The following is a 51,180-nucleotide window of genomic DNA, read 5'->3' as shown; positions in this document are numbered from 1 at the left end:
GTGTTTTTAAACGCATCGACGGCACCGAATTTCCGTCAGATCTCTGGGTCGGACCGCTCGAAAAGACCAATGGGGATAGCAGTTATATAGTGGTCGTGCATGACATCACCGGGCGTCTACAGGCTCAACGTGAACTTGAGACTACCCGGCAACAGTTTTTTCATCAGGATAAAATGGCGGCAATCGGGCAGTTGGCTGCGGGAATACTGCACGAAGTAGGCAATCCAATTGCGGCAATTGCCGGTGCTGTCTCCGCAGTCCAGCATTCGTACACCAGCGCCGATCAAGATGATGAGTTAAGTCGAAATATCGATCTGATCAACGAACAAATTCTCAGACTTGGGAAAATAACGAGGGAAATCGCCGATTTCTCATCGCCCAAACCACGTGAACGCGAGTTACTGGATCTGAATGAGTTGCTACGCAGCACTGCGGGACTTTTATCCTATGACCGCAGATTCAGTTCGATTGGCGTGCAGTTGCAACTAGATAAGAACCTTCCGGCCATTGTCGGAGTGGCCGATCAACTGACTCAGGTGTTCATGAATCTGCTGATCAATGCCATGGATGCCTGTGCGGCCATCGACCTGGAAGAAGACTGTATTGTCATTAAGAGCGAACTCGAAGGAAATCGAGTTCATGTTTGTGTTCAGGATTATGGTCCTGGCATGTCAAAAGAGGTACTTGGGCATGTTATGGAGCTGTTTTTTACCACCAAACCGGTGGGCAAGGGCAGTGGCCTCGGTCTTTCACTTTGCGACACGATTGTGCGTGAGCATGGGGGCGAAATGAGCATCGAAAGTGAAGAGGGGAAGGGTGCGCAGGTACATGTTATTTTGCCAATCGACGGGGTTTTACAGGACAGCGTGAGCACCAAGGCGCATACCTAGGTAAAGATCGTTAGTAATTGGCACGCTAAATGCTGCAATTACTGAATATCTTTGTAAAAATCGGTAGGCAGTTGGACATTCAGTATTCTTGTAAAAGTCAGGGCAAATATAACTCCAGTTATCTATTGTCAAAAGCCGTGGCTGGCTGGGTTGCACCATGAAAAGGCCGGTCATGTCAGTGGTTATCTTTACATTTTTCTCCTTGCCTGGGCCTATCTGGCTCGAGGCTGCTATCGCCAACGAGAGCACCACGCAGCGGGCGGGCGAGCGCCCCAGGACAACCTATGAAAGATTCCTGCCCCTGGCGGTGGCGGGCGATCCTGCCATCCAGTATTTACTGGGATACATGTTTTTTTACGGCGAGGGCGTGGCACCTGACTACGAAGAGGCGCATTACTGGTTCCATCAGGCTGCCGAAGAGGGTGATTCGAGAGCGCAGCGCGACCTGGGGATCTTTCATTCGGGCACCATCGAGCGCGTTCCCAAAAAGTTCCACGATGCAATCGAGGCGAATCTGTGGTTCAGTTTGGCAGCCGCCAACTCTGAAAATCCGGTAATTTCAGCGCTAGCGTCAAAATTATACGGCAAGTTTCTGATCCCGAATATTGAAACGGTGATACCCGAAACCGATGACAACAGTCCAGGTGAAACTATCTACCAGAGTTTTTGCGCGGGTTGCCATGGATTTAGCGGCCACGCCGCTTACCCAGGTACGCCCTCTTTTTCGCGTGGAGATCGCCTCGAGCAAAGTGACCATACTCTGGTCGCAAGTATCCTCCAGGGAAAAGGAAAGATGCCTCCCTGGGGCAATACCCTGTCCATGGAGATGGCTTATAAAGTTGTCGCTTATATCCGTAATGCTTTCGACCAGGGGAAGGTGCAAGCAATACGGAAAGTACGGACGGCGGCGAGCCCTGCTGATGATCATGTGGCTCCGGGCGAAAAAATTTATCTTCAGTTTTGCGGGGGCTGTCACGGCTTCAACGGCATTGCCTGGTATGTCAATTCACCCTCGTTTGTACTGCGTGAACGCCTGGAAAAAAGTGACGCGGAACTGAAAAGCAGCATTAAAAATGGGTTGGGAGCGATGCCAGCGTGGGAGCATATGCTTAAACCTGCGCAGATCGAAGCGCTGGTACAATTCATTCGCACGTTAGCGCAAACCTACGATCAGGGGATAAGCGGCGAGTTGCGTTCCCCCAAGCAATTCTTGCGCTTTCATCCCAAAGGCGAAACCAGTCCGAACTGGACCGGTGACGATTTCCGTTAGTTATGAGCAGTGAGGTCAACCTGGATCTAGATGAACAGTCAAAAATTAATCGCGCAAAAATGAAGAGATTCGGAGGCGGGCGCACTGTATGCTCGGCAGTTTCTATGTATGAAGAAGTATCTGTCCGCTAAATTCACTCGAGATCGATGTCGATATTAAACGAAACCACCTTTTTGTATTTTGCCTGCATTTGCTACGGGTCAAGCTTTCTCTTTACCTACCTCGGAGGTGAAAAATTTCATTACAAGACTGTCCTTGTTTTCAGTATTTCGGGACTGGTTAGTCACACCATAAGCCTGGCTTTACGATGGGATCGTGTGGGCCACGGGCCATTTATAAATTTATTTGAAATTTTGAGTAGCAACCTGTGGAGCCTTCAGCTGGCCTATCTATTATTCCTGATGTGGGGCAGAAATCATCGCGCAGCCGGGCGCTTCATCGTTCCCCTATTGGCGCTGCTGATGTTGTGGTTGTTGATTACGGTACCGCAGGATACTTTTTTACCCGCCACCTATGACACGATCTGGTTATATTTTCATGTGGTTACGGGTAAGTTTTTCCTCGGCCTGCTGATGCTCGCTACCGGTATGGCGATTCTGGAGATGGTGCGCTCCAGATCCGGTGCCGGGTCTACCGTAATCCTGGCCAGCAAGTCTTTGAGCTATCGTCTGCTGGCTTTTGCGTTCTGTTTTGAGTCCTTGATGCTGATGTTCGGTGCGATCTGGGCACAAGATGCCTGGGGTCGCTACTGGGCCTGGGACCCTCTCGAAACCTGGGCATTTTTGACCTGGATGAGCGTCATCTTTGTGTTGCACTGGCGCTTAAACTACCCACGCCCGGGGATTTATGCCGCGCTGGTTGTAGGCTGTTTTACGCTTGCATTTTTAACTTTTTTCGGTGTGCCACTGGTATCGACCGCACCACACAAGGGAATGATTTGATGGTTGCCAGCCCGAGCAGAAAGAACGCCTCCGCGAAAAGCCGGTATCTGCTGGTGGCCCTGTTGCTGGTGGCCGCGGTGTTTTTTTTCGGCTGGGCCCTTAATCACTGGATGACTGATTCGGCGGCGATACAGGTACCGACCAGTACAATAGAATTGGACGGTGATAACAGATTACCGCAGTTGTTTAATGCTGCCGTGGGGCATATGCAGAAGGGGCACTATCAGCAGGCGCTCGATTTGTGGCATAAGGCCCTGTTACGGGCGCCTGATATCCCCGAGATCAAGGTCAATATGGGTTTTACGCTGTATGAACTGGGCGAGTATGCGACCGCACGCGATGCATTCATCGACGCGATGGAACAAAATGCCTATCAGGCAAATGCTTATTACGGACTCGCCATCAGCAGCGAGAAAATGGGTGATCTGGAAGGTGCCCTCGGTGCGATGCGCAGCTACATCCATCTGGCTGCGGCTGGCGATGACGACATGTTTAAACGACGCGCGCGTTCGGCACTTTGGGAGTGGGAAACACAGTTGGTAGAGCGTTCCACCACTGCGGTTCCAGAAAAGGATGAAACAAAGCCAGCCGATGAGTAAGCAGGATTAAGAATGACGCTGGCGAGCAAGAGTTGACCTGCGCTATCGCTGCAATCGTGTTACCCCACCAAAGCTGCCCACCCAGAGTAAATCGTTCTGCTGGGTCGCCATCGAAAACACGGTGTTTGAAAACAGGCCCTCGTGAGTCGTCAGGTAATTTTCGAAGCGACCATTTTTAAACTGAACCAGGCCATTACTGGTGCCGACCCATAATATTCCCTGCTCGTCCTGGTGCAGCATGAAGACATGATTTGAAGGCAATCCATCCCGCACCGTATAGTTAACATACTTCTCGCCATCGAAACGTGCCAGACCGCCGCCCCAGGTGCCGATCCAGACGATGCCATCGGTATCGACTTCCAGCGCCACGATGTAATTCGGATTGTAGGCAGTATCGACTTGTTGCAGACCCATCTCCAGTTTTTGCCTGGCGTGATGGCTCGACATGGTGGCCGGATCGGTTCCGAAGGTGTTGTCGGCCTTAACCAGTTCATAGACTGCGCCTTGTCCATCCTGGTGATTCCAGTTGTCCCAGCGATTATCCTCGAAGCGTGCCAGGCCGCCCTCGGTCGCAAGCCAGACTTCACCGTTCTTACCAAGCGCGAGCCCGTAGACCCAGTCGTTTGGCAGGCCGCCATTGGTATTTTCGACGGTATAGGTTTCCCAGGCGTCGGGATCCGACAGGCGCCCCTTTTTTACCCGGTTGGCGCCGGACCAGGTGGCGATCCAGAGGTCGCCGTCCGGCATTACCAGCACGTCATAGACAAAGGCATCGGCGAGACCCTCGGGCACATTGAATATTTCGAACTTGTCTTTGGATTCGTCATAGATTGCGAGGCCGCCACCGTAGGTGCCGACCAGCATTTTGTCGTCGGTCCAGCGGCTGACGTGAAACACGCCGTTGGCGAGCAGGCCGTTGCGCACATCGAACAGGCGGTAATCGTCAGTCTCGGTACTGTATCGAATGACTCCGCCCGAAGTGCCCACCCAGACAATATCTTGCTCAGCAAATATCGACTTCACGTTTCGGTTGCCTATACGAAAATGCGTGAATTTCGGGTTTTGCGCTGCATTCAGGGGCTGCGCTATGTTTTGGCCTGTGGTCTCTTCTTGGGGCATATCCCCTTGCTGTGCCAGCGAATTGTCGCCGCTGTTATGGTTAAGCCCTGCCCAGTAGGCGCTTGCGATCAGGCCGGCGATGACAAGAATCGCGATTGGCAGTGTTTTTTTACTCATGCGAGACCTTTTAATTCATTGGTTTTGTAGATAGTTATTAATTCGGGATTGCTTTCAGCCCAAGACGAGTAACCCCGCCGAGGGTGCCAATCCAGATGTCGCCGTCGGTTTCGAGCGCAATTGCATAGACGTCATTGTTGGGCAAGCCGTTGTGGACGTTCCAGCTATGCCAGGTTTCACCATCGTAGCGTGACAGGCCTTTGTTGGTGCCGAACCAGTAGCTGCCGTCGGCTGCCTGCGCGATCGAGTAAACGATATTGCCGGCGAGTCCGTCCTTCTCCGTGAGATTGGTCCAGCTACCGTTCCGATAGTGAGTTACGCCGCCACCCCAGGTGCCTGCCCAGATAGTGTCTTCGTGATCGGCGAGAATGCTGAAAATGTAACCGGGATTGTAGGTCGCCTTGCCATTGTTCAGGATACCGAGATCATGGCGGGAGCGGGTGCCCAGACCGGTGTTGCGGCTAAAGGGCAGGGCGTCGGGATTTTCGCCGCCGAGACCATCCTTGTGGTCCCAGGAAGTCCAGTTATCGCCATCGAAACGGCTAATGCCGCCTTCGGTGCCAAACCAGACCACGCCCTTGTTATCAACGCTGATGCCGTAAACCCACTCGTTGATCAACTCCTTGACATAGGTTTTGAACTCGCCGGTTTCGCGGTTGAGGTAATTGGCACCGGCCCAGGTTCCGATCCACAGGCCACCGTCACTGGCGTTGGCAAATGCGTAAATCCAGTAATCGGCGAGGCCGTGCATCGGGAAGTAGGTTTTCCAGTCGCCGTTTTTGTAGCGGGACATGCCGCCTGCATTGGTGCCGAACCATTTATAACCCTCGCGATCGATGCCAATTCCGAATACGTACTCATTCGCCAGACCGTGAGCGCGGGTAAACGTGTTCACCAGTGCATGATTGTCGAGGTCAATCTCGTTAACTCCGAGCGAGGTGCCAACCCAGAGGCGGTTGGTATCGGTTTCGATCGCGAGTGAGCGCACGTATACCGATGGTCCGACATTGAAAACATCCAGCACCTGGGGTAACGCGGGTCTGGCCTGGCTGCCGGTCGGCTCGGTTATAGTGGTTGCTGCGGGCTGATTGCCGGCAGGCTCATCAGAGCATGCTGTGATCGTGACGAGTATCAGGCCCAGGGCTGCCGCATGCAGCAGATCCATCAGAAAAAGGTCCTGATATAGGCAATTACGTCCAGGATTTGCTGCTCGTCCAGTATTCCGCGGTAGGCGGGGCAGGCATTTTTACCGTTCTGGATTCGCGTTTGCAAGGTCTGGTCCGATTGCATCAGGCCCTGCCCTCGCTTGAGATCCGGTGCGGCGGCCATAATCGGGCTGCCGTTGACGCCGTGGCAACTGAGGCAATGGCGCTGGTAAATATCGCGCCCGAGGTTGATGTCCGATGCGTTTGCCGGGATTGTCCCAGTCAAGGCGATGATCGCAGTTAGCAACAGGAGTTGGTTAAATTTCATAATGCGTCCTAATCAGCCTGATTTAATTTCTTGTTCCAGGCCTCGGCCTGTCGCGCGTCAACCGGGAACCCCAACTGGCCCTGCTGGTAGGCTTTTTTAAGGCGTTGCATCGAAATTTCGTCGCCGCGCCCGGCCGCCTTTAGGTACCATTTTGCCGCTGTTGGCGGTGATGACTCGAAACCGAGCTGCCCATTTTCCAGCGCGTGGGCATAAACCCGCATTGCCTCGACGTGCTCGAGTTTCGCCGCCTGCTGGATCAACTGGCCTGCCTTGCGCGGGTCTTTATCCGCTCCTTCGCCCTTTGCGTACATGCCTGCCAGCCCGAACAAACCAGCCGCGTCCTGATGTTCCGCGGCCTGTTGATACCAGTGAAAAGCATCCGCGTCGCGTTCCGCCGAATCGAGGATGAAGGCAAGGGTTGTCTGCGCCGGTATATAACCCTGTGCCGCTGAGTTTTCCAGTAGCTGCATGGCCTCGATCAGATTTCCCTTACGATACTCGGTAATGCCCAGCTCGCCATCGGATCGGGTATCGGCCTGCAGCGTTGCCGACACCAGCAGTAGCAATACCAGTGCAAGGAAAAGGCCCACCCATTTTTTTTCTAACATGGCTTTTATCATTTCTTAACGCTCTAGCGAGTTATCGAGTTTTCGATAAAGACTGGAAACGCCGATGCCGAGGCGATCGGCAGCCAGCTTGCGATCCCCGTTGGCATCGTCGATCGCCGCCTTGATGATCGCGAGTTCATAGTTACGCAGCTGTCGCTTCAGGTTGTCCTGACAGCTGTTACCATCGCTGTAGCCGATGTACTCGGAGGAGCGGATATTTTGCGGTAGATCCGAAACATCGATGATGCCGTTTTCCGACAGGATCAGTGACCTCGCGACAACGTTTTGCAACTCGCGCACATTACCGGGCCAGTTGTAGGTCAGCAGGCTCTGCATAGCGGCCGGCTGAACTTCGACGGGGCCATCCAATCCCATTTTCAAGCTTTCCTTGCGAAGGAAATGTCGGATCAGCTCGGGCAGGTCCTCCTTCCTCTGTTGTAGCGTGGGTAGCGGGATCTGGAACACGTTCAGCCGGAAGTACAGGTCTTCGCGAAAATCGCCCTGTTGCACCATCTTGTCGAGGTCCTTGTTGGTGGCGGCAATAATGCGCACGTCTATTTTCCTGGGCTGTTCGCTGCCAACCGCGCGCACGTTCTGATCCTCGATGACATGCAAGAGCTTGACCTGCAGGTTAAGCGGTAGTTCCCCGATCTCATCGAGAAATATTGTGCCCTGGTCGGCCTCGACAAATAATCCGCGCTTTGCCTTGCTGGCCCCGGTAAACGCGCCCTTGGTGTGACCGAAAAATTCGCTTTCGAGCAGGTTTTCCGGGATCGCGCCACAGTTGACGGGAATGAACGGTCGGTCATCCCTCAGGCTGTTCTGATGGATTAATTCGGCAATGACGCTTTTACCCGTGCCGCTCGGCCCGGTTATCAGCACCGTGCTGGAAGTCTGTGCGACCTTTAGCACCAGGCGTTCGACTGCCTGCATCACGGGCGAGTTCATCACCCAGGATTCGCTGCTTTGATTCTTGATCAGCTCGCGCAGTACCTTGTTCTCGGATTTGAGGTGGATGAAATCGCCGAGTTGCTCTAGTCGATTGAGAAAATCCTCGTTACGCAAAGGCTTGATCATGTAGTCATAAGCGCCGGCGCGCATCGCCTCGATCGCGGTGTTGACCGAGGCATAGGCGGTCATCATCAGGAACTGGGTATCGATACCCTGGCGGCGCGCGTTTTCGACAACCTCGATGCCGCTAAGGTCGGGCATGCGAATGTCGCACAGCGCTACGTCGATGTCTCCCTTGGCGAGTTTCGTTAACGCCTCTTCGCCGTTAGCCGCAACCGTTACGGTATGACCCGCGTCGGCGGCGACTTTCGACAGTATTTGCCGAATCGCTGGTTCATCGTCGATGATTAATAGTTGTAGCGAAGGCATATGAGTTACCCATTTATCCTGGAGTCAGATTTGATTGTGTCGGCCTTTTCGCCGGATTCGATGAATAGCTCGGTCATGCCGAAATCCGGCGGTAAAGCCTCGCTGATGCGCCTGGTAATTAAGCCTTGTGGAGAAACAATAAAGGTTTCGGGAAAGGTTTTAATTCCGAGCAATTCGCCCGCGAGCCGAAACTTGTCGTCCTGATAAACCGGGAAACGAATTTCGTACTGCAGCATGAATTCCCGAATCAGGTTACGATCTTCGTCAACCGAGATTCCAATTACCGCGAAACGCTCCGGGTCGAGAGTGTCGCTTAACTCTTGCAGTGCCGGCATCTCTTCGCGGCAGGGCGCGCACCAGGTTGCCCAAAAGTTGATCAACAGTATCTTGCCTTCTGTGTCGACGTTACCGTTGTCAACAGGGATCATCTTTTCGAAGAGCGACAGGGGGAATGCATCTCCCGTCCCAGGCTGTGGTTTTTCGGCGTCCTGGCAGCCCGTCAACCCTTGCATCAGCAGTCCGATGCACAGAGCCCTGGCCAATTGCCTGTTACCCAGTTGCCGATTAGTGGATATAGTTGTATTCATGACTCGTTTTTTGTTTAGCAATTCAGGTGCCATCCTCAGTTACTGCGGCAAATTTTCTCAATGCGGGCTAAAAACCGGTAAAAACAGTCAGCTCTCTGAGAATTCAGTCCAGAATCATTGATTTGAGCGCTCGATGTTGTCAGGTTAAATCAAAATTATTCCTAAAAATGAGAATTGATACAAAGATTGTCTCAGATTTGAGAATCTAATTCTTCTCGAAATGATAAAAGGCTTCATCGATGTAGCTGATTATTTGTCGAATCTCGTAGTCGCTGAGTACGTTTTTCCAGGCTGGCATGGATGTGTTTTTAAGACCGTTGCGAATACGCTCCAGTAACAAATCCATTGTCATATGTCGCATGAAGTTTTCGTTTGTCAGATCGCGCGGTTTGGGCTTGAGAAAACTGCCTATCCAGTTATCGCCGGTGCCGTCTGCGGCATGACAGAAAGCACAGTTTTGACGCCAAAGCTTCTTACCTTCGCTGGCCCGATCCGACAGCTTATCCACTTGTGGATCAATATCGTGTTTGGCATAAACGCTGGCTGATGAAACTACATCGACTATAGTGTGTGAATAATTGTTGCGCGGGTAGGATACCGACTGTTTACTCCAGATTTCTCCTTCATCGCTGACCACCGCACGATCGTGGCAGGTGATACAGCTGGTTAAATAAAGCTGCTTCCCGCGTACCTGCGCCAGGCTCAATTGTTGCCAGGGTAGATCCAGTGGTATATCTCCCGTCGCAAACGGGAAGGCGTCACGGTAACGATCATGATTTGGCCACCCGTTGGCAACGGTGTGGTAGCGAGTGTTCGGGCGCTGTTCCAGCATGAATTCGGTACGCACAAATTTAACCACGGCGGCAATTTCGCGGTCATCCAGCACCCGCGAAAAACCATGCATCGCTGTCCCCGGTTTGCCACGCCTGACGGTTTCCATCATGGACTGACGTGATAGCGACGCCGGATCGGTGCGGGCGAAGTTGCGCGGCGGCGGATCGAGATAAGTGCTGGTGAGGGTTTTGGCATCGCCTGAATAGCCGTGACAGAAGTAACAGCGATAGTTGTAAATTGCGCGTCCCCGTTCATGCATTTCTGCACTTGCATCCTTATTGTTGGCACCGACAACAGGCACTGTGACTGTAATCAACAGCAACAGAAATACACGATAAATCAGGGGCATGCAGGTTTGCTCAAGGTTGAATGAAGGTAACGAATACGAACTCGCCGACGTCGGCAATCTGCTGCGCGTCGAAAACCTTTTCCCAGGCGGGCATTTCCGTGCGCAGCTTGCCTTTGCCGATGACACGTTGCAGCGTCGGACGGTTGAGCGAAGCGCGTGACGCGGCGTGCAGGAAATTGCGCGGCTTGGGATTGATGAAGTAGGCCCTTGGCCCCCTACCATCGCCCTGTTCACCATGGCAGGTGGCGCAGTTGTACAAGTACAGGGCTTTGCCGCGCTCGGCATCGCCCTGTAATCCATCGGTCAGGCGCTGGTTCATATAAACACTGAGCTCGGTGTCGGGATCGGCATGGGTATGCTGATGCGTATGTCCATCGCTGTGTTTGTGATCGGCTTTATCGCTCAGCTTTTTGTCGCTAACCTGGGGCATGAAAGCGCCGATGACGTAGTCGACAACGGTTTCAATCTGTTTATCAGCCAGGCGTTTCTTCCAGCCGGTCATTGCGGTTTCGGGGCGGCCATAACTAACCGACTGGATCATGTGGTCGCGGGTCATCGTCGACTGAAACTTTGAGTTGGTAAAGTCTGCAGGCTGGGGCGATAAACCGGCAGTAGCCCATAGCGCGCCCTGGCCGTTGTCCCCGTGACAAACCGAGCAGTAATCAGCGTAAATTTTGCTGCCCTCGGTGGCGCTTGCGGTTGCGCCTGGCAGCATGAATCGTGACTGTAGCAGGTCGGCTAGCGCTTCTATCTGGGCATCGTTGAGGCGCGATTTCCAGCTGCTCATCGCGCTGCCGGGTATACCGTTGCGGATTGCGTTAATGATTCTTGGCCGGGTGAGTTCCAGCGCCGAGGTGGGGCTGGTGAAATCCCGCGGTGGCGGAATCATTCCCTGTTTAGCGTGGCTTTCGCCGTCACCTCTGTCGCCGTGACAGACTGAACAATAGTCTGCATAAAGCGACCCTGCATCGATGTCCTGAGCATGCACGGATACTGCGGCTGACAGCAAATGCAAAACAATCAAAGACAGCAATTTTCTCATCGGCTTTTCCTGGTTAATTCGAAATTCAAATACCCGCGTTTAGCACTACCGAGCAACTTTAGTGCCATAAAGCGTTTACCACCGTTTACGACGGGTTGGCACAGCTCTTGCTCCAGTATTGTTTGAATTCACTGCTGTAAGAAACCTCAATGTTCAGGCTAATCCCATCATTCTTGTTGTTGCCCGTCGGACTTCTGTTGTTAAGCGCCTGTGCGTCAAACTCGCCACCAGGCGAGGAAATGGAGATGCCGGTGTTTCCACCAGCGCCGAACGAAGCCCGATTTTTCTACGAACGCAGCCTGCTCAGCAGTGCGGATGTCGAGATCGAATCGGGCGAATCGCAGTTTCAGCGCATGATTACAGGTGTCAGTCGAAGCGGAATCGGTATGGGAAAGCCTTTTGGTGTAACCGTGCACAAAGGCCGTGTATTTGTCAGCGATACGTTGAAACGCCTGGTGTTTGCTTTCGATATACGTGAGGCAAAGTTCATTGAAATTGGTACCGATGGTCCGGGTGAATTGGTTAAACCGATGGGGTTGGACGTCGACTTGAACGGCAATCTTTTTGTTTGCGACGCATCTTTAAAACAGGTGCTGGTTTATGACAGGGACGGCAATTTCAAGCGCCGTCTGGGTGAGCCCGAGATGTTCGACCGACCGGCCGGGCTGACGGTCAACCCGAATGGCAGCCGCCTTTATGTCGTCGATACAGGCGGAGTTACCAGCAATCGACACCGGGTCCTCGTGTTCGACGCATGGAGCGGCAGCTTGTTGCATACCATTTCCAAACGCGGTCAGGCAGAGGGCGAACTGAATCTGCCGCGCGATGCAACCATCGATAACGAAGGAAACCTCTATGTTGTCGATGGCGGTAACTTTCGGGTGCAGGTATTTACCCCGGAAGGGGAGTTCGTGCGCAGCTTTGGCTCGATCGGTCGGCAAAGCGGTCAATTTTCCAGGCCTAAAGGCATTGGTGTCGATAAACAGGGCAACGCTTACGTCGTCGATACCGCGTTCGGTAATTTTCAGATATTCAATTCGGATGGGCAGTTGTTAATGGCAGTCGGGTCGCGCAATTCCAGTGCCGGGCCTGCCAGGTTCATGCTGCCGGCGGGATTGGCAATCGACGAAGATGGCAGGGTCTACATGGTTGATCAGTATTTCAGGAAGGTGGATATATTCAGGCCAGCCGAGATATCCGCGGAACAGGGCTGGTTGGTGCATGACCCAAGCCTGCAACCCTGAAACAAACATTTCGCAATCGCAACCAGCATTAAATTCTCAAAATTGAGAAGCTGTCCCTGGGTTTTAATCATCAAACAGTCCGCTAAGCCCGTCCTGGTAAGACTTTTCAGAGAATGGCGCGAAAATTGCCAGCCTTATTCCATTGATAACCAAATCGAGGTAGACATCATGCATCAATACAAAGCCGGGTTGCGCTCGAGTCCCGCAATGTTAATGCTGGCCGTATTATCGTTAACCACGGCTTGCAGCGATTCGGTACGACAGAATCAGGCGCAGTCCAAAACCGAAAGCGAAGCTGCAACCATGGCGGCAATCAAGCAGGCGAATACCGCGCAGCACGCACTGCTCCAGGTCAGCACTCCTAAGCAAAACCGGGGACTGGTGAAGGAGGTCGAGATGGCTGGCGGTTATACCTATGCCAGAGTCGATGTCGGCGGAGATGAGTTCTGGCTGGCCACCACGATGACAGCTTTGAATCCGGGCGAAGAAGTCGCATGGAAAGACTTCGCTATGATGAAACACTTCAAGAGTAAAACGCTTAATCGGGAATTCGATCAGATACTGTTCGTCGATCGTCTGTTCACTGCCGCCGCGCAATCGGTCGTTCCCCGCCGGGGAATCGTGGCAGAGTTGATTAATGCGGCCGGTTACAGTTTTATCCGGGTCAATGAAAACGGCAGCAATGTATGGCTGGCGGCACCCGAAACCAGCCTCGAGGTTGGACAGGCCATAGAGTGGAGTGGGGGCGGGGAGATGCATGGTTTCACCAGCCGTTCGTTAAATCGTGTTTTCGACGAGATCATCTTTGTCGATAGCGTGCAAATCTCCTGACTCGATTCGTGATGACGGCCTGTCAAGAACATTCTATGAATCGAGAATATCGCGAACTAATTTTTCTCAATCGCGAGAAAACTGTCTGGAAAAATTTCCCGACGTGCGTTCGTTGCCGCAAGCCAAATATTTTTTTAGTCGCTAAGGCACTGATTTTATTGTCTTTATCTGGATGGGCGAAGTATGTGTCGCGACGTCGAGATTTTGGCATGGTTGCTGCAATTCCTAATATGAATTTAAAAATTCATAACGAGCAAAGGGGATCGAGCAATGAATAGTTTAACTTTACAAATCAGGTCAGTAGGTGCCGGGGTAGTTACACTGCTTCTGGCGATGGCCATCGTGGCTTTCGGCCTACTCAGCTGGACCGACGCCAGTGCAGCTGTCGAGGATACCCGGCATAACCTGGGATCCAGTTCCACGGTTACCGGGGCAAACTCTTTTAGCGGAACCGCGGCAGTTTGCGTCTTCTGTCATACGCCACACGGCGGATCAACCAGTGCCGCGGTACCCTTGTGGAACCGGACCCTGGCTGATCCGGCAAGCTACACGACCTATGCGACGTTGAATTCGGCCACCCTCGAGGGTGCCGAAGCTCCGGTCGGCTCGGTTTCAATTGCCTGTCTGTCATGCCATGACGGAACCCAGGCGATGGATACCGTATTGAACGAACCGGGATCAGGAATCAATAACCCGACCTACAGTGCGGGTGTCTGGAGTGGTGCCAATCAGACCTCTGGTCAGCTTAATGCCGGCGCCATTACTAACCTGACATCGGATCTCAGTAACGATCACCCGATCGGTATCCAGTACGGTGGTGGTGGAATCACCGCGGCCGCGCCGACCGCGGCGACTAATGATCCTGACTTCACGACACCTGGTACCACCGATCTTAACGGTACCACCGTCTGGTGGGTTGATTCCGAAACGACGCCGAACGGAACTCGTGAAAAGACCGATATGCTGCTTTACACCCGTTCGGTGGCTGGTATTGACAGTGGAGCGCTGCAGCCTTTCGTAGAATGCGCAAGCTGCCACGACCCGCATACCACCAATGCCACCTTCTTGCGAACCTCCAACGATGGCAGTGCGGTCTGTTTGGCATGTCATAGCAAGTAAGGAGTTAAGGCCATCTAGCCCCTTGAACTCCAGCGTCGGCGGCTGTGCGAAGGCCGTCGGCGCTGGAGTCGTTTTTTATAAAGGGGCAATACGGAGTAATTGTTAAAAGGGGAAAGTCATGTACAGAATGAGATTGGGCGTTGGCCTGTGCGCAGTATTGCTGACATTTCATGTAGCGGCAGGTAACCAGAGTCCAGGCGAGAGTCAGGATGACCTGTTTGCCCAGATTAATGACCTGACCATCAGCAAAAAAGAGTTTGAAGCAATTTTCCAGGCAGCCGTCAGGCACAAGTACTACCACGGCAAGGTAGTGGCGGCCGAGCTCGAAGATTTCAGAAATCAGGTTGTCGAAGACATCGTTACCCAGGAACTGGTTTTCAGGCAGGCGCAGCAAACGGGGATACAACCCGATCGCAGCAAGATAGATGCCGGCGTCGATGCTTTTAACCTGAAGAACGCCAACAACCAGGACTGGGAAGCGCGCCGCGAAAAGGTTGTCCCGCGATTGATCGAAAGGCTCGAGCGGCAGGATTTAATCGAAAAGATGGAGGCTAGGGTGCGCAACGTGCCCAGGCCGAATGCCAAGCAGGTAGAACAGTACTACTTCGATAATCCGGACAAGTTTACCGAACCAAAGAGACTCTGGGTATCGGTGATCTTGCGCAAGGTCTCACCAGCCAGTACTGAAAACGTCTGGGTCGAAGCCGAGGCCGCGCTGGACATGCTGAAACAACGCGCCGTAGCCGGCGAGGATTTTGGCGAGCTCGCCAGAAAACACTCCGAGCATATGAGTGCCGCAACCGGCGGGGACCTGGGTTATCTGCATCTGGGCGTGCTCGAAGAAAGCGTGCAGCAGAAGATCGAAACGCTCGAAGTCGATCAGCTTAGCGATCCCTTGCGAGTGCTGGAAGGGATAACACTTTTCCGGTTGAACGGTGTGCAACCAGCGAAACTCAAATCCTTCGAGGAAGTGAAAAACAGGGCGGCGGATCTCCTCTATCGGGAGTTACAGGATACTGCATGGGAGTCTTACGTGGATGCGTTGAAGTCGTCGGCATATGTATACGTCAATGATTGATTAGCCTCTACGTTTGTCATGAAATATCGTGTGGATCATCCCGAGAATACTGTCTCCCAATCTGCTTCTGCTCCTGGTTATGACTAGTATATCCGGCGCATTGGCTGCGCAGGACCGCGGACCAGTACGAGTCTGGGGGGAACTGAGCAGTGCCTATCGCGTGCGCGAGAGCGTCGATGGCGATAGTGAAAATACTAACTGGTTGAACACGGGCACGATCAGCGCCAGTAGCTATATCTGGCGGCCCTGGTTTGCGTTGGTTAACGGTAGCCTCAGCCTGTCGGTTGAGGAAAATGAAGATGAGGGCCAGGGAAAATCGCAAGACGAGTTTGCCACCGGCGATTTTTACTTCAGTTTGTTCCCAACCAGTCGTTTTCCTTTTCGCGCCTACTATATCGAGGGTCGCGATCAGTTTGACAACAACTCGTTACGCTTCGATATCGAAACTACCGAATATGGCGTCAGCCAGCAATACCGTAGCCTGGACGGCAGGCACAATTATCTCGCCGAGTTTGAAAACAATCAGCAGGACAACAGCGAGCGTAACAATTTCACCGCTGAAAGCCTGCTGTTGTCCGCTGATGACCGGATTGGCGATCATGTGCTCGAAACTGACTTGAAACGCGCCACGGTTGATAGTCGTTCTTCGGATGAGCGGGCAGAAACCTATTCAATTACGCTGGATCACTTCTACGGAGATAAAACTAACTGGTCCATTGAAAACCTGCTATCGACGTCTTCGACTGAAAACGATTTTTCCGAATCGAGCAACGATATTGAGACTTCCCAGCTATCGAGCTTTGCATCCTGGCATCCGCGGAATCGGAAGGATCTGAAATTGACCGGTAGCCTGCGGCTATCCGAAACCCGGCAGCAGCAGCAATCCGACGACGTAATGGTGACAGATGCCGGGGAAAGCGAGGCGGAAACGGCCAACCTGAACCAGGGGCTTGTCTACGATTACTCCGACAACCTGCAACTCAGCGAATCAATTAACGCGAATTACTTCGAGGATGAAAGCAGAGACCTGTTTACTGCTAACGAGGCACTGGCGGCACGATATACCTCTGATCGAGTTGGCACCGGGCTTGGCGATTACGGCTGGAGTGCTGGAACTGCCTATAACAACGTACATGGTGATGTCGAACGGGAGCACTCGCTAGCGACTCAATTCAGTCACTCGCTGCTTAACGATTATTCGAACGCGGGTGAGTATCAACTCAGAAGCAATCTGACCCAATCGTTTACCTACACGTCTCAGTCCGAAAGGGAGGATGAAAAGAGTATCGATCACTCGTATTCGATTACCTGGTCTAACACGGCGCTCAAGCAACAGAACCTGGTGCGCTTATTTATCAGTGATTCGCGTTCGCTGAATCGCGATGACGATAATTTCCAGCTGGTTAATTTGCAGTACACGGGAGCCAACAGTATCACGCGCTATTCGCAACTGAGCGGCAATGCCACCCTGCAATACTCGAGACAGGAAACCGAAGGCATGCAAAGTGAGCAGACGGTCAGCAATGGTCAGCTCGAGTATCGTCGCAGCCGGGTTTTTCAGCTGCCCGGAATGTTTTTTATTTCATTGCTGAAATTGAGCGAGCGCCAGTCCGAGACCGAGCGTTTGATCGAAGATAACGATTCGGCGAAGCAAGCTTCATGGGAAAACTCACTGCTTTACCGGATCGGGCGGCTCGAAGCTCAGCTCGATATCGATTTTATCAAGATCGGCAATGACTACGATCGATTGTTTATGTTTCAGTTAACGAGGTCGTTTGGCGATCTGTGAGATAGGGGAATCTGCATGTTAAAAAGCTGCAAGCGCATCGTCTTTTTCTTTCCTTGCTGGCGACACCGGCCATGGTTAGCGCCGAATATGGTGATGTACTGATAAACAACTACTCGGATGCGGCTGGAATGCGGCCGGTTGTTTTTCCGCACTGGTTTCATCGCATTCGTTTCAGGTGCAAGGTATGTCATGCCGACCTCGGATTCAAGATGGAGGCCGGCGGCAACCAGATCAACATGCTGAAAATTATCGATGGTGAGTACTGCGGTGCCTGCCATAACGGCGAGGTGGCCTGGTCGGTCGAGAACTGTGATGTTTGCCATACGGGGAAAGCCGGGCAACCAACCCAGGTGCATCAGAGCACCGCGTCGAAACTGACGACCACGACAAAAAGAAAAAAGGCAGAGAGCGAGCAATGATCAGGCAAAGCAATGTAATCGTTTTTGCTGAAGCCGGCCTGTTTCAGATCATCGTTTTAATATTTCTTGTTTTTTACACAACCGCCACGGTGCGCGCCACCGACGAAGTCCGCAACGGCAAACAGGTTTACGATGCCTCCTGTGGCGCCTGTCATACGGCTGGCGTGTTACAGGCGCCAAGGCTGGGTAAGCGGGAAGACTGGAGCGCGCGCGAACAACAGGGTCTCGAGGTGTTGATGACGCATGCGTTAAAGGGTTTCAAAAATATGCCGGCTAAGGGAGGCAATCCGACAATTAAGGACGAAGAAATTAAAAAAGCGGTTGTCTACATGCTGGTCAGTTCGGGTTTCGATCAATACGCAGAAAAGCCAGCTACAGAGGAGGCATCCAAAAAGAAGACCGATACCGCCGCGGTTGTGAAAAAAGCACCCGCCAAAAAAACACTGGCCAGTAGTGTGAACCAGTTTAATCGGCTGATGAAGTCTTCCTCCGAATGGAACCTGCCGCCGGCCAAGGATGGCATTCACGATTCAGAAAGTCCCGGCACGCTGCTATTACAGGAGCCCAGGGTCGCTTTCGACTCCTTGAGCAAATCGAAATCAGGTAACCGGGTAGATTGGGTAAAGGCATTGGAAGGTGGAGAAATATCACCCCGCTACGAGCGTTTGAACGACGACGCAAAACCGGTGGTAATGGATTTGAATATCGTGCGCGAGGTCAAGGGATCGATGCCGGATGTCGTTTATCCGCATAAGCAACATACCGAATGGCTGGATTGTTCGAATTGCCATCCGGCAATTTTCATCCCGCAAAAAGGCGCTAACCAGATATCGATGGCTTCGATTCTGCTGGGTCAGAAATGCGGTGTATGTCATGGCAAGGTTGCGTTTCCGGTCGCCGAATGCCGCAGATGTCACTCCAAGCAAAAAGCGACCGAGACAGAGGCGAAAAACAAGACGAACTGATTACGAGAGATGAGAACGATGAGGATATCGATTCCAGCACTGCTTCTGATATTTAACCTGAACCTGGTTCAGGCGCAGGAAGAATCGGTCGCTAATCCGTCTGGCGTCAAGGGTGTGGGCGAGAAAATTGCGCAGAAGATTAAGATGGTAAACCACATATTACATAGCGCTGATCTGTTGCAGCGGGTCAAGGCAAGCGGCGACAGTGTCGCCCGCGAGTTGCTTGCGAGGGCAGCGGAAAACTTCCTCAAGGGTGAGGAATATTTCGATCGCGGCCAGTATCTCGAAGCCGAAGCGGTGCTCGACTACGTACTCCGAGACCTCAGTGCCAGTTCGCGGCTGCTCAGTGTGTCGCAGCAAAAAAAGAGCAGGTACCGGCATTTCATCGAGCAACTCGATTCGTTCGCCTTACCCGAGTGGCGAAATCTGGATGAACTCGAAAACGATCTGTTGCAAAAAAAATTGGAGCGCATCAGCGCATTACGCGATCAGGCAGTCAGGCAGGCGGAAGTCGAATCCTATGATGAGGCGATGGCAATGCTCGAACATGCCTATCGCTTGAAAGTTTCCCTGATAGACGAATTCAGTCATGAAACCCTGGTTGTTTACGACCTCAAATTCGAAACAGTCCAGGACGAGTATCAGTACATGGTCAATCGAGCCTACCACTACCTGGAACTGGTGCAGATCGCCATGACGCAGGGCGTAGTCGAGGAACAAACGCAAAAGCTGGCTGACCAGTACCTCTACAGTTCGATGCTGAATCTCGACGCCGCAGAAGAGTTTGAAACCCAGGGCCAGTTCCCCGAGGCCATTTCGATACTCGACAATTCAATTAACCAGTTATCCGCAGTGCTCAAATTACTGGGGGTCAAAATCTGATATGGATTATTATGACTAGTAAATTTTTTAGCGCCAGCTCGATCCTGTTGTTAGCGATACTGACGGCTTCGACGGATTTGCAGGCGGCCGCGGTCGATCGGCTGCCAAATATGGATAGATTGCTAAACCGGTCTTCCGGTGCCAGGCAGGTCATTAACAGCAGCAATAGCGATGCTCTGAACAAGCGCAAGCAGGCATTGGACCTGTATCGAAAGGCGCAGGACAAAATCGACTCGGGTGACGAGAAAGCCGCCTCCGATTTTCTGAATCAGTCCGCCAGGCTGATGTTCGAAGCAATAAAACTGGCGACTCCGACATCACTGGGCGAAGACAAGGAGATCGTCAATTACGGTCAGCGCCGCGAATCGGTGATTGCGCTACAGGATGCATTTAACCGCATTTCCGATGAAAACAACGAAACCGAAGTCAGGAGCAAGGTTAACGATCAGTTAGCCACCCTGGTCGGCCGGGCCGATGATTTGTTGCAGCAGGGAAATAATGTCGCGGCCAGGGTCGAAATTGACAAGGCCTATCATTTGTTAAAGGTCACCATCGAATCGATCAGGTCAGGGCAGACGCTGGTGCGTTCGTTACAGTTCAAAAGCAAGGAGGAGGAGTATCTCTACGAAATCGATCGTAATGATACGCACGGTATGTTGATTGGATTGCTGGTTGATCAAAAACAAAAATCGGAGGCCATGAAGAGTAAAATTTCCGACTTCGTCGGGCAGGCCCGGTTACTGCGTCAGCAGGCGGAACAGTATGCCAGTCAGGATGCGCACGAGCAGGCTATCGAACTACTCGAACAGTCGACACGGCAACTGGTTCGCGCCATCCGCAGTGCTGGAATTTACATTCCCGGATAGTTGAATTAGCGATCATGAAATATTCGCGTTTTATCCTTGTTATTCCACTCGGGCTCTGGTTTGCCTTGCTGGGGGCTGAGCCGGGCTGGAAATCGCTGTCTGAAGATGGATTGCACGATCCCCTGAGCCCTGCAATCGGTATTTTGCAGGAGCCCGAAACCGCGCTTTCGCTGTTGCCGCCGGATAGCGCCGGTAACCGGGTTTCCTGGATCAGGGCGCTGCGTGAAAGATACATCGAGCCGCGCACCAATATTTTCCCGGAGACCAGGATCGAAATTCTGGATATGGATATCGTTATGGATCAGACAGGTGAGTTGCCGCTCGTCATGTTCCCGCATAAGCCGCATACCGAGTGGCTGGACTGCGCCAACTGTCATGACCGGATCTTCGTGAAAAAAGTCGACGCCAATCCAATGAATATGTTCGCCATACTTTCCGGTCAGTATTGCGGGCAATGTCATGGTGCCGTTGCGTTTCCGCTGACCGAGTGCAACCGTTGTCACAGCGTTGTCAGGAAAACCTTTAGCGGAAAGCCCGGCGTGCAACCGAATCTGACTTCGAGTCAGTAAGCTGCCGGTTTGTCTGTAGCATGAAACTCCTGTTTCCACATCCCCTTAGATCAGCCAGGATCAGGCCCTTGATTCTAATGCTCCTGGTACTGGCAGGTATTGCGCCACAGGCCAATGCCGAATATGCCGATGTGGTTTTAAACCGGCTTTCCGAGGCCAATGATATGCGCCCCGTAATCTTCCCGCACTGGTTTCATCGTATCCGTTTTCGCTGCAAAGTGTGCCATCATGAGCTCGGATTTGAAATGCGTGCCGGGGCGAATCAGATCGATATGGGAAAAATCATCGATGGGCAATACTGTGGCATGTGCCACAACGGTAAAATCGCCTGGCCGGTAGAGGAGTGCCACCTCTGTCATTCAGGTAAACCCGGGCTGAAGACCGGTATTCGCGGTGGCAGTGAGACTGCGGGGCCGGGACGGTGGTAAATCGCAGCTCGACCATGTTCCCCATTTGCGCTCCATTGGCTAGGGGGTACTTGCTTACAACCCTGATAATAATGCTTTTACTGACGATTTCGGGCTGTAGCACGATTTCGAACCAGCATTTGTTCAAGATGCCCGGGATCGCCGAAACCGATCGGGGTATTCAGGTCTGGCCGTCCCTGCCGGCGGTGCCCCGATATGCTTTTATCGGCCATATTTACGGCGAGTCCAATCGCGCCGATACACCGGAACGCAGTGGTCTGGCGCGCCTGTTGGCCGCCATCGTGGGTCTGGATGCGAAAAAAATATCTCCGCTCGACCTGTTGCGCCCGCAGCAGGTGGCCACCGATAACCGGGGCAAGATTTATATTACCGACCCAGGACTGCAGTCCATTTTTGTGTTCGATGAAATACTCGGTGAATTTGCCGTCTGGAACGAGCGCAGTCTGAATATTTCTCTGCCAAGTCCCATTGGCGTTGCGCACGCCGAAGACTCGGTCTGGGTGACCGATTCCGAGTTGGCGCTGATTTATCAATTTAGCCTGACTGGAGAAGTGATCAACAGCTTTGGCCACGAGGTATTGAAACGGCCAACCGGGATCGCCTATGACCCGGATAATCAGAGGTTTTTTATCAGCGATACCGCCGCGGGTGATATCAAGTTGTTTAGCCCAGGCGGGGAGTTGCTCGATACCTGGGGTGTTGCGGGAACTGGAGAAGCGCAGTTTAATCATCCGACTTATCTGGTTTATCGGCTGGGCCGGCTTTACGTGGTCGATTCGCTAAATGCAAGAATACAAATACTCGATCGGCAAGGCCGGTTTAAGCAAAGCGTTGGTCATCGCGGATTGTATGTCGGTAATTTCTCCCGTCCCAAGGGAATTGCGCTCGACTCGGATGGTAATATTTATGTTTCCGAGAGTTATTATGATCATGTCCTGATTTACAATCCGCAGGGCAGCCTGTTGATGTCGATCGGGGGTTCCGGCTCAGCGCCCGGTCAGTTTGCGCAACCTACCGGTATCTGGGTGGATGACAAGGACAGGATTTATGTCTCGGATATGCTCAACAGCCGGGTTTCGATGTTCCAGTACCTGGGGAATAACTAGGATGGATGCTTGCCGACCACTGCTTTGCTTACGTCGATTAATGCTGGCGGGCAGTTTGCTGCTCATGCTGCTGGTCGTCAGTTTTGCAAATCAGGCGGCACGTATTTCCGATACCGCCAATACCCGGCACAATTTGTCGGTTAGCGGCCCGGGCAGCATAACGGCGGTTACCGAAAGTCAGATTTGCGTGTTTTGTCATACTCCGCATCAGGCAGAGGCGATACCCAACGCACCGCTATGGAATCGGCAGGCCTCTGTCGCGGCCTATACGCCATACACTTCCGATACCATCGATGCCAACGATATCGCGGCCACGCCGGGCGGCAGCTCGAAACTGTGCCTATCTTGCCATGACGGCACAATCGCAATTGGACAGGTTAACGTGGTCAACGCGCAGAGCAACGTGACTATCAATATGTCGGGCACCGGTGCCGGCGGGGTCATGCCTTCCGGTGGGGGCGATAACACCGGGTTTACACGTAAGCTTGGGACCGATCTGAGCAACGATCATCCGATATCCTTCACCTACGACAGTACGCTGGCGAATGCCGACGGTGAGTTACGGAATCCCGCGTTCGAGGCCCACATCGCCAACCGTGCGCCGGGCGTCAAACCACTGGTGCCACTGGAAAACGGTCAGCTGCAATGCACCAGCTGCCACGATCCGCACATTCGAGATTCCGACATCACCAAAAACATCAAGTTTTTGCGCCTGCATCGCTTCCAGGAGGGTTTTGCTACTGGCGGTAACTTCGATGATGCCAACGACATCATTTGCCTGGCCTGTCACGACAAGCTGGGTCTGGCCTGGTCGCAGTCGGCGCATGCCGACCCGCAGGTCGCCAATGAAACCTATACGACAGCCGCGGCTAATTTACGAGAGTTCCCGTTAAATTTACCGGTGTGGCAGGCGAGTTGCCTGAACTGCCATGACACCCATACGGTGCAGGGGTCGCGCCATCTGTTGAGGGAAGGCACCGACAGTTTTCTGAGCCCGAAGACCGGCGGTAACGCGGCGCTCGAAGAAACCTGTTACACCTGTCACTCCGCCGACGGCGGCGTACTCAATGGCCAGGGCAATGCTTCGTTTCAGGTGCCCGATATCAAATCTGACTTTGTTTCCGGTTTGACGCACATGCCGATCACCAACAGCGATCAACAGACTGCGAGTGAGATCCATGCTGCTCTGGATGCCGATCTAAGTGAGGACAAATCTAGATTCAATCTCGGCAACCGTCATGTCGAATGTACCGATTGTCATAACCCGCACCGGGTGTTGAAGAATCGTTTGTTCAACAATACTGGCGCAGCCCAGGCGGGAACCCATAACCATGCGACCGGGCATACCAATATCGCGTCCGGCGTGCTGCGCGGGAGTTGGGGCGTCGAGCCCGTATACGGTTCGAGTAATTTCGATCCGGGCAATTTCCCGATTAGCTATATCGTCAAACGCGGCGATGGCGGATTCGGCGCCAGTACGGCAGTTGGCAGCGCGCATGTGACGCGCGAGTATCAGATCTGTTTGAAATGTCATTCAGATTATGCCTATGGCGCCAACCCGCCGACGCTAGGCAATACTGGCGGCAATACGCTATCTGGCATCAATGACGTAACCGAATACACCAACCAGGCAATTGAATTCCAGGCGCCTTTAAGTCACAAGGGCGAAGTAAGCACCCTCGATTCCGGCGCCGCGAGTGCCTATTCGAGCAATAATCATCGCTCCTGGCATCCGGTGATCGATAACACTGGCCGCACGCTGGCGATTCGTAACACCAATTCGGCTAATTTTGAGTCACCGTGGAATGGCAATGCTGATGTTGGCAATCAGACTATGTATTGCTCCGATTGTCATGGATCGAACACCGGTATCGGCACCTCGACACCGTCGGGTGGCGAGAATGGCAACCCCTGGGGGCCGCACGGTTCGACCAATAATTTTATTCTCAAGGGAGACTGGAGCCAGAACACCGGTACCGGCAATACCAACGACCTGTGCTTCAAGTGCCACGATCACGATCTCTATGCGACCCGGGGCGATGGCGCCAGCGGCTTCGGCGGCTCCAGGGATCCCAACCTGCATTCATATCACGCCGACAAGATCGGTCGATTGCGCTGTAGCTGGTGCCACGTCGCGGTGCCCCATGGCTGGAAGAACAAGGGTTTGCTGGTCAACCTGAACGACGTCGGGCCCGAGGGAGGGCAGCCTGCTGGCACCCAGGTTAGGAATAATACGACCGCCGGATATACCAACGGTCCTTACTACCTGAACGCGATGCTGAAGATCGTCAGCTTTGCCACCAGTGGCAACTGGGAAGAGACCAATTGCGGCTCGGCGGGAGCGCCGGGCAATGGTGAAATTGGACGTGACTGGATGAGGGACAGCAGTGAAAATTGCGAAAATCCACCCTAGCGCTGCTCCGCGGCCACGGCTCGGCCTGGTAGATGCATTGGCGTCTAACCGCAGCACCTTGCTGTTATTGTTCGTGCTTGCGCTAGCGATCGTGGTTTATTACCAGGTTTCGCTGCCGCAAAGAATCTGGATAATCGCGCTGCCGACGGGATTGCTGATAATGAATTTTTTACTGGCGCTGGCAACTCGAGATATCCTGAAAAATAACTGGCCGCTGATGATATTTCATTTTGCATTGATCGCGCTGGTTCTGTTGGCATTCACGGGCAGGATGAGTTTTTTCAAGGCCACGCTGGAACTCGCCGAGCACGAAGAATTTTCCGGACAATTGGAAAATGTCCAGCAGGGGCCGTGGCACCGTTACGGGCTGTCAGCAATCCGATTTACAAACCTGGGTTTTCAGATTCGTTATCACGCAGGGATCAAAAGGGATAAAACGGTTAATCAGTTGATGCTAACCACAGCTGACGGCTTGCAGCAAACACTGGAGATAGGTGATCACGTGCCTTTGATAATAGGCCACTATCGGTTTTATACCTCGCATAACAAGGGTTACGCCCCGGTGTTCGAGTGGCAACCATTTGCCAGTTTATCAAAAGTCGTCGGCAGCATTCATTTGCCTGCTTATCCAACTCACGAATTCGAGCAGGCTTTGGAATGGACGATACCGGAAACCGATACCAAGCTTTGGGCGTATCTGAAGATCGAAGAGAATGTGTTACCTGAGGATCGGGAGTTTAATTTTCAGGTGCCGCAACAGCATCAGCTAGTTCTGCGATATCAGGATCATCGCTATACATTGCGGCCAGGTGATGAACTAGAATTGCCTGGCGGAATTCTTCGCTATGAAAAATTGTCCACCTGGATGGGATACAAAGTAGATTATGACTGGACTCGCCCGTGGTTGCTCGCGACCGCGATGATTGGCCTGCTGGGTCTCTTTGTGCACTTTATCCTTAAATTTAACCTGGTGGAGCGGAAAACAGGCTGACTCTGGATATTCATCAAACACCAAGGAGAGAGTGAATATATAACTGTTGTTAGATTGAGGTTGTTAGATGAACAAATCGAAAAGTATGCTTGCGATATTAAGGTCCGTCATTCAATAAGGCTCGTTTTGTTTCGACTGTTTCGCAGTAAAGCAAAATAGAGCATTCTTTAGCTCTGCTCGTTGCACGAAATAAGCAAAGAAGATTGAAGAGGCAGGAACCATGTTCCATCGATGGCCCTCAATTTAAAAAAGCCCCCCTACACCGGGTAGTGCCCCGGGGGTGCTACTGACGGATCAAGCAGGTGGGACTCCTTCAAAATCAAAGTGCTCTTATCTGTGACCGGATTATTTTTTTGTAGATTTCCCACTACTCGGCCGACTCGGCTAAGCTCCAGTAAATCGTTTAACAGGGCACCCATGGTATCGGCGGCGGAATTTATTTTTTCGAAATCAGCTTCTATCCGATCTTTATCATTTACGTCAATATCCCTGCCAAGTAAGCCAATGAAACCTTTTATTGTAATTAGTGGGGTTTTTAAATCATGTGACACCGCGTAAGCAAATCGCTCTAATTCTGCATTCTTGGTTTCTAGCTCGGAAGAAATCTTTTTACGTTCTGTGATTTCTTGTTGAAGCCGGTTTACCGTATCCGCAAGTTGTTGTGTCTGTTCCGCCACTTCCGATTTCAGTGATTTTCTCGACTCCAGCAGGTTTTGCACGGCGATTATTTGCTTGGTTATATCTTGCAAGACACCGATCGATTGGTTTGACTTAGTAATTGAGTCCCATACGGCGACACTTTGTTCGCGTACCCATCGTATTTCGCCATCAGGTCGTTGAACTCGATATTCCACGTCAATTTTATTTTTTGCTGTTTTTCGTTGCTGGAAAATTTTTGTCAGGCGCTCTTGATCATCCTCGTGAACAAGGGCTATCTCATCCGCTAACGAGGTTATTTCGCGTAAGATTTTGTTCGAGGAAGTGCCGAATATCCTCGCAAATCCCGGGCTGATATATTTATATTTCTCTGTGTCTAGATTCCATATGTAATGCCCAACATCGGGAAACAACTCAAATTGTTGGATCAACGCATTTTGATTATCGAGTTCCCGCTGGCGTTCCTTGAGATCGGTAATATCCTGGATTGCGCCAAAAGAACGGGTGATAACTCCGTCTTCCATCTGTGTTCCATATTCCAATTCGCGCACATACCGCACTTCGCCATTGGGTCTGACGATGCGATATTCAAATATGTGGGCAAGGCCACGTGGATGTTCAGGATTGAGGACGACACTCAAGTTGCTGATATAATGTTCCAGGTCGTCGGGGTGAACAAAAGGGAAAAAGTCTTCCTCACACTGATATTTTTCATAGAGTGAATCCAGACTAATTCCCATAATATCCGCCATTTCCTTGGAAAAATAAGCGGATCGTTTTGTTGTTTCGTCCCACTCCCAATATCCGATGCTTATCGCAGCTGACAGGGTTTGAAGCAGTTCTTGCTTCAATTTCGCGGCATCTTCCATTGCGGCCAATTTTTTACGCAGGTATTCATTTTCATCGAGCAGTTCTTGATTCGATGATTGTAAACCAGCGAGATTTGAAGTATTGCGCATAAAGATCCAGGCTTTACCACAGCTTGTGGTTTTAAACGAGTATATGATATGTCCCACTCATGATTTGTCCATGATATGCGAGATAGCGGTCGAATCGCAAAATACCGGGCTAAGCTGGGCTATCAAAATGAGGCGTGTTTAACTTTAAACGCTGGAAGAGCGTACAGATTGTTCAGTGCAGAGACCAGGGTCAGGCCAAAAAATGAGCCATGTTATGATTTAAATAATTTTTAATTGCAATCGGGAGTGAGCCACCAGGCCATGTCGCAAAAAGATCACTTTTTCAATATAGATGCGCTCGAGCAGGGCATCAGCCGGAATCTATCCGAGGGCATGACGACGCGTGTTTTCGCTGGCGAGGAAGCGATGATTTCAATCGTACGCGTCGAACCCGGCAAGTCCGGGGAAATCCATTCGCACCCGCAGGAGCAATGGGGATTTTGCGTGCAGGGTTCGGGCCTGCGTATGCAAGGTGGCGAACAGATCGAGGTTGGTGCGGGGGACTTCTGGCGCACTCCGGGAAACGTGGAACATGGATTCACCGCGGGCGCCGATGGTGCCGTGATCTACGATGTTTTTGCACCACCCCGGGAGGAGTACATGAAACCCGGGGCGGGTTTTCGCTAGTTCAGGATGCTAGGTCTGCGGCAAGCTTCAGTTAAATCCGCCTGTCGTTCTCGAAAGTGGGATTAACGAACCACCAGCACCGAGCAGCTGGCGTGGCGCACGATTTTAGCCGCGGTCGAACCGAGGAAGTAATCCTGCAAGCCGGGGCGATGGGATGCAATGATGATAAGGTCCGCATCCTTTTCTTTGGCGACATCCAGAATGGTATTGTAGGAATGACCGGTGCGAACCTCGACATCCATTTTGGTGCCGCTTGCGGTGGCTATGGCCTTCAATTCTGACTGCACGGTTTCAATAGACTTGTCAATCAGGTCGGGCGGTAAATTGACCGCCGCCCAGTTGGGTATATCCTCGACAACATTGAGCAAAGTAATCTTTGCACCATCGGTGGCATGTCGAACAGCCAGATCGATAATGGATTTGCCCTCGGCTACATGACCCGTATCGATGGGTACCAGGATATTCTTGTACATTTTAATCGTGCCCCTCTGCAAAGATTAGTGAAAGCTGCCGTGAATAATCAATAATAACTGTGATGCCTATCGTTGGTCCAGATATTGATTTACATCAAATAGCCGCTAATCGTCCTCGATGATGACGGTAACCGGTATGCCGGCAGGTAACTTGTCATCAGCGCTGAAATTAACCTGCAGCGACATGGCCGGGTAATTATTGCTACCGATAGAGGCCTGTTTACTGATTCCGACCACCTTGCCCTGGTAATCCTGCTTTTGGAAACTAACCTTCGCATTTTTGTTGAGCAGGGAATCGCTCAACTGATCGATCGGTATTAACAGGTTCACAACCATCGAAGAATTATCGGCGATTGTAAGCAGGGTTTGATTGCTGACGCGCGTGTTGATGTATTGCCCGGAAAAGGTCGCGATATCCAGTACGATTCCACTGGTCGGTGCCCGGATTTCGGTCTGCGACAGGCGGAACAATGCTTGCGTTAGCTTCGCTTCGGCGGCCGCCAGCTTTGCTTCGGCAATGGCAAGATTTTGTTCGGCCGTGTTGAGGTCAACCAGCGACAGTGAATCGCGATCGAACAGTTCCTGCGCCTTTTCCATTTCGGTTTGCATTCTGTCTACCGTGGGTAACAGCGAATCACGTTGTGCCTGAGCGAAGTCTGCTTCTGCCTTGAATCCGGTGGGGACAAAGGTGAGCAGCAGTTCACCGGCCGATACTTGCTGTCCGGCAGATACCTTGATCGAGGCCACCCTGCCACTGATACTGCTGTTCAGCGACATTAGCTGGGCGAACTCGGTGCGCCCATTGAGTTCGATGGCCGAAGCCTGGGTTATCCCGAGGAAAAACAATATCGAAGGCAAAAAGCGCATATCAATCTCCGTTACTGCGATTTGGCTAACTGGTTCAGGAAATCGGTGCCGACCAGGGCTGCGAGACGCTGGTAGGCGACTTCGAGGGCATACAGTACCCGCTGGCGTTCGGTATTGCTGCGGGAAAATAAAACCATTGAGTCGCCTAGATCGGTTTTAAATTCGAGCTCGTACTCGGCGCGGCTGCGGTCCAGGTACTTGTCACGATAATCCTGCTCAACGATACGACCCTGGTATTCCAGCTGCAGTTGCTGGATTTGTTGCCAAAGCTTGAGGACCTCGAGGCGCAAATGCGAATGCAGTTTATGTTGGTTGGCCAGCGCCTGGTTGTAATGCGCCTGCGCCAGCTTGATTTTTTCCGCGGGCGAGCTGGAATAGAGCGGTATTTCGAAATAGAGACTGGCGCGCCAGTCGTCACGCAGGCGGCTATCGCGCTCGTAGGTGGATGCTTCTAGTTCAAGTTCAAGGCTCGGATTGTCGGTTGCCGCCGCGATATCGATAGCCGCCTGGGCCGCCCGTGTATTCGCCCGCACAACCTGCGCTTCGAGACTGAACTGCAGTGCGCGCTCGGTCAGTGCCGTTATATCATCGGGCAACTGGCGTTCGTTATCGATGGCAGGAACTTCGAGGTCAGACGGTATCTGACTTGGATTGCCCATCGCTTCGGCCAATATCGCCCGGGTCAGGCGCTGCTGTTGCATGGCGAGAGCACGTTTCTGGCGAGTAACCTCGTACTCGGACTGCAGGCGTAACACCTCGATTTCCGCGACCCGGCCAAGCTCCAGGTCCTGCACCGCGTTGTCATAGCGGATAAAACCGATTGCCAGGGCCTCATTTTCACTGATGAAATTGTTGTCAGCGTTTAAAACGTCAAAGTATTTTTCCATGATCTGCAGACGGCGTTGCTCAATCACCAGGCGTTTTTGATGTTCAAGCGCCTGTAACTGGAGCGCAAGCTTGTTTTCAAGTGAATCCTGCCTGCCAAAATCGTACAACGGCTTTGACAATATTAAACTTGCTGCACTGTCGTCGGTATCATCGCCTGTAAATGCTTCGTCGGAAAGGCCTACCTCACGAATACGGCCGGTTAAGTCAAGGCTGAAGCCATTGCTACTCTTTTCGATACCCATCTCGGCCTTCACCACTTCCAGTCGCTGGTCAATCGCAACCAGCTCAAAGTGTGAGGGATTCGCCGCAGTATTCAATGCGGCTTCGAGGGTTAGCGGTTCGGGTAATCGCTCGCCTGTAACTGCGATTGGAAACAACACGGCCAGTAACATGATAAATTGCAGTGGAGTTATCGTTGTTATTGTCACTGTCTCGCTAGTCACCCTGGAATTGAAGGACAGCAGTATAAATCCGGCTGGGGTCCGGCGTCGAATTCTGCTACAGCGTTGCTTTCTGTTTCATTCGTTTGTAGCGTGTAAAACGGATGTTGCGTCCCGAGTCGTCTTTTTGCAAGTAAACCTGGTTTACGATGTATTCGCCCATCCACATGAACTCCCGGGTTCCGGACGGCGCGCCGATATACTTGAAGATCTGCTTACCGTCGAGGTCGAAGAAGGCCAGCATCGGCGTGGCTCGAACCCGGTACTGGCGGGCAAATTCCTTCTGCGTGATTTCCAGGCCCGCAAAATCGACGATCTCGACATCGCCCTCAATATCGACCGTCAGCGAATGAAAGTTCTGCCGGAAATAGTCCTGTACCTCGGGTTGGTTCAGCACCGTCTGTTTCATGCGATGGCAAAACGGGCATTCGTCCATTTCGAAGAACAGGAAAATCCCCTGCTTTCCCTGTTCGCGCGCTATTTCGAGCTCTTCGGTCAGGTCGCCGAGGCTTTGTTCGAAAAAGTACTGGTATGGATCTCGTGGAGACGCTGCCTGTAGTAGCGTTGGCAGGAGGCAGAGGAGAAACGTGAATGCGGGAAGCTTTTTAGCCATCGTTGAGGTACTCAATTCAGGTGCAAAAGCTTCCCATTTTTGCAATCACAATTCAATTACTTCATTACTGCTGTGGTTGTTGTTGCGGCTGAGCCTGGGCCTGGGGTGCCATCATGCTGGTCCAGGCATTTGGATCGAACCAGTTAAAACCAGCAGCAGGGTTGGTATAGCTCGCGCTGGTGGTGCCACCCGGAATGTATGCATTCGGGTTCATCCAGGACATGTAGGTATTAGGATCCATGTATACCTGGTAGTTAGCCGGGTTCATGGGCTGCATGTAGGTGCCAGGATTCATGAACTGCATGTATGCCATCGGATTCATCATCTGCATGTAAGAAGCCGGATTCATATACGCGCTGTAGGCAGCGGGATTCATCCAGGCCATCATGTTGTTTGGATCGGCAAACTGCATGTAGAACTGAGGCGTCATGAATTGTCCGTAGGTCGCCGGGTTCATGAACTGGCCGTAATTCATCGGATTCATAAACACCTGGTAACCTTCGGGGCGCGCCAGGTTCATTTGCTGAACATTGGGAACGCCGGCATTCATCATGCCCATCCAGGCAAACGGATTAAACATTTCGGCAGATTGAGCCGGGTTGGTGGCTGGTGCTTCGGTAGCGAAAGCAGTTCCACTGCCCAGGCCAAATAACAGTACTAATGGTAAAATAATTTTCTTGATCATGATTAGATCCCCTTAAAAAATGAGATTTCATTATATTAGTAAAGCCTAATATACAAATAACTATTCTGGGATAGGTAGTGGGGGTATTAGGTATATATTCACGGCCGTGATTTTTTGGAAATTTACGGTTGCAGTGCTGTTTTCTGGGCTTAATATGCACTAACGGGGATAGAAAATCGCAATGAAATCAATTATCGACAAGCCTTTCGGCCTGATGTTGCTATGCAGCGGTCTGCTGGGTATCGAACTGTTTGTGTTTTACCTGCTGATCGATACGGGCTTGCTGCAAACCTTGCTGGCCGAGGATTACAGTTTCATTTCACGCGCGATTCTGTTGATTTACCTGGTGGCCAGCCTGCACGTGATGCTGGTGTCGTATTTGCTGTCGATCGAGAGTAACGAGTTGAGCGCTGAAGCATCTACCGGCAGGGTCCGCAGTCACGTGCGGCGTTATTTTGCACTACTTCAGCAACCATCTAACGAAAGCGACGAGTCGGGAGAGATCTTGATCGATGTGCTCGACGGCCGTTGTCGCGGGCAATTCAGGTTTGGCTACGTGATCGCGGACCTGATGCTCAAACTGGGTTTGCTCGGCACCGTGATCGGCTTTATTTTCATGCTGGGCTCGCTGGTCGATCTGCACAGTATTGATATCAACGTGATGCAGAAACTGCTCACGCAAATGAGTGGCGGCATGAAGGTTGCGCTGTTCACCACCCTGACCGGCATGAGTTGCGGGGTATTGCTGAACATCAAGTACCAGCTTCTCGACTGGGGCGTGGATAACCTGCTTGATGATGTGCGCGAACATACCTACCAGATCAGGACGAAATGAGGGCGGCGCGGCGCCATCATCAATTGACGGATCCATTCACGGACCTGTTGTTCAATACCCTGCTTGGTTTTACCCTGTTGTTCTTTATTGCCATCATGTTCATGAATCCGATCGCCAAGCTCGGCAACATCAACTACAAGGCCGAGTACATTATTACCGTGAGTTGGCCGGAGGATCAGCCCGATGACGTGGACCTGTGGGTTCAGGATCCTTACCGCGAAACGGTGTCGTATCTGCGCAAGGAAGCCGGCTGGCTCAACCTCGATCGAGACGATCGCGGTGACCTGAATGACACGGTCATGATAAACGGTAAAAAGGTGATACATCCAATCAACCAGGAAGTGGTCACGATTCGCGGCATTATTTCAGGGGAATACATCGTCAATCTCCATTATTATCAGTCGATCAGTAACCAGCCGGTGAAAGCGGTGATCAAGATCGAAAAGGTCAACCCGGTGTTGCGGCTGGTTTATATCGACCAGATGGTTCTGGACAAGGTAGACGATGAAAAGACGGTACTGCGCTTCGAACTCGATGGTAACGGTGAAATTGTTTCCATGAACCATTTATTCAAGATACTGACCCCATACCGGCTCGATCCCGAGCAGCTTGAATCGGATTCGGGGCAATCGCTGTGACGACGTCGGTCATTGCGCTCGGCCTGGCCTACGTTTTTTTACTGAGCCTGGTGTTGCTGGCCATTTTTAAAAGTGAAATTGGCGCCGGGCTGAAACTGGTGCTGGCGTCCCTGTGCCTCGGATTCTACCTCTGGCATTACAATGCGCTGCAGGATTATCTCGGATGGCCGGCTGCAAACGGTATTCCCCCGAGTTTCGAATTGATTAGCAGTATCGTCATCGAACCGGATCTGAAAACCGATGAGGCTGGCGGTATTTATCTCTGGCTCAGGGATCTCGACAGTGATCAGCTCGTGCCACGCTCGTTTCGATTGCCCTACAACAAGCTGCTGCATCAGCGGGTTGACGATACGATACGGCGCCAGCAGCAGGGGGAACGATTCGTGGGCAAACCGCGGGCTGGAGGATCAGGTGCAAAACCTGAAATCGAATTTGAGTCCGTGCAGCGAGATATCAAGTCTCGTAAATCGACTATTGAACCGGAAGACGGTTGAAGTTCTGTATCCTGGAAACTACTTCCTGGCAGTTACCACCAGGTCAACCCGCCGGTTAATCGCACGACCTTCTTTGGTCTCGTTGGTGACAATCGGTCTGGACTCACCGTATCCGACATAGCCGATCTTGTAGCCGCCCCCGAGGGATGACAGGTAGTTTGCGACCGAAATTGCCCGCTTGGTCGAAAGGCTTTTGTTCAGTTCGGCGGATCCAACCGAGTCGGTATGGCCTTCCACGGCAACCAGTTCTGCGCCGACGAATCGGATGATGTCGTTGACCTTCGCCAGCAGTGGTTTCGACGCGACCGGAATCGTGGCAGAACCGGTTGCGAAGTTAATTTTCTTGAGCCTGAAAATCAATTTGCTGCCCTGCTGATAAACCGATGCTTCGTCATCGGGAAATTCTTTTACCGCCTGATCCATGGCTCGCTGGAACCTGACTTGCGTGGAAGATTTCTCCAGTTCCTGGTTTTGCAGCAGCAGCGCGCTCTCGGTTTCCTGTAAATTTGACCGGGTCGACTCCAATTCCAGGTTCTGTTGCTTCAGCGCGCCTTCCGTCTCCATCAAATTGGACTGGGTCGACTCCAGGTTCTGTTGCAGACTGCCAACATTTGCAGAGAGTTTTTCTAACTCCCTGTTCTGTTGAACAATTTTTAATGCGATATCTTCCGGCGTTCCCGGGGCGTTTAAAATCACGTCCATTACATCTGTCAGCAAAACGGAGCTTTCTTCCGCTATGGTTACGCTGAGCTCGTAGACCTTGGGATCGCGGGGACTCTGGGCGATGATGTTTTCAGCTTCGTTGACGTCCAGTAAAGCGGTTCTCAGCGAATCCGGTGCAAGTTTTCTTGCGTCTTGACCGGCAGCTTTCTGGTTGGCCTGTTTAATCGCATCAAGCTCCCTGAACTGGACTGCCCTGGTCTCCAGTTCGAGGTATTTCTTTTGAAATTCCGAGAATTCCTGCGGTTCGAGGGCGCGTGAAAAATTGTCTGTTTCATCGGTTAAGTCTTCATCGACATCAACCATTGCGCTTGCAATCTCTGTGCTGCCTTTCAAACCGGCGTCGAGTGCAGCCTTCCTCGCTTCAAGTATACGGGTGGCGTTAGGCGTTCTGGTCCGGGTGTTTTTTAGTGCTTGCTGCAATTGGGCTTTGCCCTCAGCCGCGTTTTTGAGGATGTAATCGGCTTGATAATTGCCCGATAGGCCCCGTTGTGCTTTCCCCAGAAAATTCGATCCTTTCGTGTATTCCTTGTAGGACAGCAACTCGGCCTGGTTAATGTCGGCCTCTTTTATAAGTCCCTCGACCTCGGCAACTGCCTGTTTCAATTCATCAGCCGATAACGGCTCTACTTCTTTTGTACTGGCACAGCCAACAAGGACAAACACGAGGCTATGGCAAAGAATCAGGTTGATTTTCTTCATTCTGTTTTGTTCCATTTAGTTTGCGGTTAGATGGTTGAGAAGCTGGTTCTGGTGTTTAGGCCATGACATTTGGCAAAATATAAAACGACGGTTATCCCGGCAGGAGGAATTTATCACAAGGCCTATTCTATTAGTAGATGTTCATTCGGGTTGTGCTATATTAACTAAATTTGATTCGCGGACCTAACCTGTTAACGAGCAGGCCTGCACTAGCTCCGACTGCTAGTGCGCAGCATGATGAAGCTGCCATAAAAGTAGGGGGAATCAAACATATCCTGGGTTGCTCGCTGCAACATGTCGGTAGCGCTGGCGCGCACCTCCGGATTCAAGCCTGGCGCCTCGAGTGCGACCTCAAGCCAGAGCGACATTGGTGAAAAGAACACCTGGTCCGGAATGATCCATTTACCGGGCGCAATCGGGATCAAGGACCGTGCCTTCTGTTGCCAGCGGCCATTCCTGAGAAAAAGCCCATGCGCACGTTCGGTCAGTTGCCTGGCCGACTGCAAGGCTTCATCATCATCGAAACGTTTACCGAAACGGTAAAAGGCATGCGCTACCTGGGCATAGTCTTCGAGTACCGCGACGGCAGCGCTGGCATTACCGGCGAATCGAATCAGCGTTCCATCGAGATAAAAATCAGTTAGCATGTATTGAAACAGACTCTCGGCACGTTCCCGGTAACGAGGATCAATATCGGCCGCTGCAGTCAGGGCTTCGAGCATCATGGCGTTCCAGCCGGCCAGGCGCTTATCGTCGGCGGGCATGCTTGCGCTACCGCGTGACTGCAGTTTTCTGAGAATTGGATTATTTTTAGCCGGTTTTCCGGGAACCTCTGGACCTGTCAATGGCGGGATCAGGAATTCGCTGGTTCGGGTATCCAGCTGCCACAGCTCGCTCAGGTATTCCATCTCAGGATCGGCGAGCACGGCGTCCAGCTGCTCCCTGGTCCAGAAGTAAGCTCCGCCTTCCTTGTTGTCGATATCAACCGCAGACAGGCTCGACATGTACCCGCCGGCCGGATGTTTCAAGTTTGCCTCGACAAAATCGAGCGTGCGCAGGGCGACATCTGCATGGCCCTGGTCTGGCCACAGCTGATGCGCACGTAAATATAGCCGTGCAAGCTGGGCATTGTCATACAGCATTTTTTCGAAATGCGGTGTCTGCCAATCGGGATCGGTGGTGTAGCGAAAGAAACCGCCGTTGACATGATCGTGAAGGTTGCGCGCCGCCATCATATGCAGGGTCAACTGCACAAAGTCGGCGACATCTCTATCGAGCGCCTTATTATTGCCGATGATCGTTAGCAGGGTATCCAATTGGGGAACGTTCGGGAACTTGCTGGTATTGCCGATACCACCCTGCAGTTCGTCCGCAAGCAGCATGGTTTGCGATACGAAGGCGTTAGTCAGTTCTGCGGACGGTATCTGCGGGGCTAAAAATGCCTGGTTCTCCGTGTCCTGCATCTGGGTTTCAAAAAATTGATGTGCGGCGCTCGATAGCTTGACATGATCCTTTTGCCAGGTGGCGTCGAGTTCCTGCAGTACGCGGGCGAAATCATTGGGGGGCAGGTAAGTAAAGCCGGTAATCGGAAATCCGTCTGGTGTCAGGAATACATTCAACGGCCAGCCGGCTGAACCACGGGTCAACTCGACAAACTCTATCAAGCGCTGATCGAGGTCCGGGTCGAGTTCACGGTCGACCTTGACCGCGATATATTTCTGGTTAAGGATTTTGGCGATTTCTTCATTCTGGTAACTTTCCTGTTGCATGACGTGGCACCAGTGGCAGGAGAAATATCCAACCGAAACAAATACCAGGCGGTTACCGCTACCCGCATCCTCAAATACATCCTCCTGCCACTGGCGCCAGTTAACGGGATCTCCGGCGTGCAGGGCTAGGTAAGGTGAGGGATGTCCTTCGAGCTGGTTACTTGCGACCGCGCCGGATGCCCCGAGACCGATAACAAGCCCGAGGATTAATTTCTGCATCAAATAGCGATAAATCCGCATAGATTGTCCGATATCAACAACAGGTTTGTACAACCCGGAATACTACCTCTTAGGTGATATTGAATCTATATTAGAAAACTCTAATATAAGTTTAAAATCAAGCTTTGTTAATGGGTAGCCGGGAGTCCTGAATGCGTATTATGCCTGCGATTATCATTTTGTGCCTGGGTTTGACTGCCGCCCCGGGATACGCTGCGGACGGGTTACAAACGATAACGTCGAAAAGGCTGCAAATGCCGCTCGAATACCTGGTCGACGGGGTTGTCGAGGCGCGTCAGCAAGCAACCTTGTCGGCCGAGGTCACCGGAAAAATCGAATCGGTAAACTTTGACGTGGACGATTTCGTGGAGCAGGGCCAGGTTGTTTTGACCATTCGCGATCGGGAATATCGCGCGCAGCGGCAAAAAGCGCGCGCGGCCCTCGATGAAGCCAGCGCAAATTTGCAAGACACGCAACTCGAGTTCAAACGCAACCAGGATTTACGCAGGCAAAAACTGATTTCGCAGTCAGTGCTCGACACGGCCAGCGCCAACCTGAAGGGCGCGCAGGCGCGTGTGGCTTCGGCCGAGGCAAACCTTGCCCAGGCCGAGGAACAGTTAGGTTATACCGTGGTGCGTGCGCCCTACAGCGGGGTCGTGGTTGAGCGTCATGTTGAACCGGGAGAGAGCGTCGGTCCCGGTCAGCCAATTATGACCGGCTATGCGCTGGGTCAGTTGCGTGTCAGCGCCAACGTGCCGCAGTCGATTATTGCCGGTTTGCGCGAGTATGGGGTGGCGCGCGTACTTCTGCTCGAAGACGGCAGCGCGGTGGAAGTCACCCGGATTACCATTCACCCGTTCGCTAATCCGCAGAACCACAGCTTTCCGATACGCCTGGACCTGGCCGAGACCGACCAGGCACTGTTTCCCGGTATGCTGGTAAAGGTCTCCCTGAAAACCGGCACCACGGAGCGCCTGCTGTTGCCACAACAGGCTGTCGTATCGCGCGCCGAAGTCAACGCGGTCTACGTGCTGGATAAGACGGGTCAGCTTTCATTTCGCCAGGTGCGACCCGGTAATCGTATCGGTGACCAGGTCGAAATTCTGGCCGGGCTTGATGAAGGTGAAACAATTGCACTCGATCCGGTGCGCGCTGGTATCGAGCACAAACGCCAGCTGGATGCTGCCGAATGAGCCAGTCTCTCGGTCCGTCCGGCTGGGTGGCGAAAACTTTCCTGCAATCTGAAATCACGCCGCTGTTAGCGCTGATCGGATTGTTAATGGGCGTATTCGCGGTGATGGTAACGCCGCGCGAGGAAGAACCCCAGATCAATGTTACCTTCGCCAACGTTTTTATACCGTTTCCCGGTGCGACGGCTTACGAAGTGGAGCAAGTGGTCAGCACGCCCGCCGAACAGGTGCTCTCGGAAATTGCCGGTGTCGAGCACGTATACTCGGTATCAAAACCCGGAATTGCAATCCTGACGGTTCAGTTCGAGGTCGGTGAAGCGCGCGCGCAGGCAATTGTCCGGCTTTATAACAAGGTGTTTTCCAATGCCGACTGGCTACCGGCCAACATGGGTGTCGGCCAGCCGATCATCAAGCCCCGGGGTATCGACGACGTTCCTATCGTCGCCCTGACTTTGTGGAGCCAGGATCCACAGCGCGGCGGTATCGATTTACTGCAGGTCAGCCATTCGCTCGAGGCGGAACTTAAGCGAGTACCCGGTACACGCGATATCTACTCGATTGGTGGTACTCACCAGGCAGTCAGAATACTGCTCGATCCGGTGCGTCTGGCGGGATTTAATATTGACCTCGAGCAGGTCAAGGCCGGTATCGTTGCCGCCAACCAGTCGCGCGATGCGGGTAACCTGGTGCGTGACAATCGTGAAATCAAGCTGCAATCCGGTACCTTTTTAAGTGATCCCTCTGAAATCCAGGATTTGATTATCGGGTTGTCGAACGGGGTTCCGATAGCGCTTGGTGATATCGCAACCATCGAAATTACACCATCGCAGTCTGACCAGTACGTCTGGTTCGGGACCGGGCCGGCAGCGGCTGACAAGGGTATTAGCGTGAGCGGCAGGTTCCCCGCGGTAACACTGGCCGTTGCCAAGAAACCCGGCAGTAACGCCATCGAGGTGGCCGACGAGGTCATAGGTCGAATCGATCAATTACGCGGCATCGTGATTCCCGAAAGCGTTGAAGTTACGGTAACTCGCAACTATGGCGCTACCGCCAACGAAAAAGCATTGACCCTGATTCAAAAACTGGTGTTCGCAACCGCGGTCGTGGTTCTGCTTGTCGTGGTTACGCTTGGCCTGCGCGAGGCCTTTATCGTCGGAGTGGCTATTGCGGTTACCCTCGCGATGACCCTGTTTGCGTCCTGGGCCTGGGGCTTTACGTTGAATCGTGTTTCGCTGTTTGCGCTGATATTCTCGATCGGTATTCTCGTCGATGATGCCATTGTCGTGGTCGAGAATATCCATCGACATATGCAATCCGGTAACCGCAATCTGGCCGAGGCCATTCCGCTCGCCGTTGATGAAGTCGGTGGGCCGACGATACTGGCGACTTTTGCCGTGGTCGCGGCACTACTGCCGATGGCATTCGTGACCGGGTTAATGGGACCCTACATGAGCCCGATCCCAATTAATGCCAGCATCGGGATGCTGATCTCGCTTGCCGTTGCCTTCATCGTAACCCCGTGGCTCAGCTTGAAACTCCTGGCTCGGAAGGCCCACTCGGCCCCGGAAGATGCGGCGCGAGACCAGTCGCTGTACCCGTTATTCAAGCGACTGTTTGACCCGTTACTGGACGATGCCCGGGGACGACGCAATCGCTGGTTGCTGTTACTCGTGATTATCTTACTGATCCTGGGTTCGCTGAGTCTTGCCGGATTCAAACTGGTAGTTCTGAAGATGCTGCCGTTCGATAACAAGTCGGAAGTCCAGGTAATTGTGGACATGCCCGAGGGTAGCAGCCTCGAGCAGAATGCCAGGGTGATCGCCGAACTCGGCGCTAAGATCGCGACCGTGCCGGAGGTAACTGATTACCAGGGCTACGTGGGTACCGCGGCGCCGATAAATTTCAACGGCCTGGTGCGCCAGTATTACCTGCGTGCCGCATCAAACCTGTCCGATATCCAGGTAAACCTGCAGCACAAGTCGAAGCGTGATCGCAAAAGCCACGATATCGCCCTGTCGATGCGCGAACCGCTGCAAATTATTGGTAATGCCTATGGCGCGAACGTCAAAATTGTCGAGGTTCCACCCGGTCCGCCGGTGCAGGCGCCGATAGTGGCGGAGATTTATGGCATCGATTACCCGGGTCAGATACAGGTTGCCAGGGATATCCGTAAAGTCATGGAGCAGACTCCCGGCATTGTCGATCTCGATGATAGCAGCGAAACTGAATCCGGGCGCTGGGTACTGGCGATCGACCGCGCCAAGGCGACGCGCCTCGGTTTGAACCAGGCCAGCATCGCGAATGCGGTTGCGACACTGGTCGACGGCGAGGACGTGGGCTACCTGCACCGGGATAACATGAAATACCCGGTTCCGTTGCGGCTCGAGCTGGCCGAGGGAGACAAGGCGGATATCACCAGCGTGCTGTCACTCAAACTGCGTTCGCACAACCAGGAACTGGTTCCGCTTTCCGAAGTGGTGACCCTGCTGGAGACCCGCAACGAAAACAGTATTTATCATAAAGATCTGTTACCGGTTGTTTTTGTCACCGCGAATATGGCCGGCGAACATGACAGCCCGCTTTACGGTATGTTCGATGTTCTGAACCAGTTGAAGCGGGAAATCGTTTCGCCGCTGCTGGACGCGCCGATTCGACAATACATGGTCGGTCAACCCGATAATCCGTATCAATATAGCCTCAAATGGGATGGCGAATGGCAGGTTACCTATGAAACGTTTCGCGACATGGGGATTGCTTACTCGGTCGGGTTGCTGATGATTTACCTGCTCGTGGTCGCGCAGTTCAAGTCCTACTCGGTACCGCTTGTTATCATGGCGCCGATTCCGCTCACCGTGATCGGGGTGCTGCCCGGCAACGCGCTACTTGGTGCGCAATTTACCGCGACTTCGATGATCGGCATGATAGCGCTGGCGGGTATTATCGTGCGTAACTCCATTCTGCTGGTGGATTTTATCAACGAACAATCGGCGAGCGGAATGGCTTTCAAGGAAGCCGTTATCCAGGCTGCCGTGGTGCGGGCGCGGCCGATAGTGCTGACCGCGTTAGCGGCGATTCTGGGGGCTTTCTTTATTCTTGATGATCCGATCTTCAGCGGATTGGCGATTGCTCTGATCTTCGGTATCCTGATTTCAACCTTGCTGACCCTGGTGGTCATTCCAATGCTTTACTACACGTTGAAGCATAAAGAGCACAACTAGGCAAAGTTATATAACCATCGAATTGGCGCCGTGTGTTGGTGTCAAATAAAAGCACGCGGGTCATAAATTCATGGTATAGGTGCTTTCGAATTTTCCTGGATATCAACTCTAATCCCGTTGAGTGCGTAGGATATTGGTGACCGCAGTAATCGATAGTGCCGACAGACCCGCGCTGGGTATCGTAATGATGCTCGCGGGCATCGCCGCTTTTGCGGTGATGGACGCGACCATCAAGTGGTTGACTGCCGATTACCCGGTGGCGCAGGTGGTCGCGTTACGGAGCTGGTTTGGCTTGCCGCTACTGTGCCTGTTCGCGCTGCGCGGCGGCGGTTTGATCACACTTGCAACGCGGCGCCCGCTGGCCCACGTCGGTCGCTACCTGCTGGTTCTCGGACTGAGTTTCAGCTTTTTCTGGGCGCTTTCGCAGATGAAACTAGTGGATGCAATAGCGATCACCTTCGCTGCACCGATATTCATTACCGCGCTTTCGGTTCCGTTGTTGAAAGAATCGGTAGGCTGGCATCGCTGGTTCGCGATCGGTATCGGATTTTGCGGTGTGCTGGTCATGTTGCGTCCCGGTATCGGCGTCTTTCAATGGGCCGGCCTCGTCGTTATCGGCAGTGTCGTGTTTTATGCCCTGCTCATGATTACTACGCGTGCCTACAAGGCCACCGAGCACACGGCGGCATTGATGCTATATCCGCAGCTGGGTATGTCATTGACCGGGATTATCTTTGTGCCGTTTTTCTGGGTAACGCCCACTCCAGGTGACCTCGGTCTGTTCGCACTCGCAGGAATGTTTGGCAGTGTCGGCATCATGTGTCTGACCCACGCGTTTCGACTGGGACCGGCAGCGGTCATCTCGCCGTTTGAATATTCCGCGTTGATCTGGGCAGCCTTGATTGGTTACCTGGTCTGGGGAGAATTACCGGGTGTCTATACGCTGGCCGGCGCCGTCATCGTGATATCGAGCGGGCTCTATATTATTTATCGTGAGACGATTAAGGTCGGTCGTGCGCGACCGAAATTACCGAGCATGAGTCCCGATGACACTGGCCAATGAGCTGGCGGTCAATTGTCGGCGGCCACCGCAATGATGAAGAGAACTGCGTAGTCCTGTTTGTTGCAGCCCTTTACGGGAGGCATCGGGGCGCCCGGGGTAACGCGAAAAGCATGTTGCGGTGCATTGGCCGGTGAGCATGAATTGTCAGCCCCCGCCGGTGTGTAGCGCGCGGAGCGGCACGGCAAATGCGTGACATCATAGAGTTTCGCCCCGTTGCCGAGTTCCCAGCGCTTGACGCCGGCTTCGTCCGCGGGATGAACAGTGAGCACACTCATGGCCTCACGATCACCCGTGACAATATACTTGCCGGCAGGTAGCGGGAAAGTCGGCTTCTCCATGATCAGGCCGTTTTCTTCCAGCCACCAGTCGGTGCGGTCGAATTTCCACTGTGCCGGGGCGACGCCACCCGCGGCTTCCAAATTTTGAAAATTGTTCAGCCGAACACCTCGCGGGCCCGGGTCGACACGCCACAGACCCCAGGATTCCGCACCGCTACCAGAGGACGCGTCCGGATCACCCAGTGCGGCGATGAATTGCGTGGTTATGCGCTTGAAAGTCGTCTGACCATCGCCATTGGCCTTTGCCGGCTGCCACATGGCCGCCAGGATAATGATTATACTCAGCGCGAGGAGGGCATTAGTGACCAGATCCGGTCTGCTGCGAGCGGGTGCTGCCAACCTGGCTTCGGGAGCAACGATTTTTTCACCGACTGTAGCGTGTTCTGAGGTCATATTCGAGGTTGAAGTCAGTGCCCTTGATACTAATGCCATTCATTGTATCACTTTACGCCGAAATCGACGGATTGGATCACGCGGGCAATCAATTAAAACGACTCGGCGTTGTCTGGTCGTTGTCAGACTGGCAATATTTTCCAGTAAGGCGAACACGTATTGTGCCTAATCAAATCAACAGTCCAAAAACAGGCAGAAAGGGTACCTGGGCTTTAATCTAATAGCTCTGATAAACGCCTGTTTGTTATCATGCCCGGTAAATTAAGACAGGAATAACTATTATGAAAGAAACCTTTTCACGATTTGAAATCAACCCGGCCGCCGGAATGCAGCCTTCAAGTTTTACCTCGGCAGATGCGTTTACCACAGACGACAAGACGGAAGTAAACCACTTTTATTATGCCACCGATGACGAAAGTATATTAACCGGTGTGTGGGAGTGTGCTCCCTGTAAAGAAGTGTTCGATCCATACCCGGTGCACGAAATGATGACGGTACTATCGGGCTCGGTCACCCTGACCGGTACCGACGATGGCAGATCTGAAACCTTTACTGCCGGCGATACCTTTTTTGTCGCCAAAGGAACGCGTTGTACCTGGGAGATCACCGAAACCCTGCGCAAGTATTATTTTATTGCGGCCTGAGATACTCAGATTAGTCTCTATAAGAGCAGGACAACGGCGCTAAAAGACGGTGTGGGTTGTCAGGTCAGTCCGTTTTCGATTGTTTGTAATTAGCCCGAGAAGCCACTCTCTTATGGGGATGCTGGCTTCCAGGGCTTTTCAAGATCACGCTTGACAATTGCGCCGACGACTACGAGGGCCACCAACCCTCCCACGGCATAAGATGTTGAACTTTTAGTGTTCGAACCAGCTTCCGCATCGAGTCTCATAATAGGCACCGCATGCTCCGAAATTATGCTCTCACCGATATCGAGCGTGGTAGACGGTCTCAAATAATTCAAGACCTGGCTGCCATTACTATCTTCCGTAAATGCTATTCCATCCTTGATCCCGTCTTCCTGTCTGATCAGGAGGTAGTGATACCGAATGCGATCTGAAAATAAATTTCCGGATCTTAAATCGAGTGGTGTGGTCAATTGAAATCCGATATAAGCATCATCGGCTTCGCCCAAAAAATCGGCGCTGGCCATTGAAATGCTTAATCCGAATACTACTAGTAGCCCTTTTACAACAGTTTTCATTTTCGAATCCCCTATCTGAATTGTTGTTTGATGAGATACGGGCAGCTTAGCGATTAAGTTTCGATTAGCAACTTAATTGCTAATAGTGCTGTTATATAAGACCAAAGGGTCAGATTACCGATACTATTAGCGGAAAATGGACTGTTAATTGATACCGATCAAATCGAAGACTGCTTACTCGGAATTGACGTTGTTGTTACGGATTAATGACTGCGCGTCTAAGTTTGGAATAGTGGGTGAAAGCTACAAATACGCACCCGGTAGCCGATACAAACGGCTACCGGGTGCGGTTTTGCTTGGTTAAGCCAGGATTTGGCTCAGGTATCTTTCCACTTGTCGTAATGACTGCAGCCAGAGCCGTGATCACCATCTTGCGAAGCGCCGCTACCGGCAGTTGCGGTGCCAACCGTGAAGAACAGAGCCAGGGCAAAGCTGACGAGGAGTGCTTTCATGGTTCCTCCTGTTAAACGCTGAGAGCAGGGACAGAATAACCCAGGGGCGGATTCAGCGCAAACCCGCCAGGCCCTGCTATAGCCGCTCATATATCGGTTTTGTCACCTGACACCTTCTGGCGCTACGCGCCCATTCTAGGTGTCCACCAATACAGAGCAAGACCATTCGACCATTAGCAGCAGCTGATTTTTGCGGTAAATTCGGATTCCCTTTTAAATGGCTAAAGAAGGGACCGGTAAAGAACTGATAAAAAAAACCGGGTAACCCGTTAAGGATATACCCGGCATCAATATTTATTATCGCTTGTCAGTTTACGCTTCGAAATTACCCCCAGCTTCGTCGCACTCGGCTTTGCTCATTTCAAGAAATCCTTGCCCCTTGCATGCATTAAGACCCTTACAGCTGCTATTGGCAGTTTTGCAAGAACTTTGACCCTTGCATGAATTGGAGCCCATACACTTGCCGCTGTGGCTACTTGCGCTAACTGCCATTGGAGCCGTTGCCAGCATTGCAGCGGCAGCAATTGCGAGCGCTGCTCCAGTTGTTTTTCTTGCGGTAATCATAGTTTGTCTCTCCTCATTATAACGGTGTGAATGTAAGTTATTTTCCAGTTAATGCTAAAACGCATACCTGGAAGTTATTCTGACAGGCTTTATTGACGCTTAGTTCATTTTTAAATTTGCCGAACACCATTTGCTGGTCGATTTCGGAAGCCAATCAATAAAGGACGAAGGTTTGTTTTAACCCGAAGCGGACGCTGAAAAGTGCTTAGCGAGCTTCGTGCCTCGACCATAAGCCGCCATTGAATTATCCAGATTTAAAAGCAGAGATACGCGGTAGTCCAATACACAAGTTTCATATGAAATTGATCTATACTTTTTGGTTAGTAGGTCCATCTATTGATACAACTTTCCTGATAACGAGATATAAGGTCGATGATGGCCAATAGACATTAGGAACAAAACGCCACCAGTTAGCATCGTTTATAAGGTGGCAGATCTTCTGAATAAACCCGAATAAAGAATCGACCATGAAGAATATAATATTATTTGTTTTATTAACTATTGGCTTTTTTTATGCATTTGGCTGGCAACAAAAGAATAATGAAATAGTCGATGTCGCTTCAAGACCAGATTATGAGTTGACTATGTATTCACTCACTACCTGTGGCTTTTGCAAACAAAAAGTAAAAGAACTAGAAAATCAAAAAATTGAATTTAAAGAGTACTTTATAGATAAAGACAACAACATAATGAAGGAGGTAACTGCCAAGCTGGAAAAGGCCGGTTACGCACCACAAAGATACGGAACACCAATTTTTGAGGCCAATGGGGTAATGCTACCTAACAATCCCAAAATGAGTTTAATTAAATCTAAACTGGGATTTAATTAGTGAAATATTTTATTACATGACGACTTTGGTTCGTTAACCGCCATTTAATTTCTTATTCTTAGCGTCTGCTTTCTCGGGAGCAGACCCTCGTATAATCCAAGTAGGAGGCAATCTTCGGCCAGAAATGGATCCTAGGCTAGGAAATAATTGTTCTTTCTAGTTTTGCAATCAAAAAGGGCTTACAGGCAGAACTGACTATTTCAGCTTCATCTTTGAAGATCAGTTCCTGCATCGCGACTAGTTCTTCATCTGTCAAACTGTCGAGTAGCAGACTCCCACCACCTAGCACTTTTTTTCGCAGTCTCTCAAGAACAACTTTCGGATTTTCGTCTTTGTGCGCGGTATCAGACATGCGCCAACTATATCATTATTGAATAACCATCATGAAATTGGATAGTCTTGCTGTGGTATCGATAGCCCCATAGGAGACGCTCGCAGGAATTAGCTGGGCTTTTCAGAACGGCCAGGAGCAGACGTTCGAGATTCAGATAAAAAAGAAATCATAATTGCTTCTTGCCATTCTGGTGCAAGCCGGAATCCATTGTCGAGCCCCCTGCAAACTCAGCCAGCGGCCAGGCGCTCCCGCATGCGCGTAACCGTTTTCTCGAGTTCCTGCGCCGCGCGATTTCGCACCAGTGTCGTCGGAATCAGAAAGCCGACATCGATGTAGGACTCGTAGACAATTTCATGCAAGCCCTCGCGGGGGCCCGACAAGATCATCCAGCTGCCGGAAATCAGGCGAAAATCCCCGCCAGTGCGACGCCAGGTTATCAATTCGTATGGCCGCACGTAATCCCTTTGCAGCGTATAATCGAAGGTGAGTATCCAGGCCTTGATCGTATAGCGTACCTGCGCACCGCGTTCGTCCTCGTCGATGATCTCGATACGCCGTATTCCTTTGAAAGTTTCCTTGAAGCGGTCGTAATCGGTCAACAGCGCCCAGATGGCCTTGCGAGACGCGTGTAAGTGGAAGGTTGCACGAAGTCCATGGATACCCTGATCGTTGGTCACGTCCTCGATGACGATCGATTCTTTCGTGGCCGCACCATCGCCGGGCGCGAGCACTACAGATATGAAAAGCAGAATAAGCGAAAATCCCGTGCGCTTAAATTTTTCGTTCACATAATACCTCTAGCGGTAATCGGGGGACAGTATACCTATTTGCTCTCTTGCTCGAGGCCGAAATAAGTATACTGTAACCGCACGCTAGATAACCCTCAGCGCACTGCAAATTTATGGATATTCAAAATCGACCCGACACCACTGCCGATTCACGGAGACTATATATTGCTTTTGCAATCGCAGTGTCGTTCGCGCTACTGCTATGGGTGTTGAAACTTGCAGAGTATCTTGGCGGGCTTGATTTTGTTCAGTTCGGTATATATCCACGACGGGCTGACGGTCTCGCCGGGGTTCTCTTAGCCCCCTTTATCCATGGCTCCTTTACTCACTTGTTCGCCAACACCGCACCGATAGTTGTAATGGGTACGATGCTTCTCTACGGTTACCCGCGAGCAGCTAAGGTGCTACTGCCGTCTGTTTATCTTGGCGGCGGCGTCGCGGTGTGGTTATTTGCCAGGGAGGCTTATCACATCGGAGCTAGCGGGCTCGCTTTCGGTATGTTGTTCTTTGTCTTTACCGTCGGCGTACTTCGTTGGGAGCGGCGCACAATCGCATTTTCACTGGTCGTATTTTTTCTTTACGGCGGCATGATCTCGGGTGTTTTACCCGGGGCGCAGGACATTTCCTTCGAGTCGCATTTAAGCGGTGCGCTAATCGGTATAGTACTGGCCTTCCTGCTACGACATCGTGATCCTGAGTCGCCACGTAAGCAGTACAGCTGGGAGCGTGAGAAGATGGATGCCGACGACTACGACTGGCCAGACCAGCCGTAGTAGTGTAGCCCAATATGTAAGTTGGCTTAGAATCTGAATTTACATAATCTCTAGATACAAAGCGGACCCCCAAAAAACAGAGGCCGATCCATTCGGCCAGTAACAGACGCTCGTAGTCCTTAAATTAGGTTAACTGGCACCATAATTTTCAGAACCCAAGGTGTCGTTTCAGGTCAAAAACCCTGATTGAAATTAAAATGAAGCCGATGACTCGATACCTGACCACGATTGCTGCTACCTGTCTGATTTTTTCGTCCGTAATGGCAGATGACTGGGAACGTCTGGCACCCATGCCGACCGCGAGATCGGAAATGTCGGCGGCAGTCTGGGGTAATGTTATTTATGTCCCGGGTGGGCTTGGCGGAAGCCGTAGTTTCGAAGCCTACGACACTTTAAAGGGGCAGTGGATCGAACTACCGCAGATGCCAGAAGGGCGGCATCATATTGCGATTGCGGCCTACAAGGCAAAACTTTACGTATTCGGCGGGGCGGATGGCAGCTGGCGGGCCAGCGACAGCAGCTTCGTGTTCGATATCCAAACTGGTCAGTGGAGTCGTGTCGCGCCCATGCCCGCAGTCCGTTATGCCGCGGGCGCAGCGGTGATTGGGTCACAAATCTACGTCGTGGGCGGAGATGGTCCCGGGGGCCATACCCTGCGTTACGATCCCGCCAGTAATCGCTGGAAGGAACTGGCAGCACCTCGGATTCGACGCGAACACACGACCGTTGTAGAAAATAACGGCCAATTGGTGCTGATTGGTGGACGCTGGCCCGGGGTCGGCGAGCTTGCCAACGTCGAAATCTATGATCCCGCAACCGATAACTGGCGCGAGGCGCCGGAATTAGCCGTAGCACGAGGCGGGTTCACCGCGGTGAATCACCATAACCGGATATATGCCTTTGGGGGTGAGGTCATGATCACGGGTAGCGAAACCCTGGCCAGTGTCGAGCAGTTAACGGCCAAAGGCTGGAAGCCAGCGACACCGATGCCACGTGCTTTACATGGCGTGCCGGTTGTCAGCCTGAACGATTATATCTACGTGCTCGGCGGTTCGCAGCGTGCAGGAGCAATCGTCAATGATGGCCAGACTTTCAGATCGAACCGCTATTGAGTTGAATCAAAATTAATTGGTGGGTGATAAATGATTATCAAATTCATTCGACACCAAACCCTGAAATCTATTGATCATGAGTGCCCGAGTCGGGTCGAATTCGGCCGCTGAAATAATTGATTTGAGCGTCTATTTTCTCCAAAGGAGACGCTCGTAAAGTCCAGGTGGGAGGCAATCTTCGGCCAGGAGCGGACGCCGAGCAACAACAAAAAACTATCATCAATTCGCTTAACTAGTCACGCTTCCATGATTTCTTGGTCAGACACATTTGGAGATTTCAAATATTAATGTGTCCTTATCTCGGTTTAATGGATATCTTACTTGGAACCTAGTCCAGGAAGTGCGATATGAGTAACGTATCAGTAATAGGTCTCGGTGCCATGGGTAGTGCCATAGCAAAAGCCGAGTTGCAGGCCGGACACACAGTTACGGCCTGGAATCGATCACCGAGTAAAATCAATCCACTGATTGATTTAGGTGCATCGGGTAGCGCGACATTTTCAGATGCAATTAAAGCCAGCAATCACGTCATAATCTGCGTAGATTGCTATGATACTTCAGATCAATTGTTAAATGATGATACCGTCACCCATCATCTCGATGGTAAAACCTTTATTCAATTTAGTACGGGGACACCCAGTGAGGCGAGATCAAGCGAAGCCTTGTTATCGAAACATGGAGCGGCTTATCTGGATGGAACTTTACTGTGCTATCCCAGTGAATTGGGTGATCCTGAAAGCCTCGTTCTAGTCGGGGGAGTTCAGTCAGCTTATGATGATGCCAAGAAGTATTTGGACCCTTTAGGCGGTGATTTACGATATCTCGGAGAGAATATCGCTGCCGCCGCCGCAGTTGATTTAGGCGCTCTTTCTACAAGCGTTGCTTTATACCTGGGTGTGGCACATGGCGCTCAAATTTGTAAGGCTGAGGGCGTGGAAGTCAAGCACCTAGCCTCCGTTTTATCACATGGACCCCGATGCAAAGAAATGGCCGAGATCATTCACACTGGTTCATATGAGCTTGGTAGTTTATATGATGGTGCATCGCTCAGCGTATGGAATGATGTTGTAAAAAGAATTCTTTCTCACGCTGAAGAAACCAAGACAAATTCCGAACTCCCCGCTTTCCTTTCTCAAATTTATCAGAGAGGCGTTGATGCCGGTTTTGGGGCTGAAGATCGAGCTGCATTAGTAAAAGTATTAACCGATCCGGATTAACCCGGGCTGTTGATCTGGGGGATTAACGAGCCGGATTTCTCCAAAGGAGACGCTCAAATTATTGTGGTAAGCGGCAATCTTCGGCCGAGGCTGTGTAAAAACTCCCCTGAGCCTCGCGCCAGGTTGCTCTTTAGTGGAACACTCTGTTGATCTCGAACAGGATGAAGTAACGCACGCCGATTTATTCAGGGCGAGCGAACTGGTTAGAT

At 52.0% G+C, this 51,180-nt stretch carries 52 protein-coding genes; 30 read left to right on the top strand and 22 right to left on the bottom strand.

The window, feature by feature from the left end:
- From OES20_13555 to OES20_13540, 4 genes are all read left to right on the top strand, one after another.
- On the top strand, positions 1-890 hold an 890-nt coding region (locus OES20_13555; GenBank protein ID MDH3635720.1), incomplete at its 5' end, for an ATP-binding protein.
- A 157-nt stretch (positions 891-1,047) separates the two neighbouring features.
- Positions 1,048-2,160 (top strand): c-type cytochrome, encoded by a 1,113-nt coding sequence (locus OES20_13550; protein ID MDH3635719.1) that lies wholly within the window; start codon positions 1,048-1,050, stop codon positions 2,158-2,160.
- Between the two features lie 146 nt (positions 2,161-2,306).
- Positions 2,307-3,101 carry a cytochrome c biogenesis protein CcsA gene (gene ccsA / locus OES20_13545; GenBank protein ID MDH3635718.1) on the top strand — a complete coding sequence of 265 codons (795 nt, stop codon included), beginning with the start codon at positions 2,307-2,309 and terminating at the stop codon, positions 3,099-3,101.
- Entirely contained in the window at positions 3,101-3,700 is a 600-nt protein-coding gene (locus tag OES20_13540) for a hypothetical protein (protein ID MDH3635717.1), read from the top strand. Before ccsA ends, OES20_13540 begins: the two co-directional genes overlap by 1 nt.
- Positions 3,701-3,742: 42 nt before the next feature.
- On the opposite strand, the gene OES20_13535 is transcribed toward OES20_13540, so the two are convergent.
- The 8 genes from OES20_13535 to OES20_13500 all read right to left on the bottom strand — a co-directional run bounded on the left by OES20_13535 (position 3,743) and on the right by OES20_13500 (position 11,209).
- Complete coding sequence (locus OES20_13535) at positions 3,743-4,936, bottom strand: regulator (protein MDH3635716.1); 1,194 nt, start codon at positions 4,934-4,936, stop codon at positions 3,743-3,745.
- 37 nt (positions 4,937-4,973) lie between these two features.
- Positions 4,974-6,101 carry a regulator gene (locus OES20_13530; GenBank protein MDH3635715.1) on the bottom strand — a complete coding sequence of 376 codons (1,128 nt, stop codon included), beginning with the start codon at positions 6,099-6,101 and terminating at the stop codon, positions 4,974-4,976.
- A complete protein-coding gene (locus OES20_13525; protein ID MDH3635714.1) occupies positions 6,101-6,409 on the bottom strand; it encodes a c-type cytochrome in 309 nt (102 codons plus the stop codon). The genes OES20_13530 and OES20_13525 overlap by 1 nt, the downstream gene beginning before the upstream one ends.
- An 8-nt stretch (positions 6,410-6,417) precedes the next feature.
- Positions 6,418-7,017, bottom strand: a complete 600-nt coding sequence (locus OES20_13520) for a sel1 repeat family protein (GenBank protein MDH3635713.1) — start codon at positions 7,015-7,017, stop codon at positions 6,418-6,420.
- Positions 7,018-7,032: 15 nt separating this feature from the next.
- Positions 7,033-8,397: a sigma-54 dependent transcriptional regulator gene (locus tag OES20_13515; protein ID MDH3635712.1), complete on the bottom strand. Its 1,365-nt coding sequence runs from the start codon at positions 8,395-8,397 to the stop codon at positions 7,033-7,035.
- 5 nt (positions 8,398-8,402) lie between these two features.
- On the bottom strand, positions 8,403-8,984 hold the full coding sequence (locus OES20_13510) for a TlpA family protein disulfide reductase (protein MDH3635711.1): 582 nt from the start codon (positions 8,982-8,984) through the stop codon (positions 8,403-8,405).
- A gap of 205 nt (positions 8,985-9,189) precedes the next feature.
- The gene (locus OES20_13505; protein MDH3635710.1) at positions 9,190-10,167 is read right to left on the bottom strand and encodes a cytochrome c; all 978 of its coding nucleotides are present in this window, start codon (positions 10,165-10,167) and stop codon (positions 9,190-9,192) included.
- A 10-nt stretch (positions 10,168-10,177) separates the two neighbouring features.
- A complete protein-coding gene (locus OES20_13500; protein MDH3635709.1) occupies positions 10,178-11,209 on the bottom strand; it encodes a c-type cytochrome in 1,032 nt (343 codons plus the stop codon).
- Between the two features lie 149 nt (positions 11,210-11,358).
- On the opposite strand from OES20_13500, the gene OES20_13495 reads away from it, so the two are divergent.
- From OES20_13495 to OES20_13430, 14 genes are all read left to right on the top strand, one after another.
- Entirely contained in the window at positions 11,359-12,453 is a 1,095-nt protein-coding gene (locus OES20_13495; protein ID MDH3635708.1) for a 6-bladed beta-propeller, read from the top strand.
- A gap of 168 nt (positions 12,454-12,621) precedes the next feature.
- Entirely contained in the window at positions 12,622-13,284 is a 663-nt protein-coding gene (locus OES20_13490) for a hypothetical protein (protein MDH3635707.1), read from the top strand.
- 270 nt (positions 13,285-13,554) lie between these two features.
- On the top strand, positions 13,555-14,403 hold the full coding sequence (locus OES20_13485) for a cytochrome c3 family protein (protein ID MDH3635706.1): 849 nt from the start codon (positions 13,555-13,557) through the stop codon (positions 14,401-14,403).
- A 118-nt stretch (positions 14,404-14,521) separates the two neighbouring features.
- Positions 14,522-15,481 (top strand): peptidylprolyl isomerase, encoded by a 960-nt coding sequence (locus OES20_13480; protein ID MDH3635705.1) that lies wholly within the window; start codon positions 14,522-14,524, stop codon positions 15,479-15,481.
- Between the two features lie 79 nt (positions 15,482-15,560).
- Positions 15,561-17,270, top strand: coding sequence for a hypothetical protein (locus OES20_13475; protein ID MDH3635704.1), 1,710 nt, complete (start codon positions 15,561-15,563; stop codon positions 17,268-17,270).
- A 71-nt stretch (positions 17,271-17,341) separates the two neighbouring features.
- Positions 17,342-17,689 (top strand): hypothetical protein, encoded by a 348-nt coding sequence (locus tag OES20_13470; protein ID MDH3635703.1) that lies wholly within the window; start codon positions 17,342-17,344, stop codon positions 17,687-17,689.
- Positions 17,686-18,654, top strand: coding sequence for a c-type cytochrome (locus tag OES20_13465; protein MDH3635702.1), 969 nt, complete (start codon positions 17,686-17,688; stop codon positions 18,652-18,654). The genes OES20_13470 and OES20_13465 overlap by 4 nt, the downstream gene beginning before the upstream one ends.
- 18 nt (positions 18,655-18,672) lie before the next feature.
- On the top strand, positions 18,673-19,536 hold the full coding sequence (locus tag OES20_13460; protein ID MDH3635701.1) for a hypothetical protein: 864 nt from the start codon (positions 18,673-18,675) through the stop codon (positions 19,534-19,536).
- A gap of 11 nt (positions 19,537-19,547) precedes the next feature.
- A complete protein-coding gene (locus OES20_13455; GenBank protein MDH3635700.1) occupies positions 19,548-20,402 on the top strand; it encodes a hypothetical protein in 855 nt (284 codons plus the stop codon).
- A gap of 14 nt (positions 20,403-20,416) precedes the next feature.
- Positions 20,417-20,971, top strand: coding sequence for a hypothetical protein (locus OES20_13450; GenBank protein MDH3635699.1), 555 nt, complete (start codon positions 20,417-20,419; stop codon positions 20,969-20,971).
- Between the two features lie 77 nt (positions 20,972-21,048).
- A complete protein-coding gene (locus OES20_13445; protein ID MDH3635698.1) occupies positions 21,049-21,399 on the top strand; it encodes a hypothetical protein in 351 nt (116 codons plus the stop codon).
- 71 nt (positions 21,400-21,470) lie between these two features.
- Entirely contained in the window at positions 21,471-22,505 is a 1,035-nt protein-coding gene (locus tag OES20_13440; GenBank protein ID MDH3635697.1) for a 6-bladed beta-propeller, read from the top strand.
- A 40-nt stretch (positions 22,506-22,545) separates the two neighbouring features.
- Positions 22,546-24,918 carry a hypothetical protein gene (locus OES20_13435; GenBank protein MDH3635696.1) on the top strand — a complete coding sequence of 791 codons (2,373 nt, stop codon included), beginning with the start codon at positions 22,546-22,548 and terminating at the stop codon, positions 24,916-24,918.
- Positions 24,893-25,909: a cytochrome c biogenesis protein ResB gene (locus OES20_13430; protein ID MDH3635695.1), complete on the top strand. Its 1,017-nt coding sequence runs from the start codon at positions 24,893-24,895 to the stop codon at positions 25,907-25,909. Before OES20_13435 ends, OES20_13430 begins: the two co-directional genes overlap by 26 nt.
- A gap of 257 nt (positions 25,910-26,166) precedes the next feature.
- Here the strand turns inward: OES20_13430 and OES20_13425 are convergent, their stop codons facing one another.
- Positions 26,167-27,525 carry a PAS domain-containing protein gene (locus tag OES20_13425; protein ID MDH3635694.1) on the bottom strand — a complete coding sequence of 453 codons (1,359 nt, stop codon included), beginning with the start codon at positions 27,523-27,525 and terminating at the stop codon, positions 26,167-26,169.
- 261 nt (positions 27,526-27,786) lie between these two features.
- Between OES20_13425 and OES20_13420 the strand changes: the two genes are divergently transcribed.
- The gene (locus OES20_13420) at positions 27,787-28,152 is read left to right on the top strand and encodes a cupin domain-containing protein (GenBank protein ID MDH3635693.1); all 366 of its coding nucleotides are present in this window, start codon (positions 27,787-27,789) and stop codon (positions 28,150-28,152) included.
- Between the two features lie 62 nt (positions 28,153-28,214).
- Here OES20_13420 and OES20_13415 read toward each other — a convergent pair whose 3' ends face one another.
- From OES20_13415 to OES20_13395, 5 genes are all read right to left on the bottom strand, one after another.
- Positions 28,215-28,625: a universal stress protein gene (locus OES20_13415; GenBank protein ID MDH3635692.1), complete on the bottom strand. Its 411-nt coding sequence runs from the start codon at positions 28,623-28,625 to the stop codon at positions 28,215-28,217.
- A gap of 105 nt (positions 28,626-28,730) precedes the next feature.
- The gene (locus OES20_13410; GenBank protein ID MDH3635691.1) at positions 28,731-29,492 is read right to left on the bottom strand and encodes an efflux RND transporter periplasmic adaptor subunit; all 762 of its coding nucleotides are present in this window, start codon (positions 29,490-29,492) and stop codon (positions 28,731-28,733) included.
- Between the two features lie 11 nt (positions 29,493-29,503).
- Positions 29,504-30,808, bottom strand: coding sequence for a TolC family protein (locus OES20_13405; GenBank protein MDH3635690.1), 1,305 nt, complete (start codon positions 30,806-30,808; stop codon positions 29,504-29,506).
- A gap of 70 nt (positions 30,809-30,878) precedes the next feature.
- Positions 30,879-31,433 carry a thioredoxin family protein gene (locus tag OES20_13400; GenBank protein ID MDH3635689.1) on the bottom strand — a complete coding sequence of 185 codons (555 nt, stop codon included), beginning with the start codon at positions 31,431-31,433 and terminating at the stop codon, positions 30,879-30,881.
- Positions 31,434-31,497: 64 nt separating this feature from the next.
- Positions 31,498-32,118 (bottom strand): hypothetical protein, encoded by a 621-nt coding sequence (locus OES20_13395; GenBank protein ID MDH3635688.1) that lies wholly within the window; start codon positions 32,116-32,118, stop codon positions 31,498-31,500.
- 181 nt (positions 32,119-32,299) lie between these two features.
- Here OES20_13395 and OES20_13390 point away from each other — a divergent pair, with 181 nt between their 5' ends.
- From OES20_13390 to OES20_13380, 3 genes are read left to right on the top strand one after another with little or no spacing between them, the layout of a single operon-like run.
- Positions 32,300-32,953 (top strand): MotA/TolQ/ExbB proton channel family protein, encoded by a 654-nt coding sequence (locus OES20_13390; protein ID MDH3635687.1) that lies wholly within the window; start codon positions 32,300-32,302, stop codon positions 32,951-32,953.
- Positions 32,950-33,591, top strand: coding sequence for a hypothetical protein (locus OES20_13385; GenBank protein ID MDH3635686.1), 642 nt, complete (start codon positions 32,950-32,952; stop codon positions 33,589-33,591). Before OES20_13390 ends, OES20_13385 begins: the two co-directional genes overlap by 4 nt.
- Positions 33,588-34,085: a hypothetical protein gene (locus tag OES20_13380; protein MDH3635685.1), complete on the top strand. Its 498-nt coding sequence runs from the start codon at positions 33,588-33,590 to the stop codon at positions 34,083-34,085. The genes OES20_13385 and OES20_13380 overlap by 4 nt, the downstream gene beginning before the upstream one ends.
- Positions 34,086-34,103: 18 nt before the next feature.
- Here the strand turns inward: OES20_13380 and OES20_13375 are convergent, their stop codons facing one another.
- Together OES20_13375 and OES20_13370 are read right to left on the bottom strand one after the other, a co-directional pair.
- Entirely contained in the window at positions 34,104-35,522 is a 1,419-nt protein-coding gene (locus OES20_13375) for an OmpA family protein (protein MDH3635684.1), read from the bottom strand.
- Positions 35,523-35,716: 194 nt separating this feature from the next.
- Positions 35,717-37,495, bottom strand: coding sequence for a DUF255 domain-containing protein (locus OES20_13370; GenBank protein MDH3635683.1), 1,779 nt, complete (start codon positions 37,493-37,495; stop codon positions 35,717-35,719).
- A gap of 152 nt (positions 37,496-37,647) precedes the next feature.
- Between OES20_13370 and OES20_13365 the strand changes: the two genes are divergently transcribed.
- From OES20_13365 to OES20_13355, 3 genes are all read left to right on the top strand, one after another.
- Complete coding sequence (locus tag OES20_13365; GenBank protein ID MDH3635682.1) at positions 37,648-38,688, top strand: efflux RND transporter periplasmic adaptor subunit; 1,041 nt, start codon at positions 37,648-37,650, stop codon at positions 38,686-38,688.
- Positions 38,685-41,903: an efflux RND transporter permease subunit gene (locus OES20_13360; protein ID MDH3635681.1), complete on the top strand. Its 3,219-nt coding sequence runs from the start codon at positions 38,685-38,687 to the stop codon at positions 41,901-41,903. Before OES20_13365 ends, OES20_13360 begins: the two co-directional genes overlap by 4 nt.
- 136 nt (positions 41,904-42,039) lie before the next feature.
- Positions 42,040-42,966, top strand: a complete 927-nt coding sequence (locus tag OES20_13355) for a DMT family transporter (GenBank protein MDH3635680.1) — start codon at positions 42,040-42,042, stop codon at positions 42,964-42,966.
- 8 nt (positions 42,967-42,974) lie between these two features.
- On the opposite strand, the gene OES20_13350 is transcribed toward OES20_13355, so the two are convergent.
- Positions 42,975-43,736, bottom strand: coding sequence for a hypothetical protein (locus tag OES20_13350; GenBank protein MDH3635679.1), 762 nt, complete (start codon positions 43,734-43,736; stop codon positions 42,975-42,977).
- Positions 43,737-43,978: 242 nt separating this feature from the next.
- Between OES20_13350 and OES20_13345 the strand changes: the two genes are divergently transcribed.
- Positions 43,979-44,341: a cupin domain-containing protein gene (locus OES20_13345; GenBank protein ID MDH3635678.1), complete on the top strand. Its 363-nt coding sequence runs from the start codon at positions 43,979-43,981 to the stop codon at positions 44,339-44,341.
- Positions 44,342-44,451: 110 nt separating this feature from the next.
- Here the strand turns inward: OES20_13345 and OES20_13340 are convergent, their stop codons facing one another.
- From OES20_13340 to OES20_13330, 3 genes are all read right to left on the bottom strand, one after another.
- Entirely contained in the window at positions 44,452-44,901 is a 450-nt protein-coding gene (locus tag OES20_13340) for a hypothetical protein (GenBank protein ID MDH3635677.1), read from the bottom strand.
- A gap of 317 nt (positions 44,902-45,218) precedes the next feature.
- On the bottom strand, positions 45,219-45,353 hold the full coding sequence (locus OES20_13335) for a hypothetical protein (protein ID MDH3635676.1): 135 nt from the start codon (positions 45,351-45,353) through the stop codon (positions 45,219-45,221).
- A 312-nt stretch (positions 45,354-45,665) separates the two neighbouring features.
- On the bottom strand, positions 45,666-45,914 hold the full coding sequence (locus tag OES20_13330) for a hypothetical protein (GenBank protein MDH3635675.1): 249 nt from the start codon (positions 45,912-45,914) through the stop codon (positions 45,666-45,668).
- Between the two features lie 470 nt (positions 45,915-46,384).
- On the opposite strand from OES20_13330, the gene OES20_13325 reads away from it, so the two are divergent.
- A complete protein-coding gene (locus OES20_13325) occupies positions 46,385-46,747 on the top strand; it encodes a hypothetical protein (GenBank protein ID MDH3635674.1) in 363 nt (120 codons plus the stop codon).
- A 136-nt stretch (positions 46,748-46,883) separates the two neighbouring features.
- On the opposite strand, the gene OES20_13320 is transcribed toward OES20_13325, so the two are convergent.
- Positions 46,884-47,099: a hypothetical protein gene (locus OES20_13320; GenBank protein MDH3635673.1), complete on the bottom strand. Its 216-nt coding sequence runs from the start codon at positions 47,097-47,099 to the stop codon at positions 46,884-46,886.
- 209 nt (positions 47,100-47,308) lie between these two features.
- A complete protein-coding gene (locus tag OES20_13315) occupies positions 47,309-47,869 on the bottom strand; it encodes an SRPBCC family protein (GenBank protein MDH3635672.1) in 561 nt (186 codons plus the stop codon).
- Positions 47,870-47,982: 113 nt separating this feature from the next.
- Between OES20_13315 and OES20_13310 the strand changes: the two genes are divergently transcribed.
- The 3 genes from OES20_13310 (at position 47,983) to OES20_13300 (ending at position 50,971) form a co-directional block, all read left to right on the top strand.
- Positions 47,983-48,642 carry a rhomboid family intramembrane serine protease gene (locus OES20_13310; GenBank protein ID MDH3635671.1) on the top strand — a complete coding sequence of 220 codons (660 nt, stop codon included), beginning with the start codon at positions 47,983-47,985 and terminating at the stop codon, positions 48,640-48,642.
- Positions 48,643-48,839: 197 nt separating this feature from the next.
- A complete protein-coding gene (locus OES20_13305; protein MDH3635670.1) occupies positions 48,840-49,754 on the top strand; it encodes a hypothetical protein in 915 nt (304 codons plus the stop codon).
- Positions 49,755-50,101: 347 nt separating this feature from the next.
- Positions 50,102-50,971 (top strand): NAD(P)-binding domain-containing protein, encoded by an 870-nt coding sequence (locus OES20_13300; protein MDH3635669.1) that lies wholly within the window; start codon positions 50,102-50,104, stop codon positions 50,969-50,971.
- Positions 50,972-51,180 lie beyond the last annotated feature (209 nt).

This window comes from Gammaproteobacteria bacterium, from assembly GCA_029862005.1.
Taxonomy (GTDB): domain Bacteria; phylum Pseudomonadota; class Gammaproteobacteria.
This window is presented reverse-complemented; position numbering and strand designations above follow the sequence as displayed.

What these genes read in the sequence shown, in the direction of transcription:
- OES20_13550 (MDH3635719.1), top strand. Translation starts at nt 1,048, where the DNA reads ATGAAAAGGCCGGTCATGTCAGTGGTTATCTTTACATTTTTCTCCTTG.
- ccsA (MDH3635718.1), top strand. Translation starts at nt 2,307, where the DNA reads ATGTCGATATTAAACGAAACCACCTTTTTGTATTTTGCCTGCATTTGC.
- OES20_13540 (MDH3635717.1), top strand. Translation starts at nt 3,101, where the DNA reads ATGGTTGCCAGCCCGAGCAGAAAGAACGCCTCCGCGAAAAGCCGGTAT.
- OES20_13535 (MDH3635716.1), bottom strand. Translation starts at nt 4,936, where the DNA reads ATGAGTAAAAAAACACTGCCAATCGCGATTCTTGTCATCGCCGGCCTG.
- OES20_13530 (MDH3635715.1), bottom strand. Translation starts at nt 6,101, where the DNA reads ATGGATCTGCTGCATGCGGCAGCCCTGGGCCTGATACTCGTCACGATC.
- OES20_13525 (MDH3635714.1), bottom strand. Translation starts at nt 6,409, where the DNA reads ATGAAATTTAACCAACTCCTGTTGCTAACTGCGATCATCGCCTTGACT.
- OES20_13520 (MDH3635713.1), bottom strand. Translation starts at nt 7,017, where the DNA reads ATGTTAGAAAAAAAATGGGTGGGCCTTTTCCTTGCACTGGTATTGCTA.
- OES20_13515 (MDH3635712.1), bottom strand. Translation starts at nt 8,397, where the DNA reads ATGCCTTCGCTACAACTATTAATCATCGACGATGAACCAGCGATTCGG.
- OES20_13510 (MDH3635711.1), bottom strand. Translation starts at nt 8,984, where the DNA reads ATGAATACAACTATATCCACTAATCGGCAACTGGGTAACAGGCAATTG.
- OES20_13505 (MDH3635710.1), bottom strand. Translation starts at nt 10,167, where the DNA reads ATGCCCCTGATTTATCGTGTATTTCTGTTGCTGTTGATTACAGTCACA.
- OES20_13500 (MDH3635709.1), bottom strand. Translation starts at nt 11,209, where the DNA reads ATGAGAAAATTGCTGTCTTTGATTGTTTTGCATTTGCTGTCAGCCGCA.
- OES20_13495 (MDH3635708.1), top strand. Translation starts at nt 11,359, where the DNA reads ATGTTCAGGCTAATCCCATCATTCTTGTTGTTGCCCGTCGGACTTCTG.
- OES20_13490 (MDH3635707.1), top strand. Translation starts at nt 12,622, where the DNA reads ATGCATCAATACAAAGCCGGGTTGCGCTCGAGTCCCGCAATGTTAATG.
- OES20_13485 (MDH3635706.1), top strand. Translation starts at nt 13,555, where the DNA reads ATGAATAGTTTAACTTTACAAATCAGGTCAGTAGGTGCCGGGGTAGTT.
- OES20_13480 (MDH3635705.1), top strand. Translation starts at nt 14,522, where the DNA reads ATGTACAGAATGAGATTGGGCGTTGGCCTGTGCGCAGTATTGCTGACA.
- OES20_13475 (MDH3635704.1), top strand. Translation starts at nt 15,561, where the DNA reads ATGACTAGTATATCCGGCGCATTGGCTGCGCAGGACCGCGGACCAGTA.
- OES20_13470 (MDH3635703.1), top strand. Translation starts at nt 17,342, where the DNA reads ATGGTTAGCGCCGAATATGGTGATGTACTGATAAACAACTACTCGGAT.
- OES20_13465 (MDH3635702.1), top strand. Translation starts at nt 17,686, where the DNA reads ATGATCAGGCAAAGCAATGTAATCGTTTTTGCTGAAGCCGGCCTGTTT.
- OES20_13460 (MDH3635701.1), top strand. Translation starts at nt 18,673, where the DNA reads ATGAGGATATCGATTCCAGCACTGCTTCTGATATTTAACCTGAACCTG.
- OES20_13455 (MDH3635700.1), top strand. Translation starts at nt 19,548, where the DNA reads ATGACTAGTAAATTTTTTAGCGCCAGCTCGATCCTGTTGTTAGCGATA.
- OES20_13450 (MDH3635699.1), top strand. Translation starts at nt 20,417, where the DNA reads ATGAAATATTCGCGTTTTATCCTTGTTATTCCACTCGGGCTCTGGTTT.
- OES20_13445 (MDH3635698.1), top strand. Translation starts at nt 21,049, where the DNA reads ATGCTCCTGGTACTGGCAGGTATTGCGCCACAGGCCAATGCCGAATAT.
- OES20_13440 (MDH3635697.1), top strand. Translation starts at nt 21,471, where the DNA reads ATGCTTTTACTGACGATTTCGGGCTGTAGCACGATTTCGAACCAGCAT.
- OES20_13435 (MDH3635696.1), top strand. Translation starts at nt 22,546, where the DNA reads ATGCTGGCGGGCAGTTTGCTGCTCATGCTGCTGGTCGTCAGTTTTGCA.
- OES20_13425 (MDH3635694.1), bottom strand. Translation starts at nt 27,525, where the DNA reads ATGCGCAATACTTCAAATCTCGCTGGTTTACAATCATCGAATCAAGAA.
- OES20_13420 (MDH3635693.1), top strand. Translation starts at nt 27,787, where the DNA reads ATGTCGCAAAAAGATCACTTTTTCAATATAGATGCGCTCGAGCAGGGC.
- OES20_13415 (MDH3635692.1), bottom strand. Translation starts at nt 28,625, where the DNA reads ATGTACAAGAATATCCTGGTACCCATCGATACGGGTCATGTAGCCGAG.
- OES20_13410 (MDH3635691.1), bottom strand. Translation starts at nt 29,492, where the DNA reads ATGCGCTTTTTGCCTTCGATATTGTTTTTCCTCGGGATAACCCAGGCT.
- OES20_13400 (MDH3635689.1), bottom strand. Translation starts at nt 31,433, where the DNA reads ATGGCTAAAAAGCTTCCCGCATTCACGTTTCTCCTCTGCCTCCTGCCA.
- OES20_13395 (MDH3635688.1), bottom strand. Translation starts at nt 32,118, where the DNA reads ATGATCAAGAAAATTATTTTACCATTAGTACTGTTATTTGGCCTGGGC.
- OES20_13390 (MDH3635687.1), top strand. Translation starts at nt 32,300, where the DNA reads ATGAAATCAATTATCGACAAGCCTTTCGGCCTGATGTTGCTATGCAGC.
- OES20_13385 (MDH3635686.1), top strand. Translation starts at nt 32,950, where the DNA reads ATGAGGGCGGCGCGGCGCCATCATCAATTGACGGATCCATTCACGGAC.
- OES20_13375 (MDH3635684.1), bottom strand. Translation starts at nt 35,522, where the DNA reads ATGGAACAAAACAGAATGAAGAAAATCAACCTGATTCTTTGCCATAGC.
- OES20_13370 (MDH3635683.1), bottom strand. Translation starts at nt 37,495, where the DNA reads ATGCAGAAATTAATCCTCGGGCTTGTTATCGGTCTCGGGGCATCCGGC.
- OES20_13365 (MDH3635682.1), top strand. Translation starts at nt 37,648, where the DNA reads ATGCGTATTATGCCTGCGATTATCATTTTGTGCCTGGGTTTGACTGCC.
- OES20_13360 (MDH3635681.1), top strand. Translation starts at nt 38,685, where the DNA reads ATGAGCCAGTCTCTCGGTCCGTCCGGCTGGGTGGCGAAAACTTTCCTG.
- OES20_13350 (MDH3635679.1), bottom strand. Translation starts at nt 43,736, where the DNA reads ATGGCATTAGTATCAAGGGCACTGACTTCAACCTCGAATATGACCTCA.
- OES20_13345 (MDH3635678.1), top strand. Translation starts at nt 43,979, where the DNA reads ATGAAAGAAACCTTTTCACGATTTGAAATCAACCCGGCCGCCGGAATG.
- OES20_13340 (MDH3635677.1), bottom strand. Translation starts at nt 44,901, where the DNA reads ATGAAAACTGTTGTAAAAGGGCTACTAGTAGTATTCGGATTAAGCATT.
- OES20_13335 (MDH3635676.1), bottom strand. Translation starts at nt 45,353, where the DNA reads ATGAAAGCACTCCTCGTCAGCTTTGCCCTGGCTCTGTTCTTCACGGTT.
- OES20_13325 (MDH3635674.1), top strand. Translation starts at nt 46,385, where the DNA reads ATGAAGAATATAATATTATTTGTTTTATTAACTATTGGCTTTTTTTAT.
- OES20_13320 (MDH3635673.1), bottom strand. Translation starts at nt 47,099, where the DNA reads ATGTCTGATACCGCGCACAAAGACGAAAATCCGAAAGTTGTTCTTGAG.
- OES20_13310 (MDH3635671.1), top strand. Translation starts at nt 47,983, where the DNA reads ATGGATATTCAAAATCGACCCGACACCACTGCCGATTCACGGAGACTA.
- OES20_13305 (MDH3635670.1), top strand. Translation starts at nt 48,840, where the DNA reads ATGAAGCCGATGACTCGATACCTGACCACGATTGCTGCTACCTGTCTG.
- OES20_13300 (MDH3635669.1), top strand. Translation starts at nt 50,102, where the DNA reads ATGAGTAACGTATCAGTAATAGGTCTCGGTGCCATGGGTAGTGCCATA.